The following is a 55125-nucleotide window of genomic DNA, read 5'->3' as shown; positions in this document are numbered from 1 at the left end:
GTGGCACAGGGCCTGAAGGTCATGTCGACGAGGCGGAACATCGGTCTTGCCGCGCTGGCGGATGCCGCGCGCTTGACGCGCGCACCGTTGTGCCAGGATCTCGGCTTCGCCCTGGGACCACGCATCAACGCGGGCGGCCGGGTCGGGCGCGCGGATCTCGGCGTGCGGCTGCTCACCACCGACGACCCGGAGGAAGCCGCGGCGATCGCCGCGGAGCTCGACCGGTTGAACGAGGAACGCCGCACCATCGAGGCGACCGTGCAGGAGGCTGCCGCCGTGGCCGCCGCGATCCAGGGGAATCGCGCCGTGCTGGTGGTCGCGGGCCGCGGCTGGCATCCTGGCGTGATCGGGATCGTCGCGGGCCGGCTCAAGGAATCGACGGGGCGACCGGCGATCGTCATCGCCGTCGACGAGCACGGCGTCGGCAAGGGCTCCGGCCGGTCGATCTCCGGCGTCGACCTCGGATCGGCGGTTCTCGCCGCCAAGGAGGCCGGGCTGCTCTCGGCCGGCGGTGGCCATGCGATGGCGGCCGGGCTGACGGTGGACGAGGGCGGTATCGATGCGCTGGCGGCGTTTCTCGACCGGCTGCTCGCCGACAAGGTGGCGGCGGCGGCCGCAGGGCGCACGCTCATGCTGGACACGCTGGTCTCTCCCCGCGGCGTGGCGCCTGCGCTTGCCGAGGCCTTGGAAGCCGGCGGACCCTATGGCAGCGGCTGGCCCGCGCCGCGCGTGGCGGCCGGGCCGGTGCGCATCGTCAAGGCCGACATTGTTGGCAGCGGCGGTCATGTCCGGCTGGTCACCTGCGGCGACGATGGCGCCCGTGTGAAGGCGGTGGCGTTCCGCGCGGCCGACACGCTGCTCGGACAGCAGCTGCTCGCCACAGGGCCCGATCGGCGGCTGTGGATCGCCGGTCGACTGAAGCTCGACGAGTGGAACGGAGAGCGCCGCGCGGAGCTTCATCTCGACGATGCCGCTGAGGCGGCTTGACCACGGTCGGCGCTTGCGCTTATCGCGACCCGGCAATGGCCCCTTCGTCTAAGGGTTAGGACGCGGCCCTTTCACGGCTGAAATACGGGTTCGAATCCCGTAGGGGTCACCATCTTCCGGTTCGGCAGCGGCGTTCAGGCAGTGATCTGCCGCAGGCAGGCCGCCAGTTCCCCGATGCGGAACGGCTTGGTCAGGCGCGGCAGCGTCGGGTCCAGCCCTGCATTTTCCGCATAACCGGACACCAGCAGCGCCGGGGTGCCCGGCTGCAGCGCCCTGACCTGCTTGATCAGGTCGGTTCCGACCATGCCCGGCATCAGGTGATCGGTCACCAGCAGGTCGAACTGGCGGCCATGCGCCATGATCCGCATCGCCTCCTCGCCCGAATCCGCCTCGATCACCTCATAGCCGAGGTCGGACAGCATCTCGGCCGTGCTCATCCGCACCAGCGGTTCGTCATCCACCAGCAGCGCCGTTCCGGACGTCTTCATGGTCGCGGCGGGCTCCGGCGTCGGGCCGGTATCCGCCGTGCCTGCGCTCTGTGGCAGCCACAGCTCGACATTGGTGCCGACGCCCGGGCGGCTTTGGATGACAAGCGCGCCGCCCAGCTGCGACGCGAGGCCGTGGACCATCGACAGGCCCAGCCCGGTGCCCTTGCCGATCCCCTTGGTGGAAAAGAACGGCTCCACCGCCCGCGTCAGCGTCTCGGCATCCATGCCGGCCCCCGTGTCGGCGACCGACAGGCGCACATAGGGCCCGTTCGGCAGGCCGGAGCGATGCGCCTCCCCGATCGTCTCCGCGCTGGCCGTCACCCGCAACGTGCCGCCGTCGGGCATCGCGTCGCGCGCGTTCACCGCCAGGTTCAGGATCGCCATTTCCAGCTGGTTCGGATCCGCCTTGGCCGGCGGCAGGTCCGTCGGCGCGTCGAGCACCACGCGGATCTGCGGTCCCGTGGTGCTCGCCACCAGGCTTCCCATGCCCTCGACCAGCGTCGCGATGTTCACGGGCACTGGCTGCAGCGGCTGGCGCCTGGCAAAGGCCAGCAGCCGCTGCACCAGCGTCTTGGCCCGCTCGGCCGACTGCGCGGCACCCGCGATCAGCCGCTGCTCGCGCTCGTTTCCGATGCCCTTGCGCTGCAGCATGTCCAGGCTGCCGACGATCGGCGTCAAGAGGTTGTTGAAGTCATGCGCCACGCCGCCGGTCAGCTGGCCCATCGCCTCCATCTTCTGGCTGTGGCGAAGTGCTTCCTGCGCTTCCTCCCGCTCGCGGACGGCGGATTCGACCCGCGCCTCCAGCGTGGCGTTCAGCTCGCTCAGCGCATCCTGCGCTTCCCGCCGCGCCGTGATCTCGAGGACGGTGCCGGCCACACGGACGCAGCGCCCGTCCTCGTCGAAGATCCCGCGACCCTTGGCCGCGACCCAGCGCACCACGCCGTCCTCGCGCCCGACCGTTCGGTATTCCACGTCATAGAGCGCGCGCCGCGCGGGGTCCCTGGCGGCATCGAACGCCGCGGCCGTCATCTGGAGGTCGTCCGGGTGGAGCCCGTCGTAAAAATCCTTCAGCGTCACCGGCGTGTCCGGCGCGATCCCGAACAGCGCCCGGGTCCGCGCCGCCCAGATCAGCTTGTCCCCGGTCAGGTCGACATCCCAGAAGCCGACTTCCGCATTGTCCACCGCCAGGCGCAGCCGCTCCTCGCTGGCGCGCAGCCGCGCCTCGGCGCCGATCCGCTCGACATGCGCCCAGCAGCGATCGACCACCTCCTTGATCAGGTCGACCTCGTGCGGTGCCCAGTCGCGGGCCTGGTCCTGATGAACGGCCATCATCGCTGCCAGCCGCCCGTCCTTGATGAGCGGGCAGCAGACGATCGCGTCGATGCCGATCGCATGGAACATGTCGCGCCCCTCGTCGGACGACAGCTCGGCCGCCACGTCGCGCAGGACCAGCGACCGTCCGGCCTTCAGCTCGGTCACCGCCCGCGGCCCGAACAGGCTCAGCTTATATTCCCCGGCCGAGCTTTGCTGCCCGGCGCTGTGTAGTCGCTGCGGATCCAGAACCGGTCGCCGTCGCTGTCCACATCGGCATAGGCGCAGCGGGACGCGCGCAGCTCGGTGCCGAGAAGAGCGGTCGCCGCCGTCATGGCATCGGTCGCGTCGCCGGACGCGAACAGCCGGTCGTTGAGGGTGGCGAAGAACCGCAGCCCCGCTTCGCGCCGCGCACCGGCCGTCAGCAGCCGTTCCAGCTGCGCGGCGCCGAGCGCGAGCAGCAGCACAACCAGCGTGACCAGGCTGATGGCGGTGGCGAGAAACGTCTGCCCCAGGCTCGCCACGCCATCGGCCGCATCGACACGCATGGCCGTCTGCGTGAAGGTCGCGGCCGCCATGCCGGTATAGTGCATTCCCGCGATCGCGACGCCCATCACCGCGGCGGCGGCGGCGCGGCGGCCCACCTGCTGTTCGCGCGTCGCCAGCCACACGGCGGCGGTCGCGGCACCAAGCGCGATGATGATGGACAGCGCCACCCAGGCGGGGTCGTAGCTGAGCGCGGCGCCCATCTGCATCGCCGCCATGCCGAGATAATGCATCCCGGTGATACCGGCACCGATCAGCAGCCCGGCAGCCAATGTCCGTTTGAGGCTCGGCCGGGACCAGTTGATGAGGGAAAGGCCTCCGCCGGTGAACCCGATGGCAATCGCCAGCGAGCCGAGCGTCGGGGCCAGGTCATAGCGGATCGGCATGCCGGGCATGCTGAAGGCCAGCATCGCCACGAAATGCATGGACCAGATCCCGCCACCCAGCGCCATGGCCGCCGCCGCCAGCCACAGGCGACGCGCCCGTTCCCGCGAGTCCCGGACCCGCTCGGCTAGGCTGAGCGCGGTGAAGGAGGCGATGGTCGCAACGACGATCGACAAAACAACGAGATAGTGGTCATGAACGCCGTGCAGGATCATCGCCAATCGTTCCCACAAGCGCGAAGTCCGCGCAACTGGCAGTCAAGGGAAGGCGCCGCTCTCCTCGTCGCCTCTTCGGACATCTGCGACCCTAACCGTTCGCGATGGCAGATGCTTTACCGCAGGTATCGGTTCAGCTCGAAGCAATCCTGAGACCGTTCCGGATGATTACTGATCTGGGATAGTCGACGCTGCGCCGAGGCGCCGGAGTTCATGCACCTTGCTTATCATTGGTCCAGGCCGAGCGCGCGCCGGTCGACCGTCGCGGCGGACAGTTCGCCACGCGCATTGGCGATCCGCGCGCGCGCATCGATCAAGCGGATCTCGGCGTCGGCGGCCGTTTCCTCCCGCTGGTTCACAAGAAAGAAGTCGCTTGATCCAAGCTCGAAGCGTCGCCGTTCCGCCTCCGCCAGCCGCCTCGACAGGTCGCGCTCGCGGATTGCGATCTCGGCCAGCCGTTCCGCCCCGTCGACCGCGATGTTGATCCCTTCGACCTCGGTCGCGATCTGGTCGCGCAGATATTGCTGCCGCGCCGACAGCGCCTCGATCTCGGCCCGGACCTCGGCAACCCGGCCGCGCGCCGCGCGGTTCTGCAGCGGCATCGAGAACCGGACGCCGACCACCGTCTCCAGCGGCGTCCGGCTGGATCCGCCCAGACCCTCCGGACCGATGTCCTTGCCGACCTCGCCGCGCAGGTCCAGCCGCGGCTGAAGATCGTTCTCGGCCTGGGCGAGCCGGACCAGCGACTGGTCGATCTGCGCCAGCACGGTCTGCAGGTCGGGGCGGTCGTCGGGCAGGAACGCCGCGCCTCCGCGTGTCGCGGCCAATGCCGTCGCCTCGTCGGGCAGGCGATCGGCCGGCACCAGGATGGGTCGCCCGGCCGCGTCGCGATAGTAAAGCGAGAGCTGGTTGGCGGCGGCGGCGAACAGCTGTTCGGCTTGCGCCACCAGCGCGCGGCGGCGGGTCAGGTTCTGGTCGTTCTCGACGAGCAGGATTTCCGGCCGCGCGCCAAGCTCCACCTGGCGGGCGATCCCGGCCCGCCGGCTTTCCGCAAGCTCCAGCAGGTCGCGATAGGCGCGGAGGCGAAGCCCGGCGGCCGCCCAGTTCTGATAGGCCTGCAGCGCTCGGCTCTGGACGCCGATGGCGCTCGCCTCCGCCTCGAACCGCGCGATCGCGTTGGCGCCCGCCGCAAGCGTCAGGCCGGCACGACGGTCGTCGATGAAGCGATCCCGCAAGAGGGAGAAGAGCGTGCCGATCTTCACCTCGCCCAGCCGGTTGGTGAAGGCCTGGTCCTCGTAGATCGGGAAGTCGCCGCGCGACACACGGTAGTTGCCATAGGCATAGCCACCGTTGCCGGTGAACGGCCGCGTCGCGCGCGCCTCCACGACGCTGCCGTCGTAATTGCCCAGCAGCCGGCTGCGCCCGTCCACGTCGAACACCGTGTCGAAGGCGCCTTCGGCGGCGAGCGCACGGCCTTCCGCCTGGCGCACGCGCGCCAGCGCCTCGATGATCTGCGGGGCGGACCGGGCGGAGGCGCGCAGCACCTCCTCCAGCGTCAACGGAGATGTCCGCGGGCTTTCCGCCGGCTCGGCCGGCACCTCCTGCGCCAGCACCGGGGCGCAGCAGCATGCCGCCAGCACGGCAAGGACTGACCGCAGCCGTCGCATCAATAGGAGGGGTCGGCGCTGCCGGACGCGCCGCCCGATCCGCCTGCGGCGCTGCCGGAACTGTTGCCGGTCGCCGCAGCAGCCGGCGGCTGCCCGAAGTTCAGCGGGAAATCGTTCAACTGGCGCCACAGCTCGTACCCGACGCTCACCGTCTCGCCCTGCACCCAGCCCAGCACCTTGCCGCCCTGCCGGACGAAGCGCTGGTCCGGCCACGGGCGGCCGCCCGGCCGCTCCTCAACCAGCACGCGGAACAGGCCGCTTGGCTGCGCCGTCGGATCGACGTTGCGAACGCGCCCGTCGAACACGCCCTGCGCGATCGCCGGCCATCCACTGAACTGAATGGCGGGAAAGCCTTCGAACTCGAGGCGAACCGGCCGCCCGGCGCGGATCAGCGGCACGTCGCGCCCGTCGACATAGATCTCGACGGCCCGGTCGACGCGCTCGGGCGCGATCACCGCGACCACGTCACCGGCGGAAATCAGCGCACCGCCGATCGCCGCGTTGATCTGCTGCACCCGTCCGTCGCGCGGCGCGCGCACGATCTGCGCGGACTGGCGGTTCAGCTCGGTGTCGATGCGGTTGATGCCCGCGCGCGCCTCGGCCAGCCGGGCGCCTTCGCTCGCCACGCGGATCTGCGCCTGTTCGAAGTCGCGCCGGGATCCCAGCCCCTCGACCATCAGCTGGCGGCTGCGGTCGACGTCGATCTGCGCGACCGACCGGGCCTGCTGGATCGCGGCGATCTGCGCCTCGATCTGGCGCCGCTCGGCCCGCAGCCGATCGAGCAGGCCCGGGTCCACGTCGACGATCCGGACGATCGGGTCGCCCGCATCCACATGCTGCCCGTCGCGGACGTAGAATTGCTCAACACGGCCGGAAATCAGCGACGACACCGATCGCGCGCGATCGTCCGGGTCCAGCGCGATGACCTGGCCCTGACCCTGCGCGGTCTGCACCCACGGCACGAACACCAGGATGCCGACGGCGATCGCGATGCCCAGCATCACCAGCCATGCCAGCACGCGCGTCACCGCCGGCGGCTTCATCGACGCCAGGGTCGTGAAATGGGCGAGGTGCTGGGGGCGGTCAGGCATCGGTCTGCTCGCGGGCTTGCAGAAAGGCGCTCAGCTCCTGTTTCGACGCAAAGCGTCGCTGCTCGTGGTGGCCCAGCCACATCCAGCCGTCCGCCTCCAGCGCCTCGGGGCGGCCGGTCGACAGGATCACGGTTGTTCCTGCCTCCCGCAGCCGGACCAGCGCGGCCTTCAGCCGCCGCACCGGCATCAGATCGTAAAGCTGCGACAGGACCAGCACCTTGGGTCGGCTGATGATCGCGTTGGCCAGCTTCAGCTGCATCTCCTCGGCGATCGACAGCGGCGCACCCGATGAGGCCAGCGGCGTGTCCATCCCCTGCGGCAGCGTGGCGATGCGATCGGCCAGCCCGACGACCTCCAGCACCTCCATCGGGTCATGCTCGCCCCCGGCAGCCGCCAGCGAGAGATATTCGCGAATGGTGACTTCGATGATCGTTGGGCGATTGAGCACGACCACCGCGGACCGCAGCAGGTACATGTCGAACGCACCCAATTCGCTGCCGCCGACCGACACCAGCCCGCGCGACGGCGTCGCGTGCCGCTTCAGCACCAGGGCCAGGATCCGCTCCACGCCCGGCTCGACGACGGCGACGATCTGCTCGCCGCTCGCCACCTCGAAGTCCAGGCGGCTGTCGGCGATCTCCACCCCGCGAAGCCGGACGGCTCCGTTCCGCGGTCCGACGCCCGAGGAGTCGACCTTTTCCTGCGGCACGGAGAACAGCAGTGACAGCTCCTCGGCGCTCGCGACCATGTCGTAGAATGTGTCGAGGTACCAGCCGAACTGGTACAGGCCATAGAAGACGCCGGACAGGATCAGCTCGGCCGCGACCAGCTGGCCGATCGACAGCTCGCCGGCCAGGATCAGGTTGCCGCCAAGCGCGAGCAGGGCCGAGCTTGCGACCGCGTAAAGCAGGAAGAAGCCCAGCGTCTGGGCGAAGCTGTACCGGAAGAAGCGGCGATGCGCCTGGACATAGTTGGCGGTGATCGCCTCCGACCGGTCCATGGCGAAATTGAGGTGGCGGCTGGACTTGTAGAAGCCGTTGGACGCGCCGACGCTTTCCAGCCACTTGGCGGCGTCGTGCTTGGCATGGGACAGCGCCACGGCCGCCGTGATGCCGCCGCGCCGCCAGATCAGCCAGATGCTGACGGCGGCGACGCACAGGATCACGTTGAAGGCCAGGAAGAACGGATGGTAGAAGCTGGTGACGCCCAGGCCTACCGCCGTCTGCAGCACGATCGTGAAGGCGCCGATGACCAGGCTGGGCACCGCCTTCTGGATCACCGTCAGGTCGAAATAGCGGTTGAAGAGGTGCCCGCGGCTTTCGTCGTCGAAGAACGGGTTTTGCGCGTGCACCGCTCTGACCGTGATCTCGGCGACCACCCGCGCGAACACGCGCCGCTCGAACTGGACCATGATCCAGACCCGCATCGCGCTCAGCCCGGCGACGAGCAGCAGCAGCAACAGCAGAATGCCCGACAGCGTCCACAGCGGCGCGGGCAGGGCGGTGCGCGCGACGCTGTTGATCAGCAACTGGACCGAAATCGGCGTCGCCAGCGACAACAGGCTGATGGCCACCGTGTACACGATGCCGATGCCGACATATCGACCGTCCGGTCCGACGATCTCGCGAAGCCATGTGGCTGCTTCGCGGAACCCCAACTGCCCCGTCGTCACGCTGCCTCATCCTTGTTCGCCGCGTTCATAGCGCCCGGATGAGACAGTGCAACCTGGGTTAATCAGCGCCGCTTGCGCAGCCTCAGCCGCCGCAGCAATCCGCGCTATGCGAAGCTTTCGAACATGTCGGACGGGCTCTCCGGATCCAACACCTCGTTGTCGGCCAGCCACGTCTCGACGCCCGACAGATCCGGCACTTCATAGGGCCGCAGCGACCGCCCCGGCCCCCGCAAGCTCTCGATCGCCCCGATAATCGACTTCTGGGCGTCAATTTGGCCCGCAACCACCTCGCGCGACACTCCCAGGTGCTCGGCGATCAGATCGTCCCTGATCCGCCGAACCGCCGGCGCCTCGTCCTCGCCCGCATCAATGATGACGTCGCATTCGGTGTCGAGCCCAAGCGACCGGTTGTTCATGTTCGCCGACCCGATCCGCAACGTGCGTCCGTCCACGATCATCACTTTCGCGTGGACGTAGATCGCGTCCCCACCCGCGGTGAAGGGGTGATAAAGCTTCAGGCGGTTATATTTGTCCCGCTGGCGCAGCGCCGACACCAGTCGCGCCCGCGCTGTGTCCATCGCGATCGGCTCCAGCCAACCCTGGGCATGCTCAGGATGGACAATGACGATCTCGGGCCCATCGGGTTCGGCAAGCCGCCGCGCGATCGCCTCGGCGATCTTCCGCGACGCGAAATACTGGCTTTCGGCATAAATGCTGTGACGAGCGGCGGCGATCTGCGCTAGGAACAGCGCCTCGACCTCGCGAACCTCCGGCCGGTTCGGCATCTCGGGCAGCGTGCGAGCGATCCCGACGGGGACCTGCTCGAAGTCTGCCGGCAACCCGTCTGGCCAGCATCCGGTGACGCCGCCCACCGCCTCAAGCCGACTGCCGCCCGAAACCGTCCACCGATCCCGGGCAAGTTCGCCCAGTGCAGCGGCGATCGGGCCCTGAAGCGCGCTGGTCGCGTCGTGCCATGGCTTGTACTTGCCACCGCTCGGAAGCCGGCGCAGCGGATCGTCATCGGCATGGTCGCGTCGGTCCCACCGCTCCGTCGTCATGTCGATCCCGCCGCAGAAAGCGATGCAATCGTCGATCACGACCACCTTCTGATGGTGGGACGCAGCCGTCGGGTGAAAGGCGTCCAGACGCGTGTGAATGCGTGGGTGCTTCATCCACTTGAACAGCGTGAAGATCGTTGTCCCACGGAACAGCGTCTTCACGGCACCCATATCCCACCGCAGCAGGTAGATCTCGAGCTCCGGATTGCGCTGGACAAGCCAGTAGATGAAATCACCCACCTTGGCCGGGCCGCCATCGGCTGGCCGGCCCTGCACCAGCCTTATGCGTGCGTCGAAGTCCCAGCCGATCAGCATGATGCGCTTCTTGGCATCGAGCATCGCTGAACGTGCGCGCCGGAAATAATCCTCCGCATCGACGATCACACTCATCCGCTCCGCCTCGGCAATCCGCCAGACTGCTCTATCGTCGATCATGCGCAGAGCCCCCGTACCAACACGCCGGCAACCTTCGGCCGACGCATCCCCTTGCACCGAGATGGTCCGGCTGCGCCAGTCGGTTCCTGTCGGGCCGCAGTCGCTTGCGCCGCAGCGCTGATGTGCGATGGTCCCCCCGGGCCGAAATAGATGACCCTGTCGGAGATCTGTCGAATGACACGCTGCATGGCTCTCGTCCTCGCCTTTGCTCTTGGCGGCTGCGCGACAACCGAGAGGACCGGCGGATCGGCAGTGGATCAAGTCAGCCTGACCGATCTCGCTCAGCAATTGTCATCCGGCCAGGTGTCCAGCCATGCACTCATAAAAGCCTATCTTGATCGCATTGCCGCCGTCGATGCGTCAGGCCCGACGCTCCGAAGTGTTCTGGCAGTGAACCCGGATGCACTTTCCGCAGCACGCACGTTGGACGGCGAGCAGCAGGACGGACGATCGAGAGGCATGCTCCACGGCATCCCGATCCTGCTGAAGGACAATATCGAAACACTCGATCCGGTGCCGACAACCGCAGGATCACTCGCGCTTGCAGGAAATCTTTCTGGGCGGGACGCCTCCCTTGCAGCGCGATTGCGCGCAGCCGGAGCCGTCATTCTGGGCAAAGCCAATCTTTCCGAATGGGCCAATATCAGGTCGAACCGTTCGGTCTCCGGGTGGAGCGCGGTCGGCGGATTGGTGCGCAACCCCCACGCGCTGGATCGCAATGCCTGCGGATCGTCTAGCGGGAGCGCCGCCGCGGCAGCGGCATCGCTGGCGGCTGCGACGATCGGCACGGAGACAGACGGATCGATCGTATGCCCGGCATCGGTGAACGGCGTCGTGGGGCTGAAACCGACCCTTGGGCTCGTGTCGCGAACCGGGATCGTGCCGATCAGTGCCGATCAAGACACTGCCGGACCTATTGCGCGGACGGTGGCCGACGCTGCAGCGGTCTTGAACGTGATCGCGGGCAGCGATCCGGCGGATCCTGCGACCAGGGAAGCGGACAGCCGGAAGGTCGATTACGTGGCCGGGCTTAATGCGGGCATCCGCGGGATCCGCATCGGTGTGCTGCGGGACAGGGTTGGAGACAATCCGAACATCCAAGCTCGTTTCGACGCGGCTTTGTCAGTTCTGCGCAGCCGTGGGGCCGTGCTGGTCGACATTGACGCGAGTCAGCCGCGTGAGCCGATCGGAGAGGCCGAGTTCACCGCGTTGAAGGCGGAGTTGCGCCGTGACCTCGATGCCTATCTCGCTCAAACGCCGGCCACCGTGACAACGCGGAACTTGGATGCCGTGAGAGCCTTCAACGCTCGTGAACCGCGGGAGACAGTCTGGTTCGGTCAGGAGATCTTCGAGCAGGCGCTTGCCGGGCCCGTCGCTTCTGCGCCGGACGCGGTGCGCGCCAGGGAGACGGCGCGACGCGTTGCGCGGGAGACGCTGGAGCGTCTGTTTGCGGACCACCGGGTGACCATCCTCGTCCAGCCGACGACGGGCCCGGCGTGGCTCTCCGACCCTGTTCAAGGGGATAATTTCTCGGGGCCGAGCGCAAGCCAGCTGCCCGCCGTCGCTGGAACGCCGCACCTGACCGTACCGATGGGCACGGTGCAGGGGCTGCCGATCGGGCTGTCCTTCATGGGACCTGCCTGGAGCGAGGCGAGCCTGCTCGCCGCGGGCCATGCCTATGAGCAGGCAGCGCAGATCCGTCCGGTCCCGCGCTATCTGCCGACGATCGTGGTGGAAGGGGCGGCGCCGACCCGCTGAGCAACCCGTGCCTGCCAGAGCAGGAGAGCTGGCACGATGATCAGCTCCATGACGAGGCCGAACCGATGCCCGGCGGAGGGCAGGCCGTCATGGTAGAGGGAGAGCAGTCGAGCGAGGCCGCCCGTGACGACAAGCAGGCCGAGCGTGCGCATGCGGGCGCCGTGCTGCTCGATGGCCGGGATGCTGGCGGCGAAGCCGACCCCGATCGCGAGAAGCAGCCCTGACAGGTAGCGGACATGGCTGTCGAGATCGACGAGCGGCGCGGCACGGAGGAAGGCCGCCCCGCGAAGGACGCCGATGCCGCCTGCGAGGAGCGGCACCAGACAAGCTAGGCCGACAGCGACCTGTAGCAACCGGCGTTCGGTGGCCGTGGTCAGCGCCATCGGAGAAGCCAGCGGCGTTCGGCCTCCTCCCGTTCGAGCAGCTCTTCACGCACGCGGATGGCGCGGCGGGCCAAGCGCGTCTCGTAGAGGAAGGTGAGGAGGCCGGCGATCAGCAGGAGCATCGCCAGGATGAAGCAGACCGCGACCGCGGCCCTATACGGCAACCCGACGATCTGGGTGACGAACAGCAGGGCGACGAGGAGGCAGACCATGACAGCGCTGCCGACGCACAGGGCGATTGCGGCATTGGCGTAGCCCATGCGGCGATCGAGCAGGCGGAGTTCCCAGACGATGCGGGTGTGCTCCGCACCTTCGGTGGAGGCGTAGAGGTCCGACAGGGTGCGGGAGCGATCGACGACGCGGGCGAGGCGGCTGGCGACGACGTTGAGGATCGCGCCGATGCCTGCGAGCAGGAACACCGGCGCGATCGCCAACTGGATCGTCTGAGCGATCGAGGAAATCGCGGGAAGCTGGAGGTGGGTCACCAGCCTAGTTTAGTGCCGAGTTGACACTCCCGCGACGTTTTTTCCTATCCAACCGGTCAGCGGCAGGACGCGTTGCCGCGTTCCACCTCGCGCCCGATGAGCGCGCCGGCACCGGCGCCGATGATGGTGCCAAGCAGTTCCGACCCGCCCGGCGCGATCACGTTGCCAAGCGCGCCGCCGCCGACCGCGCCGACCAGAAGGCCCGTCGTGCCGTCGTTGCGGCGGCAATAGTAGCGGCCGTCCGCGCCGCGATAGACGCGGTCGTTGCGGCCGAGGCGGCGTTCCGGGCCGGCCCGGTAGTAGCGCCCGGCGTCGTAGCCGCCGTAGCGCGGATCCGGGCGGTTATAGTCGTAACGGCCATATTCATTGCCGCCGAACAGGCCACCGCCGGTGGCGCAGGCACCGAGCGACAGCATCATCGCTGCCGCCGCACTGGTTCCGATCACACGCATGTCGACCCTCCTGACATTGATGCAGGTCAAGCGTGCGAAGCGCGCGACGGTTCCGAGCCGGTCAGGGGATCAGCCGGCGCCGGCCGCGTTGACGCCGCGCGATGCGAGGAATCGACGGACCTGGCGCGCCGCCTGCCGAATGCGCTGTTCGTTCTCAACGAGCGCGATGCGGACAAAGCCTTCGCCTTCCTCACCATAGCCGACGCCAGGGGCGACCGCGACGCCGGCGTCGGCCAGCAGCTGCTTTGAAAATTCCAGGCTGCCGAGATCCGCCAGCGCCGGGGGCAGGGGCGCCCAAGCGAACATCGAGGCGGGTGGCGCCGGGATGTCCCAGCCGGCCCGGCTGAAGCTTTCCACCAGCACGTCGCGGCGCTTGTGATAAAGCTGGCGGTTCGCCTCCACGATGTCCTGCGGGCCGTTGAGCGCCGCGCAGGCGGCAGCCTGGATCGGGGTGAACGCGCCATAATCCAGATAGGATTTCACCCGCGTCATCGCCGCGATCAGCCGCGCATTGCCGACGGCAAAGCCGATGCGCCATCCGGCCATGGAGAAGGTCTTGGACAGGCTGGTGAATTCGATGGCGAGGTCCTTGGCGCCCGGCACCTCCAGGATCGAACGGGTCGGCCGGCCGTCATAATAGAGCTCCGAATAGGCGAGGTCGGAGATGATCAGCACATCGTTGTGGCGCGCCCAGTCCACCAGCCGTTCGTAGAAGGCGAGGTCCACCGTCTCGGCCGTCGGGTTGGACGGATAGTTGACGACGAGCACGCTGGGGCGCGGCACGGTGAACACCATCGCCCGGTCGAGGCTGCGGAAATAGGCCTCGTCCGGAGTGGTCGGCACGGCGCGGATGGTGGCGCCCGCGATGATGAAGCCGAAGGTGTGGATCGGGTAGCTGGGATTGGGTGCGAGCACGACATCGCCGGGCGCGGTGATCGCGGTGGCGAGGCTCGCCAGCCCTTCCTTCGACCCCATAGTCACGACGACCTCGGTTTCCGGATCGACGTGGACGCCGAAGCGGCGCGCGTAATAATTGGCCTGCGCGCGGCGAAGACCGGGGATGCCCTTCGACTGCGAATAGCCATGCGCGTCGGGCTTGCGCGCGACTTCGCACAGCTTGTCGATGACATGCGGCGGCGGTGGCAGGTCGGGATTGCCCATGCCGAGATCGATGATGTCCTCGCCGCCCGCGCGTGCGGCGGCGCGCATCGCGTTGACCTCCGCGATGACATAGGGGGGCAGCCGCTTGATCCGGTAGAAGTCGTCGTCGCTCATCGAAACCTCCGCGAGCGGCGATCCTTGCGCGATGCAGCGGCGGAGCGCCAGTGCTGGCCAGCGCGTTGACGCATCCGTAAGACAGGGGCGACCGGCAAAGGGCCGGCGTGCGGGAGAGAGTGATGGCGGACGGCAACCCGAGCGGCGACCAGGGCAAGGCCGGCACGGTGCCCGGCGTGCCGACGCTGGAGGACCTGCAGCGCTGGACCTATGTGATCGGCCGCGCCCAGCAGATGATGATGGAGCATGGGCTAGACCAGGCCGCACGCGGCGAGGCGGCCGGACCGTTCGCGCTGATGCCAGCCCCGGCCGCAGGCCTGAAGCTGATGCAGGCGGGTGCAGACTTCTGGGCCGACAGCATGAAGATGTGGTCGCGCATGCTGTCGCCCGAGGGCACGATGCCGACCGAGGAGAAGGGTGCCAAGGACAAGCGGTTCGCGGCCGCGGCATGGCGGGAGAACCCGGTCTTCGACATGATCCGGCAAAGCTATCTTCTGCTGTCCGATCACATGCTGAAGTCCGTCGACGCGGTGGAAGGCCTGAGCGATGCGGACCGCGAGCGCCTGCGCTTCACCACGCGCGGCATCGTGGATGCGATGAGCCCGTCCAACTTCGCTTGGACCAACCCGGAGGTGATCGAGCGCACGCTGGAGACGCGTGGCGAGAACCTGCTGAAGGGGCTGGAGCACATGCTGCGCGACATGGGGCAGGGGCAGCTGACCCACACGCCGGGCGACGCATTCGAGCTGGGCCGCAACATCGCGGCGACGCCGGGCAAGGTGGTGAAGGAAACGCCGCTTTATCAGCTGATCCAATATGCGCCGACGACTGAGACGGTGCTGTCGGTGCCGCTGCTGATCTTCCCGCCGTGGATCAACCGATACTACATCCTGGACCTGAGCGCGGAGAAGAGCTTCATCCGCTGGGCGGTGGACCAGGGGCTGACCGTGTTCGTGGTATCGTGGAAGTCCGCGGACGCGACCATGGCCGACGTGACCTGGGACGATTATGTCGTGCGCGGGCAGATCGATGCGATCGACACGGTCCGCGACCTGCTGGACGTCGAAAGCGTGCACGCGATCGGGTATTGCGTGGCCGGGACGACGCTGGCGGCGACGCTGGCGCTGCTGACGGCGCGGGGCGAGGCCGAGAAGGTCAAGAGCGCGACCTTCTTCACCGCGCAGGTCGATTTCGCGGCGGCCGGCGACCTCAGCCTGTTCATCGCCGACCAGTTGAAGCTGGTGGAACAGCTGTCGGGGGATGGCTTCCTGGACGGGCGGTACATGGCGGCGACGTTCAATTCGCTGCGCGGACGCGACCTCATCTGGAACTATGTCACCAACAATTATCTGTTGGGGAAGGACTATGCGCCGTTCGACCTGCTGCACTGGAACGGCGACACCACCAACCTGCCGGCCAAATGGCACCAGAGCTATCTGGCGGACCTGTACCGCGACAACAAGCTTGTGACGCCGGGCGCGATCAGCGTCGACGGGGTGGCGATCGACCTGGGTGCCGTGGCGACGCCGTCCTACGTCCAGGCGGGGCGCGAGGACCACATCGCGCCGGCCGAAAGCGTGTGGCGGATCACCGACCACTTCAAGGGGCCGGTGCGGTTCGTGCTGGCGGGATCGGGGCACATCGCCGGCGTGGTGAACCCGCCGGCGGCCGGCAAATACCAGTATTGGGTGAACGAGGGCGATGCCCCCGACTTCGCCAGCTTCGTGGCGGGTGCGACGGAAACGAAGGGCAGCTGGTGGCCCGACTGGATCCGCTGGATCGAGCGCCAGGACGAGCGGCGGGTGCCGGTGGAGGGCGCGCGGGTGCCGGGCGGAGGCAAGCTGGAGGCGATCGAGGACGCGCCGGGAAGGTATGTGCGGGCGCGGTGAGTGCAGCAGCGGGGCGCAGCATGACCGAGCGGGCCGAACGGCTGCCATCGGCGCGAGCATAGCGGCTGCGGGGACACCAACATCGCGGAAACCATCGACCGGTCGCTGCCGTTGGTTCGACAGAACCGAACAGCGAGAGGACGATGATGATCCTTGCATCTCTCTTGTCGCTCGCGGTCGCCACTGCGCCGGCCGCGATCACGACGACAATCAATCATGCCAGTGGCCCGGTCACGGCGGTCTATTCAGGCCGGATTTCCATCGATCGACAGCAGGTGGGAACGATCGCCCCGCCGGGTCGGGCGTCGACGCTGCGTTGCCGGTGGGTGGCGCACCTGATCGTCGATCGCCGGGCCTCCGCCACAGACGGAGCGACGGCTGGCCGGACCTTTACCCGCAGCGCGATCGCGCAGGGCAGCCGGCCGGGGTGGTGCGGATCGGGAGCCGCGAGGATCGACGCTGCGGTTGCCACCGAGGCCGAGCGTCATCTCGCACTGGCGGCGGCGGAGGACCGTCGCTTGCTGCTGGACGAGATCGAACGGATCGCCGCGGGCGGCGGGTGACGGCCGTGCGCTCGTTGCCGCGAAGCGGAGCCCGCCGCACCGGAGACGACGTCAACGCGCCCGCGTGTCTCTGCCCGACGCCGCCTGCTGCTGCTGCGCGGGTGCGGCGGGGACGGCCCCACGCACCGCCATCAGGCTGTTGAGGCGGCTGCGGAATTGGCTGAGCTCACCGCCCGACAGCCGCGCCTGAGTGACGAAGCTGATCGAGCGCGGATTGACCGCCACGCCGTTCCGGTAGACCTCCCAGTGGAGGTGCGGGCCGGTCGACAGGCCGGTGGAGCCGACATAGCCGATCACCTGGCCCTGCCGGACGCGCGCGCCGCCGCGAACGGCGATGCGGCTCATATGCGCATAGCCGGTGCCGAGGCCGCCCGCATGGCTGATCCGCACGAAATTGCCATAGCCGGCGTTGCGACCGGCAACCGCGACCGTGCCGTCGGCGACGGCATAGATGGGCTGGCCGTGGCGGGCGGCGAAATCCTGCCCCTTGTGCATCCGGCTGTAACCCAGGATCGGATGGCGCCGCATGCCGAAGCCGCTGCTCATGCGGCCGCTGACGGGCATGGCGAAGCTGCCGTGCCGCTCCCCCGCGCCATCGGCGTCGAACCACTGCGACTTGCCGTCCATCGTCCAGCGCATGAGGCGGGTGGATTTCGCGCCGTCGGTGACGCCGGCGTAGAGGAGCTCGCCGACCTCTACCTCGCCGGTTTCCGCGCGGCGGTGGGCGACGATCAGGTCGAAGCGCGCGCTGGACGGGATCGACGACACCGACCGGCGGCTGCCGATGGCGCGGAGATAGGCCTCGATCGCCTTGGGCGGCGCGCCGGCGGCGCGGGCGGCCCGGTAAAGCGAGGAACCGACGTTGCCCTGGATGCGCAGCGGCGTGTCGTCCACCGCGATCGGCGTGCGGACGAGGCGGAGGACGCCGTCCATGCGCTCCACCGACAGCTTCAGGTCGAAACGGGCGCGAAAGGCGAGCCGATCGAGCGGGCGGGCGACGCGCTTGTTGGGGCGGCGGCCGAGCAGGATGTCCATGCGGGTGCCGGACTTGATGTCGCTGAGCGGGAGCGCCTGCGACACGAGGTCGCCGACCTGCGAAGCCTCACCCTTGCTGACGCCGGCGCGTTCCAGGACGCGGGCGAAGCCGTCGCCCTGGCCGACGGTGGCGGACAGTTCGAGCTGCGGGCGCTCCGGCGTTTCGGTGAGCGGGCGGACGACATCGGTCGCGGCCATGCGGCGGCCGGTGTCGGCGCCGAGCGCGAGCGGCGAGATGGCGCCGGAGCGTGCCTGCTCCCACTGCGCCTGCGGGATCGTGGCGGCGGCGGCGCCGGGAATGGGGGTGATGGCGGCGGGCGCCAGGAACCAGGTCGCGGTCAGCAGCCCGCCCAGCGTGGCGACGCCGCGGAACCAGTCTGCCGAAAAGACGCGGTGGCCGAGATCGGGCGCCAGATCGATGTCGGAGAAACGGCCGCCGAAGCGGTCAAACGCGCCGCTCTTCTGCCGGCGGACGCGGATCGGTCCGATCGCCTGGTCGAGGCTGAGGGCAGCGACACCGCCGCCGGCGCCGAACCCCTGATCGCTTCGCTGGAACAACCCCTCTGATCCCCCTGCCGACCCACGTCGTTGCCCGGCGATGCCGAGGCGGGAAGGACTGTGCAAAAAGGCGGTTAAAGGCAAGCTAACGGGTGGCCGGGGCCGGAAGGCTTGCGGCGAGATGAACGAGGCCGGCGACGAACGGAGGACCATCGGCCAAGCGCCTGAAGAACAAAGAGTGTTCGCCCGACCCGCATGCGGGCTTGCGCCGGGCGGGATCATCCCCGATGTTCGGCCCATGGGCATGTTCGCGCGTTCGCCGGTTGCGGCGGTGCTGGGTCCGACCAACACGGGCAAGACGCACCTCGCGGTGGAGCGGATGTGCGGTCATTCAAGCGGCATGATCGGCTTTCCCCTCAGGCTCCTGGCGCGGGAAGTCTATGACCGGGTGGTGGCGCTGAAGGGCGCGGACTCGGTCGCGCTGGTGACCGGGGAGGAGCGGATCGAGCCGCCCAAGGCGCGTTACTTCCTGTGCACGGCCGAGGCGATGCCGCTGTCGCGCGATGTCGCCTTCGTCGCGGTGGACGAAGCGCAGCTTGGCGCCGACCGGGAGCGGGGGCATGTGTTCACCGACCGGCTGCTCCATGCCCGCGGGCGGGAGGAAACGCTGATCCTGGGATCGGAGGCGCTGAAGCCGGTGGTGCGCCACCTGCTGCCTGACGCCGAGATCGTCACGCGGCCGCGCTTCTCCACGCTGAGCTATGCCGGCGCCAAGAAACTGTCGCGGCTGCCCAAGCGGTCGGCGATCGTCGCCTTTTCGGCCGAGGAGGTCTATGCCGTGGCCGAGATGCTCAGGCGGCAGCGCGGCGGCGCGGCGGTTGTGATGGGCGCGCTGTCCCCGCGCACCCGCAACGCCCAGGTGGCGATGTTCCAGGCGGGCGAGGTCGATTACCTGGTGGCGACCGATGCGGTCGGCATGGGGCTGAACCTGGACGTAGCGCATGTCGCCTTTGCGTCGCTCACCAAGTTCGACGGGCGCCGGACCCGCCGGCTGACGGTCGGCGAGATGGCGCAGATCGCCGGGCGGGCCGGGCGGCACCAGCGCGACGGGACGTTCGGGTCGGTCGGCGCGGAGGACGGGCCGGGGGCGTTCCTGCCCGAGGAGATCGAGGCGATCGAGGAGCACCGCTTCCCGACGCTGGATTATCTCAACTGGCGGTCGAGCGACCTGGATATGTCGAGCGTGGGAGCGCTGATCGCGTCGCTGGCCGCTCCGTCCGACGACGTGGTGCTGCGCGCGGGGCCGGAAGCGACCGACGTGCAGGTGCTGAAGCGGCTGGCGGGCGAGGACTGGGTGGCAGCGCGCGCGCGCGGTCCCCGCGCGGTGGCGCGACTGTGGGCGGCGGCGGGCGTTCCCGATTTCCAGAAGAGCGGCCCGGAGCATCATTCCCGCTTCGTCGCCAGGCTGTACCGCCATCTGAGCGAAGGCGACGGGCGCGTGCCGCACGCCTGGTTCGCGGACGGGCTGCAGCGGCTGGACAATGTCGGCGGCGATGTCGACACGATCGCCGGCCGGATCGCGGCGGTGAGGAGCTTCGCCTATGTCGCGCAGCGGCCCGACTGGCTGCATGATCCGGCGCATTGGGCGGAGCGGACCCGCGCGGTGGAGGAACGGCTGTCGGACGCGCTCCACGCCGGGCTGACGCAGCGCTTCGTGGACCGGCGCACCACCGTGCTGATGCGGCAGATCGGCGCGGACAGCGCTCTGCTGCCGGTGGAGGTGGCCGCCGACGGCGCAGTGGCGGTCGACGGTGAGCCGATCGGCCGGCTCGACGGCTTTCACTTCACCGCAGTCGCCGACGCGCGGGGTGGCGATGCCCGGCGGCTGCTGGCGGCGGCCGAACGCCGGCTGGTGGGCGAGCGGGCGCGGCGGGCAGCGGCGCTGGTGGCGGCGCCGGATGCCGCCTTCGCCCTGCTGACCGAGCCCGGCCAGCCGGTCGCGATCTGCTGGGACGGACGGCGCGTCGCGGTGCTGGAGCGAGGCCGATCGCTGATCGAGCCGAAGCTGCGCGCCGACCGCGGGCTAGCCGCGCTGGACGAGCTGTCCCGCGCGCGTGTCATGGAGCGGCTGCGCCATTGGCTGGCGGCGGAAATCACGCAGCGACTGCGCCCGTTGCAGGCGCTGGCGGCGGCGCTGCCGGCGGCCCCCGTGGCTGCCCGGGCGATGCTGGCGGCGCTGGCGGAGGCCGGCGGGATCGTCGATCGCCGTCACATGGCGACGGTGCTCCCGCAGCTCGACGGCGACGCGCGGCGCGAGACCCGGCGGCTCGGCATCACCATCGGCGCGCTGGACCTGTTCATGCCCGCGCTCCTGAAGCCGGAGGCCGTCAGATGGCGGACGGCATTGATGGCCGCGCGCGCCGGCACCGTCATGCCGGTGCTGCCGCCCGCCGCGTCGGTGGTGGCGGAAGGCGATGGCGACGCCACCGCGCCGACGCTGATCGCCGCCGGCTTCCGCCTGCTGGGCGACCAGGCATTGCGGGTCGACATGGCAGAGCGGATCGCGCGGGCGGCGCACGACGCACGTGACGGCCGCAAGGCCTTCGTGCCCGACCCGGCGCTGACCACCTCGATCGGCCTCAGGGCGGACGCGATCGGCCGGCTGATGCGCGCGATCGGCTTTCGGGCGGGCGGGGAGGCGGGGAGCTGGGCCTGGCAGGGGCGTCGGCCCGCCAAGCCCGATCAGCGGGCCGCGACCGGTCCCTTTGCCCGCCTGGCGGACCTAGCGCGACATGGCGGCTGATACGCTGCGCATCGACAAGTGGCTGTGGTTCACGCGCATCGTGAAGAAGCGGGAATGGGCGCAGGCCATGGCGGCATCCGGCCACCTGAGGGTCGACGGCCGCGCCGTGGACCGGGCATCCGCGCCGGTGCGGGTGGGACAGGTGCTGTCCTTTGCCAGCCATGCCGGGCAGGTGCGCGCGATCCGCATCACCGCCCTGCCGCCACGCCGCGGATCGGCGGCGGAAGCGGCGACATGCTACCAGGATCTGCTGTCGCACGCGGTCGCGAGTGGATCGCAGGAGCCGCCGCACCGTTGACGCTTCGGCTGGATCGGTCCTAACCGGCCGGCAAAGCGGATTTGGGAGTTTTTCGGGCTATGACCTACGTCGTCACCGACGCGTGCATCCGGTGCAAATATATGGATTGCGTCGAGGTGTGCCCGGTGGATTGCTTCTACGAAGGCGATAACATGCTCGTGATCAATCCGAGCGAGTGCATCGATTGCGGCGTGTGCGAGCCGGAGTGCCCGGCCGAAGCGATCCTGCCCGACACGGAAGCCGGTCAGGAGCAGTGGCTGGAGCTGAACGCGACCTTTTCCGCGCAGTGGCCGAACATCACACGGGCGCGACCGGCGCCGGCCGACGCAGACTCGTTCAAGGGCGTCGAAGGCAAGTACGACAAGTATTTTTCGGCAGACCCGGGCCAGGGCGACTGATCGACGAGGCGCAGGAACGTTTGGCGTTTTCGTCCCAAATATGTTAAGGAGCTGTCACATTTGGCGTGGCCGCCCCGGCTGCGCCCAAATCGGGTCGTCCTGTGAGAGCGTCCGCTTCCCAACTCCCCCCAATGCGGGAAGGCCGGGTACGCGTCACAAACTGAAAGGCTGATTGAATGGCTGCGAAGGCGCTAAGCTTCGACGTGGGTGATTACGTCGTCTATCCGAAGCATGGTGTGGGTCGCGTCGTGGAACTGCAGCAACAGCAGATCGCGGGCATCAACCTGGAACTCTACGTCCTGCGTTTCGAAAAGGAGCGCATGACGCTGCGCGTGCCGACCAACAAGGCGGAGAGCGTGGGCATGCGCAAGCTGTCGTCGGACAAGACGCTGCGCGAGGCGCTGCAGACGCTGGAAGGCAAGCCGCGGGTGAAGCGCACCATGTGGTCGCGCCGTGCGCAGGAATATGAGGCGAAGATCAATTCGGGCGACCTGGTGTCGATCGCCGAAGTCGTGCGCGACCTGTTCCGTGCCGACGACCAGCCCGAGCAGAGCTATTCCGAGCGGCAGATCTTCGAGGGTGCGGCCAGCCGGCTTGCCCGCGAGCTCGCCGCGATGGAGCAGATCGACGAGAAGAGCGCTCACGCCAAGCTGCTCGAGATCCTGAACAAGGCGGCGGCCATCTACAACAAGGAAAAGGTCGCCGACTGACCGCGATCGGGCCGCGTTCGACCGGACGCGGCCCCCATCGACCAGCGTCGCTTGCCCGTGGTGGCGCGATCCGGCTACCCCTTCGCCCAATGAAGGAGAGTGGCATGCGACATTTCCTGATCGGAGCGGCCTTCCTGCTGGTGGCCTGCGGTGAAGCGGCATCCAGCGAGAACGCCAACGTTGCGCAGCCCGCCGGCAACGAGGCGGGCGCGGCCGTGACCGGTGTTGCCGACGGCGACGGGCGACGGTTCGACGTCGCCGCGTTCGACACGGTTTCGCTGCGCGGGCCGGACAACATCGTGCTGCGCGTCGGGCCCGCCTATTCGGTGCGCGCGACGGGCGATGCCAGCGCGCTGGAGGCGCTGCGCATCCGCCGCGACGGCAACACGCTGGTGGTCGGCCGGCGCCAGGGGACCAGCCAGGGCGAGGCCACCATCACCGTAACCCTGCCGCGGCTGCTGGCGGCGAACATCGCGGGCGCGGGCGACATCAGCATCGATGCCGTGCGCGGCAACGACCTGACGCTCGGCATCGCCGGCGCGGGCGACATCCGGACAGGGACGCTCGAGGTCGGCCGGCTGACGGCCAGCATCGCGGGCGCGGGCAGCATGACGCTGAGCGGGACGGCCGAGGCCGCCAACATCACCATTGCCGGCGCGGGCGACGTGGATGCGGCCGCGCTGGTGGCGTCGCGCGCGGAGGTGTCCACCATGGGCGCGGGCGACGTGTCGCTGACCGTCAACGGACCGGCCAACCTGTCATCGATGGGGGTGGGCGACATCACGGTGACGGGGCAGACGGAGTGCACCATTTCGCGCGCAGGCGTGGGTGACGTGACATGCGGCTGAACGCCGCCGCGGCGGCCGCGCTGATGCTGGTCGCCGCAGCGGCACCGGCGCAGGCGGAGGAGCGGCGGCTGGCGCTGCCCGGGTTCGACCGTATCCGCCTGTCGGGACCGGTGACCGCGACGGTGGCGTCCGGGCGCGGCACCTCCATCCGCGCGACCGGGGACGGGCGGGCGTTGCAGGACATGGTTGCGCGGGTGGACGGCCGGCTGTTGGTGGTGACGGCGACCGGCGATGCGCCGGTGACGCTGGCGATCACCACCGGCGACGTGGCGGGCGTGCAGCTCGCCGGCCCTGCGACGCTGCGGGTCGACCGCGTCCGCGGGGACAGGGTGCGGCTGTCGGCGGAAGGCGCGTCGCGGCTGGAGGTCGGCCAGATGCGCGTCGACCGGCTCGACCTGTCGGCGACGGGAAGCGCGCGGGTGTCGGCGGCGGGCACGGCCACCACCGCGATCATCGCCGCGCAGGGGAGCGCCGCCGTCGATGCGGTGCGCCTGCAGACCGAGCGGCTGACGATCGCCGCGCAGGGCGACGGCGAGATCCGCGCGGCGGCCCGGCAGGACGCCCGGATCAGCGCGGAAGGATCCGGTGCGGTGACGGTGACGGGCAATCCGCGCTGTTCGGTGACGCAGCGCGGTGCGGGCGCGGTGCGCTGCGGCCGCTGACGGCCGGTCAGATCAGGGCGAGATCGAGGAGTTCTGCCGCAAGCGCGGGTGGGAGCGCGACTGCGCCCTCACCCGAGACGAGATCCTCCGGTGCGTCGGCGGGATCGAGGTAGCGCCAGCCCTGGTGCACGCGCTTGGCGCGCTGGCGGACGGGGATGACCAGCGGGTCCAGGCGGATCGCCCAGCGGCGCTCCCCCTCCAGCTCGCGAAAACCCAGGATCGGCTGGCGCGCGACCAAGCGATGCTTGATGATCCAGTAGAGCGAGCTGTCCGCGTCGATCTCCTGATGGCGGGTCGGGCGGAAGCGGGTGGTGATTTCGGCCGCGGTGCCGTCGCTGCGGGCGGCCATGCGCTCGACAAGCAGGTCGAGGCTGGCGCAGCCGACGGCGACCTTGCTGAGATGAAGGGGCATGACCCCCATGTGGCGCTTGGGCCCGTGCGATCAAGCAAGCCTCAGACGAGGCCGGATGCGACCGCGAGCCCGAGAAAAGCGAGAAAGCCGATGGAGTCGGTGATCATCGTCACGAACACCGACGACGCGACCGCGGGATCCTGATCGAGCCGTTCGAGGGTGAGCGGGACGAGCACGCCGGCCAGCCCCGCGATCAGGATGTTCACGATCATGGCGGTGGCGATCACCCCGCCGAGCCGGGGATTGCCGAACACGACGCCGGTGCCGATGCCGATGAGCACGGCGACGGTGCCGCCGTTGAGCAGCGCCAGCGCGATTTCACGCCGGATGGTGCGCAGGCTGTTGGAGCGGGTGAGCTGGTTGGTGGCGAGCGCGCGCACGGCCACCGCCATCGTCTGCGTGCCGGCATTGCCGCCGAGCGAGGCGACGATCGGCATCAGCACGGCAAGCGTCGCCATGGTGGCGATCGCGTCCTCGAAGCGCGAGATGATGAAGGACGCGACCAGCGCTGTGCCGAGATTGGCGATCAGCCAGCGGACGCGCGCCTTGTAGCTTTCGCGAAGCGGCTCGTTGATGTCGCCGTCGCCCGCGCCCGACAGCAGCAGCGCGTCCTCGCCCGCTTCCTCCTGGACGATGTGCAGGACGTCGTCGACGGTGATCATGCCGGCCAGCCGGCCGCTGCTGTCCACGACCGCGGCGGAGATGAGGCCGTATTTCTGGAAGCGGAGCGCGACCTCCTCCTGGTCCATGTCGACGGGGATGAGCGTCTGTTCGCGCTGCATCACGTCCTCGATCGCGATGTCGCGCGGGGTGCGCAGGATCCAGCTGAGCTGGCAGGTGCCGATCGGATGGTGGCGGTGATCGACGACGAAGATTTCCCAGAAATCGGTCGTCAGCTCCTCGTCGCGGCGGAGCCAGTCGATGACGTCGCCGACCGTCCAGTGCTGCGGCACCGCGATCAGCTCGCGCTGCATGAGGCGGCCGGCAGATTCCTCCGGATAGGAAAGCGCGGTCTCGATGGCGGCGCGGTCGTCGGGATCGAGCGCGTCGAGCACCGCCTGCTGGTCGCTGTCGTCGAGCTCCTCGATCATCGCGACCGCGTCGTCGGTGTCCATGGTGCCGGCGATGTCGGCGACCTGGACGGGGCCGAGCACCTCCATCAGCTCGTCGCGGACCCAGTCGTTCAGCTCCGCGATGACGTCGCCGTCGAGGCGGTCGCCGAGCGCGCCGGCGAGATCATGGCGGATCTCGCCCGGGACCTGTTCGATCAGGTCGGCGATGTCGGCGGTGTGGAGGGCGGCGACGAGCAGGCGGACAGCCTCGCTATCCTCGCGCTCCACCGCGTCGATGACGGCGCGGACAAAGGCGGGCTTCAGCCGGTCGTCCTCGTCGAGGTTGGTGTCGGGGCGGGCGTCGACCGGGCTGTCGGTGTCGGTCATGGCATGGGCTCCCGCGCAGGTCTCCCGCCGGGGCTAGTGAGCCTGGGGATCGATGAAAAGTGGGAAAGACCGGCGAAGGGCCTATATGCGGCGCTTCCCACACCCAACGCATGGAGTTGCCATCGTGGCCGACACGCTCACCTTCACCCTGGACAATGGCGGCGACGTCGTGATCCGCCTGCGCCCCGACCTCGCCCCCGGCCATGTCGAGCGCATCACCGAGCTGGCGAACGAGGGTTTCTACGACGGCGTGGTGTTCCACCGCGTGATCGACGGCTTCATGGCGCAGGGCGGCGACCCGACGGGCACCGGCACCGGCGGCAGCAAGAAGCCGGACCTGAAGGCCGAGTTCTCGAAGGAGCCGCATGTGCGCGGCACCTGTTCCATGGCGCGCACGTCGGCGCCGAACAGCGCGAACAGCCAGTTCTTCATCTGCTTCGACGATGCCCGCTTCCTGGACAACCAGTATACCGTCTGGGGCCAGGTTGAGTCCGGCATGGAGCATGTCGACGCGCTGCCGAAGGGCGAGCCGCCGCGCAGCCCCGGCAAGATCGTGAAGGCCACGGTCGCCTGATTTCGGGCCGCCGCCCCGGCCGGCCGTTGCCGCCGGGGCGGCGGGTTCACCTGTCTTCGAACAGCCAGTCGTGGAAGAGCCGCACGGGGCGCGCGTCGAGCGCGCGCGGCCGGCACGCGAACCAATAGCTGTAAGGGCTTTCCACCCGCACGTCGAAGAGCCGCACGAGCCGATCGTCGCGCGCCGCGAGGAAATGGCTTTCGTGCATGAACGCGACGCCAAGACCTTCTGCCGCAGCCTCCAGCATCAACTGACCTGAGTCGAAATGGTCGATGGCGAGCGGCTCCAGATCATCTAGGCCGAGATGGTGAAGGAAGGTCGGAAGCGTGTCGCCCATGTCCCGGTGCAGCAGCACGGTTGCGCGCGCGAGATCGGTCGGCTGCCGGAGCGCATCGCGTCCTTCGGTCAGCCGGCGCGAGGCAATCGGGTAGATGATGTCGGTGTTGATTCGCCGCGCGTAGAGCGCGGGATCGATCGAGCGGTCGAGCGTGATCGCGACATCAAGCGTGTCGCCGAGACGGACGAGCCCGTGGCCGCCCGTGTCCACATCGAGGTGGAGGGTCGGGTGGCGATGCCGAAGACTCGGCAGCCGGGGCAACAATTGCTGCGATGCGAACAAGGGCAGCACGCCCAAACGCAGCCGCATTTCATCGCTGTTTCCGGTCAGATCGGTGATCGCATCAGACATGGCGTCCAGCGCCGGGACGATGCTGGCGAGGAAGCGTTCACCATCGGCATTGGGCCGCACACCGCTGTGCGTGCGATTGAGAAGCTGGCGCCCGGCGAAGCGTTCCAGCGCCTGAACACGGCGGCTAAGCGCGGGTGACGAGAGCGCGAGCTCGTCCGCGGCGGCCTTGATCGAGCCGGTGCGGGCGACCTGCACAAAGGCCTCGATCGCGGTCAATGGAGGCAGCCTGCGCATGCCGGAACAGGTCTCCTTGCTGTCGTGCGGGCGTGTTGCGTCACTATGACCCGATCGTTGCACGAATCGCAATGCGGCTTATCGCTTTCGCACTTGCGAACGTTAACGCTGCACTGCAAAAGGAACGGGCCTTTCAGGCATCCTCTCCTAAACTTTCAAGGGTCGGTCCTTCGGGGCCGGCCCTTTTTTCTTGCCCTCTTGGCAACCGCGGCCCCCGCTTCCCATTCTTCCTTGCGAACAACGGGACGAGGTTGATGGCCGACGCGGAAAGCAAGATCGAGCGGATCCAGGTGGCGAATGCCCGCGCGGAGGACAGCGGACGTGGTCTGGCCCGGCTGCCCCGCGAGCGGATGTCCGCGCTGGGCCTGCAGGAAGGCGATGTCGTCGAGATCGTCGGCAAGCGGTCCACCCCCGCGCGCGCTGTGCTGCCATATCCCGAGGACGAGGGCATTGAGGTTATCCGGCTGGATGGCCTGCAGCGCGCCAATGCCGGCGTGGGATCCGGCGACTTCGTGGAGCTGCGGCGTGCCGAATCCAAGGCGGCGACGCGGGTGATCTTCGCGCCGGCGCAGCAGAACCTGCGCCTGCAAGGATCGAGCGCTGCACTGAAGCGGAGTTTTTCGGGACGGCCGCTGACGGCCGGCGACGTGGTGGCGACCGCCGGCCAGCGGCAGGTGGAACAGGGCAACCTGCCCCCGCAGCTGCAGCGAATGCTGAACGCGCCGGCCTATGCCCTGCAGGAGATCAGGCTGGCGGTCGTGTCGACGACGCCCAAGGGCATCGTCCACATCGACGAGACCACCGAGGTCGAGCTGCGCGCCGAATATGAGGAGCCAACCACCGCTCGGCGCGCGGACGTGACCTATGACGATATCGGCGGTCTGGGCAGCACCATCGACCAGCTGCGCGAGATGGTGGAGCTGCCGCTGCGCTATCCCGAGCTGTTCCAGCGCCTGGGCGTCGACCCGCCCAAGGGCGTGCTGCTGCACGGGCCGCCCGGCACCGGCAAGACGCGGCTGGCGCGCGCGGTGGCGAACGAGTCTGATGCCGAATTCTTTCTGATCAACGGCCCCGAGATCATGGGGTCCGCCTATGGCGAGTCCGAGCGCGCTTTGCGCGAAGTGTTCGAGCAGGCGACGGCGAACGCGCCGTCCATCGTGTTCATCGACGAGATCGATTCGATCGCACCCAAGCGCGGGCAGGTGTCGGGCGAAGCCGAAAAGCGGCTGGTCGCCCAGCTGCTGACGCTGATGGACGGCCTGGAGGCGCGCGCCAACCTGGTGGTGATTGCGGCGACCAACCGGCCGGAAGCGATCGACGAGGCGTTGCGCCGGCCCGGCCGGTTCGACCGCGAGATCGTGATCGGCGTGCCGGACGAGCGGGGGCGACGCGAGATCCTGGGCATCCACACGCGCGGCATGCCGCTGGCGCCCGATGTCGACCTGAAGGAGCTGTCGCGCACGACCTTCGGCTTTGTGGGAGCCGACATGGCCGCATTGACCCGCGAGGCGGCGATCGAGGCGGTGCGGCGGATCATGCCAAAGCTGAACCTGGACGAGCGCACGATCCCGCCCGAGGTGCTGGAGACCTTGAGCGTCACGCGGAGCGACTTCGTGGAAGCGCTGAAGCGGGTGCAGCCGTCGGCCATGCGCGAGGTGATGGTGCAGGCGCCGACCGTCCGCTGGGAGGATGTCGGCGGCCTGGATGCGGCGCGCGATCGTCTGCGCGAGGGCGTCGAGCTGCCGCTGAAGGATCCGGACGCGTTTCGCCGGCTCGGCATCCGGCCGGCCAAGGGCTTCCTGCTCTATGGCCCGCCCGGCACCGGCAAGACGTTGCTGGCGAAGGCAGTGGCGCGCGAGGCGGAAGCGAACTTCATCGCCACCAAATCAAGCGATCTCCTGTCCAAATGGTATGGCGAGAGCGAGCAGCAGATCGCCCGCCTGTTCGCCCGCGCGCGGCAGGTGGCGCCGACGGTGATCTTCATCGACGAGCTCGATTCGCTGGTGCCCGCGCGTGGCGGTGGCATGGGCGAGCCGCAGGTGACCGAGCGGGTCGTGAACACGATCCTGGCGGAGATGGACGGGCTGGAGGAATTGCAGTCCGTGGTGGTGATCGGGGCGACCAACCGGCCCAACCTGATCGATCCGGCGCTGCTCCGGCCCGGGCGGTTCGACGAGCTGGTCTATGTCTCCGTTCCCGACCAGGGCGGGCGTCGCCGGATCCTGGGCATCCACACCGGGCGCATGCCGCTGGCCGACGATGTCGACCTGGACAGCCTGGCGGCACGCACCGACCGCTTCACGGGTGCCGACCTGGAGGATCTGGTGCGGCGGGCGGGACTGTTCGCGCTGCGTCAGTCCCTTTCCACCCAGGCGGTGACGATGGCGCATTTCGAACATGCGCTGGAGGAGACGCGGCCGTCGGTGACGCCGGAGATCGAGCGCGATTACGAGCAGATCGCCGCCAAGCTGAAGCAGGATGCGCGCGGGCTGGACCCGATCGGGTTCATCGCGCCGGGCATGCTCACGCCGCGGGGGACGAAGGCACCTTAATCTGCGCAAGCGCATAGCCGATGACGAGGACGAGCGCGGCGGTCGCGACCAGATAAGGGAGCGGCCGCCACAGTTCGTAGAGCCCGACGCCGATCGCCGGGCCAAGCACGAAGGCGGCGCCGTTGATCGCGGTGGTGCGGCCGGCGACCGAGCCCTGCGCCTCCGCCCCCACCGCCAGCGAGGCGCCGGCGGTGAAGCCGGGACGAAGAAAGCCGAAGCCGATCGAGGCGAGCGCATAGGACAGCGCGAGTGCGTGGAGCCCGTCGACCAGCGCGATCGCCAGCGCACCGGCGGCGGCGAGCACCGCGCCCCACAGCACCAGACCGCGCGGTCTGAGGTCGAGCAGGGGGATGAGGCCCCATTGTGCCAGCAGCGCGGCGCCCGCGCCGACCATGAGCACGATGCCGATCGATCCCTGCGCCGCCTCCGCCGGCAGGGCCAGCCGATCGATGATGAGGAAGCCGATCGACTGGCCGATCATCGCCTGCGCATGCCCCATGGTGAGCCCCACGATCATCCATGGAAGGATGCGCCGGTCCGTCCAGGCGACGGCGGCGCGGCCGGGCGCGGTGGCCGCGACCACGCTGGCGCCCGTCTGCTGGCCGCCGATGGTGGGGTAGGAGGTGACGGCACCCGACCCGCGGGCGGAGCCGGACGACGCCTCCCGCGACAGGCCGAAGCCGACGGTGAGAACGACGACCACCGCAACCAGCGAAAAGGCATAGGCCGGGCCGGCGAGGCCGACCAGCGGCAGCACGAACAGCGGCGCCAGCGCGGGGCCGATGATGGTGCCGAGCCCGAAGGCGGAGGCGAGCAGGCTGAGCGCGCGGGTGCGGGCTTCCGGCCCGGTGCGTTCGGCCACCATCGCCTGCGCGGCCGGCGGAGTTGCCGCGCCGAAGCCGCCGTAGATGAGACGGGCGCCGACGAACGCGGCCAGCGTGGCCGTTCCCCCGATCCAGCCCGCCAGGCCTGCGCTGAGCGCGAGCGCGCAGAAGATCGACGACAGTGCAAAGCCGATCAGGCCAAGGAGCACCATGCGGCGCCGGCCGTGGCGATCCGACCGTTTCGCCCAGAACGGTGCGGCGACCACCCACAAGAGGGCGGACACGGAAAAGGCGACGGCGATCGCGGTGTCGGGCAGGCCGAGCCGCCGGCCGATGCCCGGCATCACCGACTGCAGCGCGGTGTTGCCGGCGGCGATCGTCATCATCGACAGGAACAGGAGGGCGAAGTCGCGATCGACGCGGGGGGCAGGCGCGGTCATGCCGGTGTCTTTGACCGATCGAACGTCGGAAGGCGACATCGGCACCGCTCCGGAACTTGCGTGGTCGTGACGGATTTGCGACGGAGCGGTTTCACGTTCGTGACGGAGCTTCGATGACGGCCACGGTTAAGGCGGAACGCCGCTCTCCCCTGCAGGCGCTTGCCCACAAGAGCCGTCCCATGACGATGTTCTTCAAGGGATTCGTCAAGAACCCGGTCATGGTCGGGTCGATAATCCCGTCATCGGACAAGCTGATCGACAAGATGCTGGGCCCTGTCGATTGGGCGGCGACCAAGCTGTTCGTCGAATATGGGCCGGGCGTCGGCACCTTCAGCCGCGCGATCCTGGACAAGCTGCCGGCGGACGGCACCTATGTGGCGATCGACACCAACCCCGACTTCATCGACTATCTGCGGGCCGAGTTCCGCGATCCCCGCTTCCACGCGGTGAAGGGATCAGCGGCGGACGTGCGGCGGATCATCGCCGACCTTGGCCACGACCATGCCGACTATATTCTGTCGGGGCTGCCCTTTTCGACGCTGCCCCCGGGCGTGGGCCCGGCCATCGCATCGGAAACGCGCGCGGCGCTCCGCCCGGGCGGCGCCTTCCTGGTCTATCAGTTCAGCCCCAAGGTCCGCGACTTCATCGCACCGCATTTCGAGCGGATCGACCATGGGTTCGAGGTGTGGAACGTGCCGCCGGCGCAGCTTTACTGGGCCTGGGCCGACTGACCCCCTTGCTTGCCGGGGCGGGCGCGACTGCCTATCTCGGACATCATGAGTGCGATTGACCTTTCCCCGGCCGCGGCCGCCCGTGTCGCTGCGATCGCGGCGCGCCAGTCCAAGCCCGCCATCCTTCGGCTGGCGGTGGAAGGCGGCGGGTGCTCCGGCTTCCAGTACAAGTTCGGGCTGGCCGATGAAGTCGAGGCCGACGACGAGCGGGCGGAGCGCGACGGCGTGACGCTTGTGGTGGATCCGGTAAGCATCGACCTGGTGCGCGGCGGGACCATCGATTTCGTCGAAAGCCTGGGTGGGGCCGCGTTCCGGGTGACGAACCCCAATGCGGCGTCCGGATGCGGCTGCGGCACCAGTTTCTCTATCTGACGTGCGGATCGCGACCTACAACATCAACGGCATCAAGGCGCGTCTCCTTCGGCTGCTGGAGTGGCTTGGCGAGACGACGCCCGACGTGGTCTGCCTGCAGGAGCTGAAGAGCCAGGACGAAGGCTTTCCGGCGGCCGACATCGAGGCGGCCGGATATCAGGCGATCTGGCACGGGCAGAAGAGCTTCAACGGAGTCGCGATCCTGTCGCGCGCGGGGCTGGACCTGCACGAGACGCAGCGCGGGCTGCCCGGCGACCCCGAGGACGCACAAAGCCGCTACCTCGAGGCCGCGGTGAACGGCGTGATCGTCGGCTGCCTGTACCTGCCGAACGGCAATCCGCAGCCGGGCCCCAAGTTCGATTACAAGCTTGCCTGGATGGAGCGGCTCGCGGCGCGGGGAGAGGCGCTGCTGGCGTGCGAGGCCCCGGTGATCCTGGCCGGCGACTGGAACGTCATCCCGACCACGACCCACGACGACACGTTTTCAGTCCGCGCGATGGCGGACGACGCGCTGATGCAGCCCGAGTCGCAGGCGGCGTTCCGGCGCATCCTGGCGCAGGGCTGGATCGATGCGATCCGCACCTTCCAGCCGAGCGGACCGGCCTACACCTTCTGGGACTACCAGGCGGGCGCATGGGCGCGGGATGCGGGGTTCCGCATCGACCATCTGCTGGCAAGCCCGGTCGCAGCCGACCGGCTGGTTCGGGCGGGCATCGACCGCGCCTATCGCGGGCGCGAGAAGGCGAGCGACCATGTGCCGGTGTGGGTGGAGCTTCGCTGACCCTCCGGCGCGCCGGTGACAGCCGGCCGCGATCTGCACAGGCCGGTCACGGCGCTGTTGATCATCGCTGCACATGCAGCGGCCATCCTGATGCTGCTGTTCGGCCCGCGACCGCGGACGATCATGCCGCCAGCAGGCGGACTTGCCATCTTCGAGCTGAGGGTACCCGAGCCGCCGCCGCCGGTCGCACCCGAACCCGCCGGGTCGGCGGCGCCGCCAGCACCGCGTGCCGAGCCGCGCCCGATCCCGGCGCCGCCGCCGATCCTGCCCACGCCCGCACCGCCGGCGCCGCCGGTCGCCGCTGCGGGACCGGACGTGACCGCCGGCGCCAGCGACCGGGCGGGGCCGGGAAGCGGAGCGGGTGGTGACGGAATCGGGCGCGGCAGCGGCGGCGCAGGCGACGGGACCGGTGGCGGAGGAATAGCGACGCGCGCGGAATATCTAAGCGGCCGGATCGTCGACCGCGACTTCCCGCGTGCAGCGCGCCGGCTGCGGGCGGAAGGCACCGTTGTCGCCGCATTCACGGTGACGCCGGATGGCCGGGCTGCGGGATGCGAGATCCGCCAATCGAGCGGGAACGAAGCGCTGGACGAGACGACCTGCCGGCTGATCGAGGAGCGGTTTCGCTTCGAACCCGCGCGCGACCGCGAGGGGCGTCGGGTGGCAGACATCGCCGGGTGGCGGCAGGACTGGTGGCTGGAGGGAGGTTGAGGCTCAGTCTCGGCGAGCGTTCATCTCCGCAGCGCAGCGATCAGCTGCGGTGAAGACGGGATCGACGAGCGGCCACATATTTGCGCCACTCCATCTGATTACGGCAGTGCCACCGGACGTCGCCGTATCGATCTCAATGCTGTAAGTTGGAGCATGCGCATAGGGCGACAGGCTGGGAGAGCCCGTCCGAACGGATGGGAAGTCGATCTCCATCGTCTTGCCGGCCTGATCGATCCTCAAGACCTCCGCCAACAAGGCTGGACAATCCTTGGACGATATCGCGACCGTGCGGCCGTGTTCGATCAACGCGGTGGTAGGATCCGGAAGCACGGAGAACAGCCGTTCGGCGGCGTCACCCCGATCCAGGCGCGAAGGATCGATACGCTGATCGGCCATCCTTCGCGCAAGAGCCTCTGGATCGAAGACGTTCCGTGCCCAGGTGGAAAGCGCTTGATCGGTGCACGTCCAGGGGAAGATCGCCTCCACAAAGCGCAGTCGGCAGTCCTGCGGCACGGCAGCCGTCAGCGGATCTGCCGTCTCCGCGCAGGACTCCATCACCGCCGCGTACCGGGGACTGGTCATGCTGATCAAAGCGCCGGGATTGTGGAACCCGGGTTCGTGATCGCGGGCCCAAACACGCCATGCTGCGGCAAGCCTTTTGCCGTCGATGAAGCTTTTCCACGCATAGTAAAGCTGGTTCATCTCGTAACCGCCCTGCGGCGCGAAGCCTTGACCAGGCGCAAACGGCGGACAGGGCACATGTGCGGTCGCTGCACTTGCCGTGGCGATCATGGCAGCGCCGATCAATGCCGCCGACCAGCGGGACCTCATCGTTGATCGCTGATCACAATTGCTTGTCATAGATCACATATTCCCGGTTGACCCGACTTTCGATGGCTTCGGCGATGCCGCGCATCCCTTTGTTGTCGTCCAGGATCCAGCCGATCTCACCGCGGGTCGCACCGTATTTGGTGGTGGCGCTGCGGCGAATATACTCGATCATCATGAAGGCGAGCTGCGATGCCATGCGGCTTGCCTGCAGGCGTTTGACCACGCCCATCAGCGGCACCCGCATCGTGCGCACCTTTGGCGCGCGCAGCCACCACAGCAGCTTCGCCCAGCCAAAGGGGAAGAGGGAGCCTTTCAGCGGGCGCAGCGCCTCGTTCATGTCCGGGAGCGTCATCATGAAGGCGACCGGTTCGCCTTCGAGCTCGCCGATCATGATGAGGTCGTTGAAGACGATCGGCTTCAGCTGCTTGCCGGCATAGGCGACTTCCTCGTCCGTGAACGGCACGAAGCCCCAGTTGCTGGACCAGGCGTCGTTGAGGATGTGGAGGATGATCGCGGCCTCCTCGTCGAACCTCGACTTGTCGACGGGGCGGATGCGGATCTTGGAATTCTTTTCGCCGGCCTGCACGATGCGCTCGATCAGCGGGGGGAAGGGCTGATCGATCTTGAGCTCATAGGTGTAGAGCGACTTGGCAGGCTGGTAGCCGGCGGCCGTCACCCAAGCCTCGTACCGCGCATCATGGTGGCCCATCATCACGGTGGGCGCATGATCATGGCCTTTCACCAGAAGGCCGGGCTCCTCCCAGATCGACAGGCTGATCGGGCCCAGCGACCGGGTCATGCCCTGATCCTTCAGCCAGGCTTCCGCCGCGGCGATGAGCAGGCGGAACGTCGCCTCGTCCTCCGCCTCCATGAGGCCCCAGTTGCCGGTGCCGGGCCCCATGCCCTGTTCGGCGGGCTGCGTGACCGCGAGATGATCGACATGGGCGGAGATGCGCCCAACCACCCGCCCGTCCCGTTCTGCCAGAAACAGCGCCATGTCGGCATGGCCGAAGAAGGGATTCTTCTTCCGGTCGATGAGGCCGGCCGCCTCGCTCTTCAGCGGCGGGATCCAGTTGGGATCGGCGGCATAGAGGCGATAGGGCAGATCGACGAAGGCGCGGGTGTCGGCCTTCGTGCGGACGGGGCGGATGCTGGTCATATGCCTGCGTAGCGCGGCGGCGCGGCTTGGCAAACGAGTTGATTGAGGGCGGAGCTCTCAGCCGCGCTTGGCCGCCTCGATCAGCTCCGCGGGGCCGACATAGGCCTCCTGCCGGGCGACGCTCCAATAGCGGAGGTCCTCCAAGGCGATGGGCCGGCCGGTGACGGCGCAAAGCACATGGCTGCCCCGCCGGATGACCTGGATGTCCGGCGTGTCGTACCGAATGATGGCGAGACCCGCGCGATCAAGCATGGTCGGCGGCGCGGTGGCGCTGGCGCGGATGGCCGCTCACCACCCCGCCGGACAGCTCGGCGACCTTTGGCCACCGCTTCGCCGCTTCCTCGTCATAGCCGAGGTTGAACACGGTCGGCGACTTTGCCTTGCGCTCCTGCCGTTCGTAGAAGGTGCCGAACAGGCGATCCCAGAAATAGTTGGTGATGCCGAAGTTGCCGGTTTCGTCATGGAAGTGGTGCGCCATGTGACGCGCCTTCATGGCGGCCAGCATCTTGTTGCGCGGCTTGTACGCCAGATGCTGGATGCAGTGGCAGAACTCATAAAAGCAGGTGGTGAGCAGGCCGGTGGCGATCGCCGCCATCGCGCCGCCGAAGCCGCCGATCAGCCAGCCGACCGGCGCCGTCGCGACCACAATGGCCGGCAAGGTCGTGTGGAGCGCGCCGAACAGCACCTCCAGATGGTTCGGATCCTGATGGTGATCATAGTGGATCCGCTTCCAGGTGGAGGCGAGTGGCGACACCTTGAACATCCAGCGGCTGTGCAGGACCCAGCGGTGGAGCACATACCAGGCGAGCGGGTAGACGAGAGCGGCGACCGCAACGGCGGCAACCGTCTGCAGCGGGGAGGCTGGGCGCCACACGAACGCGGCGATGGCTGCCGCGGCGCAGAGCAGGTAGCCCATGATCGCGGGATATTGGAAATAGGCGATCACCAGTTCCCGGAACGTCATGCGATCGAGATGGTGCGAGCGGTTCCAGAAGCCCGTCTTCGCTGTAGTCGACCCTTCCACGCCTTCACCCTTCGCTGTCGTCACGTGCCCCATGTTGTAACGCATTAAGGCAGTTTTTAGACGTCGGTGCGACGGAAGGCCCCAATCTGTTGCTTCCCGGTCACTCCTCCGTGCGGAACAGCACGGTCTGACCGATCAGGAAGAACAGCACGAACGGCGCCCAGGCAGCGAGGAAGGGCGGGTAGGCGCCGAGGTTGCCCATGGCGAGCGCGAAATTGTCGGCCACGAAATAGGTGAAGCCGAGCGCCATGCCGATGACGCTGCGCACCAGGAGCTTGCCCGAGCGCGCGAGGCCGAAGCCGGCAACCGCGCCAAGGAAGGGCATCAGCACCGACGACAGCGGCCCGGAAAATTTGTGCCACCAGCCGGTGCGGACCTCGTTGGTCGGACGGCCGGCCTCTTCCAGATCCTCGATCGCGGTCGACAGCTGCGTGAAGGGCAGGGCGTCCGCATCGACGCGGGCGAGGGTGAACTGATCCGGGCGAACGCCGGTCGCGACCACCGCCGACCCGATCGCGCGTTCGGTGCCGCTCTGCACCTCGAACAGCGAGGCGTTGGTCAGCAGCCAGCCGGTGCCGTTTGGCGCGGGGCGCGCCGCCTCGGCCTCGATGATCTGTTCCATGCCGCCGTTGGTGCCGCGTTGGTAGAGCGTGACGCCCGTCAGGCGGGTGTCGGCGCCGCGGCCGGCGACGGCGGTGGCGAACACAAGATCGTTGCCGTCACGCGCCCAGACGTTCGACAGCGACCCGCTGCCGTCCGGGACGGGGCCATAGCGCGCGGCCTGCCACGCGGTCAGCGCCGCATTGGAGCGGGTGACGATGCGTTCGTGAAACACGAAGGCGAACAGCGCGACGCCGAGCGAAGCGAGGACGAGCGGCGCCAGGATCTGGTGCGCGGACATGCCCGAGGCCTTGAGCGAGATGACCTCGCTGTTCTGGTTGAGCGTGGCCAGCGTGATCAGCGTGCCCAGGAGGATCGCGAACGGCAGAAAGCGGTCGACGATCTGCGGGATGCGGAGGAAGACGTAGCGCACGACCTCCGCCTGGCCATTTCCGGGCTGGGCGAGGATGCGGCCGGATTCACCCAGCAGATCGAGCGCCATGAGGATGAGGACGAGCCCACCCAAGACGGCCAGGCTGCGCACCAGGAACAGCCGGGCCATGTAGATGGAGACGGTGCGGGACGGGAAGAAGGATGTCACCGGATCACGCCTCCGCCGGACGGCGCGTGCGGGTGAAGCCGCGCCGGATGCGCTTCCCGATCTTGCCGAAGCCGCGTTCCAGCGCGCCGATCGGCTGGCCGCCGGGCTTGAAGGCGAGGGTGCGGTACATCCAGAAGATCAGTGCCGCGAACAGCGCAAAGGGCACCCAGAGCGCCACCACCGGATGAACCCGCCCCAGCGCGGCGATCGCCTCACCATATTCGTTGACCTTGTGATAGGTCACGACGATCACGATCGAGAGGAAAAGGCCGAGCCCCGAGGTCGACCGCTTGGGCGGCACCGCCAATGCCACCGCGAGCAGCGGCAGGAGCAGCATGGATGCGACTTCCACGATGCGGAAGTGGAAGTTGGCGCGCACCTCGTTGCGGGTCACCACCGGCGTGTCGACGGCGCGGCCGGTGCGGAACAGCTCCGGGATGGTCAGCTCCCGGTCGCTGTCGCCGCGGGCACGGAACGCATCCAGCTGCGGCAGGTCGATCGGCAGGTCGTGCTGCGAGAAGCTGAGCACGCGGGGCACGGTGAAGCTTGGCGAATTGTGGATGAGCGTGCCGTTCGTCAGCCGCAGGACGATGGTGTTGAGGTCGCTGGTGGCAAGGAACGTTCCGCGTTCCGCCGACACTGACAGTTCGTTGCGACCGTCCTCCGCACGCACGAAGATGCCGCTCAGCTCCCGCCCGCCATCGCGGCTCGTCTCGATCCGGAGCGTGAGATCCTGTCCGAGGTTGGTGAATTCGCCCACGTTGATGGACGCGCCGAGCGCGCCCGAGCGCAATTCGAACTCGAGCTGTTCATAGGCGTAGCGGGCATTGGGCTGGATGAAGCCGACGATGAGGAGGTTCACCGCCATCAGCCCCAGCGCGTAAAGATACGGCACGCGCAGCAGGCGGGTGTAACCGACGCCCACCGCCTGGAACACGTCGAGCTCCGACGAGGTGGCGAGCTTGCGGAAGGCGAGCAGGATGCCGAGCATCAGGCCGATCGGGATGCCCAGCCCGAGATATTCCGGAATCTGGTTGGCGAGCATGCGCCACACGACGCCGACGGGGCCACCTTCAGCCGCGACGAAATCGAACAGGCGCAACATCTTGTCGAGGATGAGCAGCATCGCCGCCACGATCAGCGTGCCGAACAGCGGCAGCGCGATCAAGCGGGCGAGATAGCGATCCGTGGCGGTCAGCATCGTTCAGATTTCAGACGTGTGGACACCATGTTTTGGCCGTAAACGACGCCAATCTCCCGATCCAAGAGCCCGGACGGCCGTGCCGATCCGTCCGGGCTATAGCGTTGGTACAAGGAGAGGTCATGCGCAAATATCCGCTGGCTGCCGCCGCGATGGCGGCCATGATAATCCCGGGCGGAGCGGCGCTGGCACAGCCAGCTGCCTGCCGCGGCACCGCGCTGCTGGTGAGCGTCAGCGGCTTCAAGGAGCGCGCCGGGACCCTTCGCGTGCAGACCTATGCAGGCGCCGCCAACTATGCCGACGGGCACCGCCGGGTGAGCCGGATCGAGGTTCCGGTGCCGCGCGGATCGGGGCCGGTCGACGTGTGCGTGCCGTTGCCGGGCGCGGGCGACTATGCCGTGTCGATCCGCCACGACGCCAATGGCGACGGTCGATCGGACCGCGGCGATGGGGGCGGCTTTTCCAACAATCCGCGGCTGTCGCTGGGGCAGGCGATCTCCCGCCGCAATCCGTCCTATGACAGCGTCCGGGTGGATGCCGGCGCGGGCCGGGTGACGCCCGTGCCGATCACGCTCAACTATCTTCGCGGGCTGTCGATCGGACCGATCCGCCGGAACCCGTGATCACGTGACCGACGTCGCCCTCCTGTCCGACGCGCGCACGGCTGCGGTCGCGGTCCTGCTGCCGAAGCTGCGCGAGCGCTGCGGCCGGCGTGGCGACGTGTTCCACTACGAAGTGGACGAGGGCGGGGACGTGGAGACCGCGCTTGCGACGATCGCACTGGTCCGTCCCCGCGTGCTCGCCATAGTTGGCGACGACGCGACGGTGAGCGAGGTGCTGACCGTGATGGAAGCGCGGCAACCGTTCGGTGCCACGCCGCCGCCGATCGCGGCGCTGGGCGGAGGAGCGGCCGACGTGGTGCCCCACATGTTGGGGAGCCCCGGATGTTCGGTCGAAGGGCTGGAGCAGGCGGCGCGCCTGGCGCGGGCCGGGCTTGGCGGTCGATTGATCAATCGGGTGCCGGTCGCCGTTACGGCCGGTGGGCTGAGGCGGCTGGGGCTGATGGTGCGGACGGCTGGCCGAAGGTCGATCAGCCTGCGCGCTTCCGCCGACAGAGGTGCAAAGATCAGCGGGCGGTTCTCAAGGCTGGTGGTGGTCGGCAACCAGGCGGAGGGCCGGGCGGAGACGCCGCGGCTGACGATGCTGGCGGTGGAGGCAGGCTGGCGCGCGGCCTTGAGTGCCGCGGCCGCTGCCATCACGGGGCGGCTCGGAATGCCGTGGGCAACAGGCGGTCATGGCACCCGGTGCGACGATGTGGCGATCGACGGCGCGGACCGGCTGCTGCTTGATGGCGCGGCCATCGCCGGACCGACGATGCGGCTCGAGCCGGCGGCGCCCGTGACCTTCCTGAAGCTGGCCGCCTAGGCCGCGATCGGGGTAACGCCGGGGCGCTGGTCGCAGGCGCTATCCACCGCAAGCTCCAGCGCGCGCATCGAGAAGGGCTTTCGGAGCACCGGATAGCCGCCGAAATCGGCCTCGTCGGCCTCCCCGGTGAAGCCGGTCACGAACAGCACGGCGGCGTCGGGCGCCTGGCGCACGAGCATCGACACCAGTTCCGGCCCCGACATCCCCGCCATGACGACGTCCGACAGGATGAGGTCGACCGGCCCCGACGCGGCGAGCAGATCCGCCGCACGTTCGGGCCGGTTGCAGGCGATCGGGCGGTGACCAAGCTCGATGAGCGTGTCGACCGTGGCGGAGAGCACGCGGGCGTCGTCCTCGATCACCAGGATGGTGCGGCCGGTTGCGTCGATCTCCACCGGCCGTGCCGGCGCGGCATCGGCCGGCACCGCCAGCAGGCCTGTGTAGCGGGGCAGCAGCAAGGTGACGGTGGTGCCGCGCCCGGGTGCCGAGGCGATCAGGACCTTGCCCGACGACTGGCCGACGAAGCCGAACACCTGGCTGAGTCCCAAGCCCGTCCCGAGACCGACCGGCTTGGTGGTGAAAAAGGGTTCGAACACCCGGTCCAGCACCTCCGCGGACATGCCGCAGCCATCGTCCGATACCTCGATCGCGAGGTAATCGCCGGGATCGAGATCCGCCTGGTGGCCGGGCGAGAGCAGGCGGTTGGCGGTGCGGATGGTCAGGATGCCGCCGCGCTCCATCGCATCGCGGGCATTGACCGCCAGGTTCAGGATGGCGTTTTCGAGCTGCAGACGGTCGACCCAGATCGGCCAGGCACCGGGCGCAAGATCGGTGTGGACGCGGATCTGTTCGCCAAGCGAGCGATCAAGGAGATCGGTCATCCCGGCGATCAGGGCGGCGGGATCGTGCGCGGCCGGCATCAGCGGCTCGGCGCGTGAAAAGGCGAGCAGGCGACGGGTGAGCGCGGCGGCGCGGACCGCGCCTTCCATCGCCTTGTCGATCTGCTGCATCGCTTCGGTCGGGCGATTGTGGATGCGGCGCCGGGCGAGTTCCAGGCCGCCGGTGACGACCGCCAGCATGTTGTTGAAATCATGCGCGATGCCGCCGGTGAGCTTGCCTACGGCTTCCATCTTGTGGGCCTGGCGCAACTGCGCCTCGGCCGCGGCACGCTCGGCTGCTTCGGCGCGCAGCCGTTCGTTCGCGTCGCTGAGTTCGGCGGTGCGAAGCGCCACCGCCTCCTCCAGCACCTCCGCACGAAGCGCCGACGCTTCCATGTCGCGGTCGGCAAGGCGGCGCTGGCCGACGGCGCGGGCGGTGAGCCAGGCGAGCAGACCGGCGCCGAGGATCAGCAGGATGCCGAACATGCTGAGCCGCGAGGCGATGCGGTTGGAGCTGTTGACGAGCTCCGTCGCGTCGCGGGAACGCGAGGAGAGATTGCGCCGCTCGCTCGCGATCAGGTCGTTCAGCAGGTCGGCCATCTGCTGCAGGCTCTCCGCCCGCGCGGCCTGATGGTAGAGGCCGATGCCGTTCATGCCCTGGCCGTAGGCGGTGCGCAGCGCCGATTGCGACAGTTCGCGGCCACGCTCGTCATAGGTCAGGCGGAGCCGGCGCAGCATCGCCTGCTGCGCGGGATCCTCGCGCGTGTCGCGTTCCAGCCGGTCGATGATCGCACCGGCGCGGCGCCATTCCTGATAATAGAAGCGGCCGACATCGATGTCGCTGGAGAGCACATAGCGGCCAAGCGCCGCCTCCGCCTTCGTCAGCGTGCTTTCCAGCGATCGTGCCTGCAGCATGACGCCGAAGCTGCGTTGCTGTTCGGCGAGCGCGGCATCGCGCTGCCGGTTGGCGGCGGAGACGTTGCTGACGAGCAGGATGATGGCGATGACCGACAGCATGCCAAGCGCCGCCGCCAGCCAGCCGAGATAGCGCCGGAAGTCGACGCGCGGCGCGGACGGAAGCGGGGACACATAACTCATCGCCAGCCCACGCTAGGGCCGGATGGTTAACGAGATGTTTAAGTTCCCGAGCCGATCGCGCCTGTGGCACGGCCGGCCGCATCGAACATGCCGATGATCTGTTCGACCTGTTCGGCCGTATGTTCCGCGCACAGCGAGCAGCGCAGCAGGAACATGCCCGCCGGCGTCGCGGGCGGGCGGGCCATGTTGACGTACAGGCCCTGTTCCAGGAGCGCCTGCCACATCGCCACCGCCTGCGTCTGATCGTGCAGGATCACGGCGATGATCGCCGACTGCGGCGTGTCGGTGCCGAGCGTGAAGCCCAGGTCCTTCAGCCCGCCGTGGAGCCGCCGGCTGTTCTGCCACAGGTGAGCACGCTTGTCGGCGGCGTGGCGAAGCTTGCGGATCGAGGTCGCGGCTGTGGCGACGACCGACGGGGGAAGCGAGGCGGTGAAGACATAAGGTCGGCAGACGAGCCGCATAACGTCGAACTTCGGATGGTTGGACACGCAAAAGCCGCCCACCGTGCCGACCGACTTCGAGAAGGTGCCGACCACGAAGTCGACATCGTCGGCGACGCCCTGTTCCTCATACACGCCGCGGCCGTTGGGGCCGAAGAAGCCCATGCCGTGCGCCTCGTCCACCAGCACCATGGCGCCGTGCTTCTTGGCGACGGCGACCATTTCCGGCAGCGGGGCGATGTCGCCAAGCATGGAATAGACGCCTTCCAGCACGACCAGCTTGCCCGGCTCCTTCGGCAGGCGGCCGAGCCGCTTGTCGAGATCCTCGACCGAATTGTGGCGGAAGCGGACCACCTCCGCATTGCCGAGGCCGCAACCGTCGTAGATCGACGCGTGGCTGTCGGCGTCGAGGATGATGTATTCGCCCTTGCCGGCAAGCGTCGAGATGATGCCGAGGTTTGCCTGGTAGCCGGTCGAGAAGACCATGGCGTGATCGGTGCCGTAGAACTCCTTGAGCGCCTCCTCGCAATCCTTGTGCGGGGAGTAGGTGCCGTTGAGGACGCGGCTGCCGGTGGTGCCCGAGCCGAACGCATCGAGAGCGGCCTTGCCGGCGGCGACCACGTCCGGATCGAAGGTCATGCCCATGTAATTGTAGGTGCCGAGCAGGATCGTCTCGCGCCCCTTGATGATCGCCAGCGTGGGTGAGAGCACCTTTTCCATGACGATCGCGAACGGATCGCGCACGCCGGTGTCGATCAGCGCCTGCCGCTCCGCGATCAGGGCATCGAACTTGGACAGGAGGTCGCGCTCGGGCGCCACGGGCGCGGGATCGATCGCGGTCTGGTGCGGGGTCACGGCAGCTTCGGTCATGGCCGCGCCATAACCCGCCGATTGCGGCGTGGGTAGGGCGCGTGGACGTGAGTGACCGGGCGCGAAAGTTGACAAAGTTGACGACACGTCCCCGTCAACTTCGGGTCTCCAAGGAGGGTCGAGGAAGCAACTGTGAGGTAGAGCGGGGCAGATGCGGGCGACATGGCGGAATGTCTGGCACAGAAGCGGGGCTGTAGGACAGCGCGATCGCCGCGCACGTGCGTGGCCGAGAGAGGCGTCAGCCTTTGTCCTCTGCCAGCACATGCGCGACGAGCGCGTTGGCGTGGCCGTGGCCCATGCCGTGGTCGGTCTTGAGCCTGGCGACCAGATCCATGTGCTTTGCCGGCAGGTGACTGCGGATGATCGCCTGCCAATGGGCGATCGGCTGGCCGTATTTCTGCTCGATCGCGGGGAAGTAGGAGGCGGGACCCTTCACCTTGTCGGTCATCGCAGGTCCCTCCGCTTCCGGCGCCGTTTCAGCCCTGCTGGAGCTTGTCCACCGCGTCGACGAGCTGGCCGACCGTCTCGATCTCCGCCTGCATGTTCATGGTGATGGTGATGTCGAACGTGTCCTCCACCGCCGCCACGAAATCCATGACGGTGAGGCTGTCCCATTCGAGATCGCCCTGGAAGGTGGTGGCGTCCGTCACGTCGACGCCCTTCTTGTTGAAGGGTTCGATCTGTTCGGCAACGCGGGCGAAGGTCTGGGCGCGGTCGGTCATGCCCCGCGCTTTAAAGCCGGGAGTGCCCGCCTACAACCACCCCGCGGCGCGGTAGCTGTTGGCGGTCGCGACAAGCCCCGCGCGCGTGTCGACATGCGGGTTCCAGATGTCGGCCGGCGGGCGCCGCGCGGGATCGGCCACCCAGTCGGGATGGCTGTAATAGGCGGCGCGGTCGCGCGTGAGCTTGGCCCGGCGTCCGCGAAAGAGGCGGTCCAGGCGCGACGCGATGGACAAAACGGGGCGCGGCGCGTGGAGCGCGACGATGCGGGAGCGGCCGACCGCAGCCCCGATCGCCTCGGCAAAGCCCGCCTGGCTCCAGCCGCCGGGCGTGCCGTCGTCGGGTTCGTAGGTCTGGCCGATCGTGTCGGACGCGGGAACGAGCGACAGGAGGAGGCGCGACAGGTCGCTCGCCTCGATCACCGACAGGCGGCCGCCGGGAGGCAGCAGCACGACGCCGCGCCGCGCCATCTTGAACAGTTCGAGGATGTCGCGGTCGCCGGGTCCGAACACGGCGGGCGGGCGCACGCTGGTCCAGTCGAGGCCGCTGGCGGCGACGATCTGTTCGGCGCGGAACTTGGACCAGCCATAATCCGACAGATCCGGCTCCCGCGCGGCGAGCGAGGACACGTTGACGAACCGCCGGATGCCGGCGGCCGCGGCGGCCTCCACGACGGCAAGCGTGCCGAGGACATTGCCCGCCTCGAACCCGGCGCGATCGCGCGCGGTGGTGAGGCCGGCGACATGGATGACGGCGTCGGCGCCCTCCATCAGCCGTGCAAGCGCGGCGGGATCCTCCAGCGAACCGCCGATCCAGTCGACCCCGCGCATGGCGGGCTGCGGTCGCCTGGCGAGCGCGCGGACATGGTGGTGGCGGAGCGCCGCGTGGCGCAGCAGCGTGCCGCCGACGAAGCCGGTGCCGCCGGTGATCGCAAGCACCGGCAGCGATCCTGCCGTCACAGCGGGGACCAGGGCTTGTCGTCGCCGGCCTGGTCGGCCGCGGGTGCGGGCGGGGCGATCTCCTCCAGCAGCCGGTCGAGCACGGCATCGAGCCCGGCGCCGGTCGCGCCCGACAGCGGCAGCACGTCCGCCCCGCTTTCGGCGCGGAGCATGTCGGCGAGCTCGGCCGTCAGTTCCTCGTCCAGCGTGTCCACCTTGTTGAGGGCAAGCACCTGCGGCTTGTCCGCCAGCCCGGCGCCATAGGCGTCAAGCTCCCCCATCACCGTGCGGTAGGCAGCGACCGGATCCTCCCCATCGGCGTCGACGAGGTGGAGAAGGACGCGGCAGCGCTCGATATGGCCGAGGAAGCGGTCGCCGATGCCGGCGCCCTCGGCGGCGCCTTCGATGAGGCCTGGGATGTCGGCGATCACGAATTCGCGGTCGCGGTGGCTGACGACGCCAAGCTGCGGCCGGGTGGTGGTGAAGGGATAATCGCCGACCTTCGCCTTGGCGTTGGTGACGGCGTTGATGAAGGTGGACTTGCCCGCATTGGGCAAGCCGACCAGCCCGGCATCGGCGAGCAGCTTCAGCCGCAGCCAGACCCACATCTCCTCCGCCGGCCAGCCGGTGCCGTGCTGGCGCGGCGCGCGGTTGGTCGAGGACTTGTAGCTCATGTTGCCGCGGCCACCGTCGCCACCGCGCAGGAACACGCGCCGCTGCCCGACCTCGGTGAAGTCGGCCAGCACATGCTCCTTGTCGTCGGACAGAATCTGGGTGCCGACGGGCACCTTGATCACCGTGTCCTCGCCGCCCGCGCCCGTGCGGTTGGCGCCGGCGCCGCCATGGCCGCGCTCGGCACGGAAATGCTGCGTGTAGCGGAAGTCAATGAGCGTGTTGAGGCCGGCCACCGCTTCGAACACGATGTCGCCGCCCTTGCCGCCATTGCCGCCGTCGGGGCCGCCATATTCCATGAACTTCTCGCGCCGGAAGCTGACCGCTCCCGGCCCACCCGCGCCCGAGCGGACGAAGATCTTGGCCTGATCCAGAAAATGCATGGCCGGCACCTAAGGATGGCGCGCAAAAAGGCAAGCACGGCGGGAGGGGCTGTGCCCGGCGGCGCCATGCCCCTACATGCGGGTGGATGGATCGTGATGCGCTGTTGTTGCGGATGGATGCGGCCGCCGTGGCGGCGGGGACCGAGATCCTGCGCGTGCGCGATGGGGGCATCTCGGCCCGGACCAAGTCCGACCTATCGCCGGTGACCGAAGCCGACGAGGCCGCCGAACGCATCATCCTGGCCGCGCTGGCGGCGGCGGCGCCGTCCATCCCGGTGATCGCGGAGGAGCAGTGCGCCGCCCGGGGGATTCCGGAGGCGCCGGAGCGATTCTTCCTGGTCGACCCGCTCGACGGGACGCGCGAGTTTGTGGACGGGCGCGACCACCATACGGTCAACATCGCGCTGGTGGAGGCGGGTCGCGCGACGCTGGCGATCGTCTCCGCGCCAGCGCTGGGGCGGCTGTGGGGCGGGGACGTCGTGGCGGGCGATGCCTGGACGCGCGACCTGCCCGGAGGACCGCGCCGGCCGGTGCGCGCGCGGGTGCCGGACGCTTCGCCGGTCGGGCTGGCGTCGCGCAGCGTGGACAGCGCGGAGACGCGCGACTGGTTCGCGCGGGCGGGGGTGACGCAGATCGACCGGATCGGATCGTCGCTGAAACTGTGCCTGATCGCAGAAGGCGCGGCGGACCTTTATCCGCGGCACGGGCCGACGTCCGAATGGGACATCGCGGCGGGGCAGGCGGTGCTGGAGGCGGCGGGCGGCCGGGTGCTCACGGCGAGCGGCGCGCCCCTTCGCTACGGCAAGCGCGGCTGCGCGAACCCGCCGTTCGTCGCGGCGGGCGCGTTCGACCCTCCGCTGCCGTGAGGATGCTGGCGCGCGCCGCGGTCGCGTGCAACATGGCGCGATGACGACAAGGAGCCTGTTCCGGGCCTTCGCTTTCATGGTGGCGACCGTCCTGACGGCGCTGTCACCCGGCACGGTGCGCGCGCAGCGGGCGCCCGTGGTGCTGGCGGCCGCATCCATGCAGGAGGCGCTGACCGCCGCAGCCGATGCCTTTGCCCGGACCGGCCAGCCGCGGCCGGTGCTGAGCTTTGCGGCGTCCTCTGCACTTGCGCGGCAGATCATCGGGGGAGCGCCTGCCGACCTGTTCGTGTCGGCGGACGAGCCATGGATGGACCAGCTGGCGGCGCGCGGGCTGATCGCGCCCCGCAGCCGCGCGACACTGGTCTCGAACCGGCTGGTGCTGGTGGCCGGGCGGGGCTTTCGTGGCCCGCTCGTCATCCGGCCGCGCTTTCCGCTGGCGCAGGCGCTGGGCAGCGGGCGGCTGGCGATCGGCGACCCCGCGGGCGTGCCGGCCGGGCGCTATGCCCGCGCCGCGCTGCAGCGGCTGGGTGTCTGGGCATCGCTCGCCGATCGCCTAGCGCCGGCCGAGAGCGTGCGGGCCGCGCTGGCGCTGGTGGAGCGGGGGGCGGCGCCGCTCGGCATCGTCTATGCGACGGACGTGCGCGAAGCATCGGGCGTGCGGGTGATCGGCACCTTCCCGGCCGCCAGCCATCCGCCGATCCGCTATCCAATCGCGCGGGTGGCACGATCCGCCAACCCGGCGGCCGAGCGGTTCCGCCGCTTCCTGCTGGGGCGCGAGGCGCGGGCGATCTTCCGGCGGCACGGCTTTCTCGACCCGGCCTGATGCTGTCGGCGGAGGAATGGGCGATCGTCGCCCTGTCGGCGCGGATTAGCCTGGTCGCGGTCGGCGCAAGCTTCCCCGTGGCGCTGGGGCTGGCGTGGGTGCTGGCGCGGTGGCGCTTTCCGGGCAAGATCCTGCTGGACGCGCTGGTTCACCTGCCGCTGGTCATTCCGCCGGTGGTGACCGGCTGGCTGCTGCTGATCCTGTTCGGGCCGGCCGGGCCGGTGGGGGCGTGGCTGGAGCGAAGCTTCGGCGTCGTGCTGGTGTTCCGCTGGACGGGCGCGGCGCTGGCGGCGGCGGTGATGGCGTTGCCGCTGATGGTGCGGGCGATGCGGCTGTCGATCGAGGCGGTCGACCCGCGGCTGGAGGCGGCGGCGCGGACGCTGGGCGCGGGATGGTGGCGGGTGCGCTGGACCATCTCGCTGCCGCTGGCGCTGCCGGGCATGCTGGCGGGTCTGGTACTGGGGTTCGCCCGGTCGATCGGTGAATTCGGCGCCACTGTCACCTTTGCATCTAACATCCCGAACGAGACCCGCACGTTGCCGCTGGCCATCTATTCGGCGCTGCAGCTGCCGGGGGGCGAGGCGGCGGTGCTGCGGCTGTCGCTCATCTCGATCGCGCTGTCGCTGGCGGCGCTGGTGGCATCCGAATGGCTGGCGCGGCGGCATGGGCAGGCGCATGTCCTTTGACATCGACGTCCGGCGGCAGCTGGGCCGGCGCGAGATCGCGGCGCGCATCGTCACCGACGCGCGGGTGGTGGCGGTGGTGGGCTCGTCGGGTGCCGGCAAAACGAGCCTGCTCAACATGGTGGCCGGGCTGCTGCGCCCGGACGCGGGGCATGTCCGGCTGGACGGCGACACGCTGTTCGACGCCGGCGGCGCGGATGTGCCGCCCGAGCAGCGGCGCATCGGCTATGTCTTTCAGGAGCACCGGCTGTTCCCGCACCGCCGGGTCGGCTGGAACCTGGATTATGGCGCGCGGTTGAGGATCGCGGAGGAGCGATGGATCACGCGGGACGAGACGGTGGACCTGCTGGGCATCGGCCATCTGCTCGATCGCTGGCCGCGCAACCTGTCGGGCGGCGAGGCGCAGCGGGTGGCGATCGGCCGGGCATTGCTGAGCGCGCCGCGCGCGCTGTTGCTGGATGAGCCTTTGGCCGCGCTCGATCCGGCACGGCGTGACGGAATTTTGACAGTTTTGGAACAGATTCGTGACACTCTCGCTCTACCAATGATCTATGTGAGCCATGACCGCGCGGATGTCGCCCGGTTGGCCGGACATGTGGTGGAGATGGGTGGTGGCGAGTAGCGGTGCAGCCTTCAACGACAGCCTGACGCCGAGCTTTCGCGCGCAGCTGGGCGAGGCGCGCGTGTTCGGCGAGTGGCTGGCGGGACGTGCGCAGCGCAGCCGGCTCGTCGCCGGGCGCGACGGCCACGGGCGCGCCGTGATGGTCATCCCAGGGTTTCTGTCGCGAGACCTGTTGACCCGGCCGCTGCGCGACACGCTGACCGCCGCCAATTATCATGTGGAGGGATGGGGCCTTGGGCTGAACCGGGGCGTCACGCCCGATCTGCTCGACCGGCTGGGCGCGCGCATCCGCGAGGTTGCGGCACTGCACGGCCCGGTCGCGCTGGTGGGATGGAGCCTGGGGGGCCTCTACGCGCGCGAGGCGGCCAAGATTGCGACGGACGACGTGTCGCAGGTGATCACGCTCGGCACGCCATTTTCCGGCGATCCGCGCGCCAACCGGGCGTGGCGGCTGTACGAGCGGCTGAACGGGCACCCGGTCGACAATCCGCCGATCAAGGTGAGCGTCGGCGAGAAGCCGCCGGTGCCGACCATTGCGCTGTGGTCGCCGCTGGACGGCATCGTCGCGCCGGCCTGCAGCCGGGGGCTGACCGGAGAGGCCGACCTGACCGCGCGCGTGCATTGTTCGCACAACGGCTTCGTGCGGGCCCCCGCGGCGCTGGAAGCGGTGCTGGACGCGCTGGAATGCTGGGAGGGTTGATTGCTGATGCCGCCTGAACTGATGGCCGGGCGCTGAGCCGGATCAACCAGTTCGCTGGAGTTTCCTGCACCCCGGCCTAAGATGTTTCGGTGCCGCTCGTTCTTTCTCGATCCTTCCTGGGGACGGCAGCAACAGAGCGTGAGTGCGTCGGATACAAGGTGGCGCTGCGCCGCGCGACGGTGCCGGCGGACGAAGTACCCGAGCATTCGCACGAGACGGCCCACCTGATCCTGGCGGTCGATGAGGGCTACCGGAGCGATGCGGCAGGCGCCGACGCGTGGCGCGGGCCTGCTATGCTGGTCTACAATCCGCCTGGAACCGTCCATCGCGACCGGTTCGAGCAAACCGGTGGCCGCTTCTTGTCGATCGATGTGCCCGATGGGATGGAACCGGCCGGCATCATCGACGCAATCGCCCTGACGTCAGGACCCGCGCGGATGGCGGCAAACAGGGTGATCGCCTCCATGCTGACCGGGGGCGCGCCGCTTCAACTGGAGGATGGGCTGGTTGCGCTTTCTGCAGCGCTGCTGCCTCGTGAGAACGCTTCACCGGAACCGCCGTCATGGCTCCGCATCGCCGTCGAAGCCGCGCGCGATCTTGCCGACGATCCGGCGTTGCGCGTGCATGATTTGGCAGCATGTGCCGGTGTCCATCCCAGTCACTTGGCGCGCGCTTTTGCACGGCATATCGGCTGCTCGCCAGGCGCAGCGATCCGGCGGGTTCGGATCGATCGAGTGGCGGCGGCATTGAGGACGCGTCAATCGATCACGACGGTCGCCGCAGCGCACGGCTTTTCGGATCACGCCCACCTGACGCGCTGTTTCAGATCAGCCTTTGGCGTCACTCCATCCGCCTTTCGAACGGCCTTCGACTAGCGCCGGAATGTTGCAGACGTTCAAGACCAGCCCTGGTTGCCGCGTTAGACGTCCGCATTCCGGTGAGATGGAGAGGGGCCAATGGGTCGACGGCAAGAATGGATTGCGACGATCGCAGCGCTTGCGCTGTTGAGCCCGGCGCCAGCCGCGGCGCAGCGGGAAACCGGCATCAATCCGGCGCAGCAAAGGTCGATGCTGGCGATCGATGCGGCGGTGAAGGACGGCGCGTTCGGGTCCGTCACCAGCATTCTGGTCGCCCGGAACGGCCAACTGCTGCACGAACGCTATTTCGACGATGGTGGCGCCGAGGAGCGGCGAAACACCCGGTCGCTGACCAAGACCGTCACCGCCATGCTGGTCGGCCTTGCCATCGAGCAACGGAAGCTGTCGGGGGTTGGAGCGCCTGTGATGCCGTTCTTTGCGGACGCTGCGCCCTTTGCCGCACCCGATCCGCGCAAGGACGCGATCACGGTGGAGGATTTCCTCACCATGAGTTCGATCCTGGAATGCGACGACGACAACAGCTTTTCCCGTGGCAACGAGGAGCGAATGTACCTGGTGGAGGACTGGGTACGCTTTACCTTCGACCTGCCGGTTCGAGGTTTTCCAGCATGGAGCCGTAAGCCCGAAGACAGTCCCTATGGCCGTGCCTGGAGCTACTGCACCGCGGGTGTATCAATGCTGGGCGCGATGCTGGAGCGTGCGACGGGAGAGCGGCTCGACGTCTTTGCCGGTCGCTCGCTGTTCGCGCCGCTGGGGATCGTCGGAGCCGAGTGGCAGTTTGCGCCGACGGGCTTCGCGCAGGGCGGCGGCGGCCTCAGCCTCAGGAGCCGCGACCTGCTGGCGCTGGGACAGCTTCTGCTCGACGGCGGGAGGGCCGGGGGGCGGCAGGTTCTGCCTCAAGCCTGGGTGCGGGAAATGACCACGCCGCACGCGCATGTCGACGATAGTCGCGGCGACTATGGATATCTGACGTGGCTGCCGCAGATCACCTTCCGGGGCGCGCGGGTGCAAGCGTTCGGGATGTACGGCAACGGCGGGAACAAGGTTGTGGTGGTGCCGGCGGCGAGACTGGTCGCGGTCATCACAAGCACGGGTTACGGGCAGCCGAATGCCCACGCTCTGTCGGAGCGATTGCTCACCGAGCATATCTTGCCCAGCCTGGTCGATTGAGGACGCCTCAACCGCCGGTTCTTCACGCTGCAGGTCCGTCCTACTCCGCGGTTTCTAGATCGCGGAGGCTTCGGCCGCGGGTTTCTCGGCCGAACAGTGCAACCAGGCCTGTGGACGCGGCCATCGGCAGGAGGAGCGCCAGGGCCGCGCCGCCCAGCGTGGGGATCAGCCCGATCAGCGCGAAGCCCTGCACCGCCACGCCGCCGAACTTGCTGCTGCCGGCGATCAGGCCGGTGGCGCGGCCGCGTACACCCGTCGGGTAGTTCTCGGCCGCATAGGGCAGCAGCACGGCGATCATGCCGTTGCTGCCCACCACCAGCGTCGCGATGACGGCGACCAGAAGCGGCGGCGATGACAATGTGGGTGCCGGCAGGAGTGCGCCGGCGAGCCCGAGGAACGTCATGACGATGGTTCCGACCAGCGTCCATTTGCTGCTCCAGCGGCTGTAGAGCAGCGCGGCGAGCATGATTGTCGGCAGGGCGATCAGGGAGGAGCTGGCGATGATCCCGCTGGCCAAACCGGCGCTGTAGCCGCGCGCCTGAAGATCGGAGGGGAGCCACAGCAGCAGGCCGAAGGTGACGAAGCTCCACGAGAGGGCGGTGATCACGAGGGCGGCGGTCAGGGGGCGATGATCCTGCATGCCGGCAGCCGAACCCGGCTTCGCCGGAGGTGCCGGGCGCCTGACGATGCCGAACCGGCGCGCCATCTGCGCGAGTTCCTCCTCGCGCCCCTGACCCATCAGGAAGCGCGGGGACTCCGGAATCCACCGCGCGAGCGCGAGCAGCAGCAGCCCGGTGGGGAAACCCTGAAGCCAGAGGCTCCGCCAGCCGAAGGCGGGTTCGAACAGGTGGGCTGCGCCGCTCGCCGCGAGATAGCCGCCGACGAGGCCGGTGCCGCCGACAAGAACGAGAACCCAGCTGCGGTGTCGCGGCGGCATGACCTCCGCCAGCAAGGTGTAGACGACCGGCAGCATGCCGCCCGCCGAACAGCCCATGAGAAAGCACATCACCAGGTTCCATCCGAAGGACGGCATGGCCCCGCAGATCGATGTTGAGACGAACAGGATCGTCGACAGCAGAATGGACACCCGCCGCCCGTAGATGTCGGCAAGCCAGCCCCACAGGAACGAGCCCACGGTGGTGCCGAGCAGCGCCACGAACGGGAGGAGCGCCGCGGATGCAGGGGCGATCCCATATTCCTGGCGCATGCCGGGAAGCACGAAGCCGAGCGTTGCCGGCTTCATCGTGTCGATGATCAGCCCCAGCGTGAGCACCAGGAGAACGGCCGCATGAGCACCGCCCAGCCGCGTGTCGTCTGGCGCCTCGAACAGCGTGGCGGCAGCATCGCCGTGCCGGACGCGATGCCTTGGCAGCGCACCGAAGATCGCCGCCGGCACGCCGACCATGATCAGCGCCATGCCGGCATACATCCAGCCGTCCATCGGCATGCCGGACAGATGGTTCCCCATCTCGTGCGCCGTCGCGAGCATCGGCAGATGGAGGGCGACACCGGCGCTGATCGCGGCGCATCCGGCCCAGAAGAGCGGCCAGCGCTCCCCGAAGATGGAGGCGCGCCGTGGGGTGGCACGAGCGTGAGCCATGGGTGTCGAACCTAATCGGCAGCAGGCGCAGCGCATGCGGCCGGGCGGTCTGCCTCGTCGAGCATTGCGCAGCCACGCTCGATCTCGGCGCGGATGAGCTCGCAGCTGTTGGCGGGATTGCACGGCGGGCGCGTGGCCGGGGACACGGCGCGGCATTCGGTCGCCAGCCTGGTGGCGGCCTCGGCGCCGATCTCCGCGGCGCAGGAGCCGGCGGGGACGGGACCGGCGGGGAGCGGGGCGACGGGCGGCACAGCCTCATATTCAGGCTGGTTGGCGACCGGCGTCGTGGATGCAGCATCGGGCGCCGGCGGCGGGGATGCCTGATCCTGTTCGACCGCCGCCGTGTCGGGTGCGGCGGCATTGGCTGCAGGCTCTCCGGACGGGGCAGCGTTGCAGCCGGCGAGGGCGAGCAGCGTTGCGGTGGCGAGCAGGCGGGCGCGCGTGATCATGCCGGGTCTCCGGAGGCTTCGAGGAAGGGTGCCGCGACCGCAGCGGGAACGCGCACGAGGCGGCCGCTGGCACGGTCGACGATCGCCCACGTGGTCTTCGCCTCCACCTTCACGCGGCCATCGTCGCCGGTGAAGCGCATCAGCCGGTCGAAGCGCGCGCCGCGCGGGGCATCGGCCACCCAGGTCTCGGCCGTGACGCCCTCGCCGGCCTTGAGGTTGGAGCGGTAGTCGATCTCGTGCCGGGTGATGACCCAGACATAGGCCGCGTCATGCGCCGGATCGGCGACCGCGCGCCAGTGCGCCACGGCCACGTCCTGGATCCAGCGCACCCAGACGGCATTGTTGACGTGGCCAAGCTCGTCAATGTCGTCCGCCTGCGCCACGAAGCGGCGGGTGAAGGGGCGGGCCATCGCCTACTCCGCCACGCCCATCTGCCAGAGGATGAAGGCCTGTTCCTCCGCATCCTCGCGCAGGCTTTCGAAGCGGCCTGACTTGCCACCATGCCCGGCGCCCATGTTGGTCTTCAACAAAAGGATGTTGTCGTCCGTCTTGGTGGCGCGGAGGCGGGCGACCCACTTGGCCGGTTCCCAATAGGTGACGCGCGGATCGTTGAGGCCGGCGGTGACGAGCATCGGCGGGTACGCGCGGGCGGCGACATTGTCGTAGGGGCTGTAGCTTTGCAGCAGGCGGAAGGCGGCGGGATCGGTGATGGGATTGCCCCATTCGCCCCATTCGCCCGGCGTGAGCGGCAGGCTTTCATCCAGCATGGTGTTGAGCACGTCGACGAAGGGGACGTGCGCCACGACCGCGCCGAACAGCTCCGGC

Annotated in this window: 56 protein-coding genes and 1 tRNA gene (2 of these 57 cut by a window edge); 26 read left to right on the top strand and 31 right to left on the bottom strand. The window is 68.9% G+C overall.

The genetic code is table 11. The features are described 5' to 3' along the window. Positions 1-987 carry the 3' portion of a single-stranded-DNA-specific exonuclease RecJ gene (recJ, locus tag GGR88_RS08690; RefSeq protein ID WP_167954112.1) on the top strand. It extends 777 nt beyond the left edge of the window, so only the last 987 of its 1764 coding nucleotides appear in the window; its start codon lies off the left edge, out of view; it ends in the stop codon at positions 985-987. Between the two features lie 37 nt (positions 988-1024). Then, positions 1025-1099, top strand: a tRNA-Glu gene (locus GGR88_RS08685). 22 nt (positions 1100-1121) lie between these two features. Here the strand turns inward: GGR88_RS08685 and GGR88_RS08680 are convergent. The 6 genes from GGR88_RS08680 to GGR88_RS08655 all read right to left on the bottom strand — a co-directional run bounded on the left by GGR88_RS08680 (position 1122) and on the right by GGR88_RS08655 (position 9854). Beyond that, entirely contained in the window at positions 1122-2972 is a 1851-nt protein-coding gene (locus tag GGR88_RS08680) for an ATP-binding protein (protein WP_342449768.1), read from the bottom strand. Positions 2973-2974: 2 nt separating this feature from the next. Continuing rightward, complete coding sequence (locus tag GGR88_RS08675; RefSeq protein ID WP_167954111.1) at positions 2975-3931, bottom strand: MHYT domain-containing protein; 957 nt, start codon at positions 3929-3931, stop codon at positions 2975-2977. 227 nt (positions 3932-4158) lie between these two features. After that, a complete protein-coding gene (locus tag GGR88_RS08670; RefSeq protein WP_167954110.1) occupies positions 4159-5598 on the bottom strand; it encodes a TolC family protein in 1440 nt (479 codons plus the stop codon). Then, entirely contained in the window at positions 5598-6689 is a 1092-nt protein-coding gene (locus GGR88_RS08665; protein WP_167954109.1) for an efflux RND transporter periplasmic adaptor subunit, read from the bottom strand. Before GGR88_RS08665 ends, GGR88_RS08670 begins: the two co-directional genes overlap by 1 nt. Next, a complete protein-coding gene (locus tag GGR88_RS08660) occupies positions 6682-8361 on the bottom strand; it encodes an ABC transporter transmembrane domain-containing protein (protein WP_167954108.1) in 1680 nt (559 codons plus the stop codon). Before GGR88_RS08660 ends, GGR88_RS08665 begins: the two co-directional genes overlap by 8 nt. 104 nt (positions 8362-8465) lie before the next feature. Next, positions 8466-9854: a phospholipase D-like domain-containing protein gene (locus GGR88_RS08655; protein ID WP_167954107.1), complete on the bottom strand. Its 1389-nt coding sequence runs from the start codon at positions 9852-9854 to the stop codon at positions 8466-8468. A 150-nt stretch (positions 9855-10004) separates the two neighbouring features. Here GGR88_RS08655 and GGR88_RS08650 point away from each other — a divergent pair, with 150 nt between their 5' ends. Continuing rightward, a complete protein-coding gene (locus GGR88_RS08650; RefSeq protein WP_245196476.1) occupies positions 10005-11612 on the top strand; it encodes an amidase in 1608 nt (535 codons plus the stop codon). On the opposite strand, the gene GGR88_RS08645 is transcribed toward GGR88_RS08650, so the two are convergent. From GGR88_RS08645 to GGR88_RS08630, 4 genes are all read right to left on the bottom strand, one after another. Continuing rightward, the gene (locus tag GGR88_RS08645) at positions 11567-11995 is read right to left on the bottom strand and encodes a DUF4345 domain-containing protein (RefSeq protein WP_167954106.1); all 429 of its coding nucleotides are present in this window, start codon (positions 11993-11995) and stop codon (positions 11567-11569) included. The two genes, GGR88_RS08650 and GGR88_RS08645, sit on opposite strands and share 46 nt — an antisense overlap. Then, on the bottom strand, positions 11986-12480 hold the full coding sequence (locus GGR88_RS08640) for a DUF2721 domain-containing protein (protein ID WP_167954105.1): 495 nt from the start codon (positions 12478-12480) through the stop codon (positions 11986-11988). Before GGR88_RS08640 ends, GGR88_RS08645 begins: the two co-directional genes overlap by 10 nt. Positions 12481-12536: 56 nt before the next feature. Continuing rightward, entirely contained in the window at positions 12537-12932 is a 396-nt protein-coding gene (locus GGR88_RS08635; protein ID WP_209023223.1) for a glycine zipper 2TM domain-containing protein, read from the bottom strand. 69 nt (positions 12933-13001) lie between these two features. Next, positions 13002-14207 carry an LL-diaminopimelate aminotransferase gene (locus GGR88_RS08630; protein WP_167954104.1) on the bottom strand — a complete coding sequence of 402 codons (1206 nt, stop codon included), beginning with the start codon at positions 14205-14207 and terminating at the stop codon, positions 13002-13004. A gap of 122 nt (positions 14208-14329) precedes the next feature. On the opposite strand from GGR88_RS08630, the gene GGR88_RS08625 reads away from it, so the two are divergent. Further along, complete coding sequence (locus tag GGR88_RS08625; RefSeq protein WP_167954103.1) at positions 14330-16096, top strand: PHA/PHB synthase family protein; 1767 nt, start codon at positions 14330-14332, stop codon at positions 16094-16096. A gap of 143 nt (positions 16097-16239) precedes the next feature. Then, entirely contained in the window at positions 16240-16659 is a 420-nt protein-coding gene (locus tag GGR88_RS08620; RefSeq protein WP_167954102.1) for a hypothetical protein, read from the top strand. Between the two features lie 51 nt (positions 16660-16710). Here the strand turns inward: GGR88_RS08620 and GGR88_RS08615 are convergent, their stop codons facing one another. Beyond that, a complete protein-coding gene (locus GGR88_RS08615; protein ID WP_167954101.1) occupies positions 16711-18252 on the bottom strand; it encodes a M23 family metallopeptidase in 1542 nt (513 codons plus the stop codon). A 238-nt stretch (positions 18253-18490) separates the two neighbouring features. On the opposite strand from GGR88_RS08615, the gene GGR88_RS08610 reads away from it, so the two are divergent. The 6 genes from GGR88_RS08610 (at position 18491) to GGR88_RS08585 (ending at position 23911) form a co-directional block, all read left to right on the top strand. Next, complete coding sequence (locus tag GGR88_RS08610) at positions 18491-20995, top strand: helicase-related protein (protein WP_167954100.1); 2505 nt, start codon at positions 18491-18493, stop codon at positions 20993-20995. Next, positions 20985-21293 (top strand): RNA-binding S4 domain-containing protein, encoded by a 309-nt coding sequence (locus tag GGR88_RS08605; RefSeq protein WP_167954099.1) that lies wholly within the window; start codon positions 20985-20987, stop codon positions 21291-21293. Before GGR88_RS08610 ends, GGR88_RS08605 begins: the two co-directional genes overlap by 11 nt. Positions 21294-21352: 59 nt before the next feature. Beyond that, complete coding sequence (gene fdxA / locus GGR88_RS08600; protein ID WP_167954098.1) at positions 21353-21691, top strand: ferredoxin FdxA; 339 nt, start codon at positions 21353-21355, stop codon at positions 21689-21691. Positions 21692-21867: 176 nt separating this feature from the next. Continuing rightward, the gene (locus GGR88_RS08595) at positions 21868-22401 is read left to right on the top strand and encodes a CarD family transcriptional regulator (RefSeq protein WP_167954097.1); all 534 of its coding nucleotides are present in this window, start codon (positions 21868-21870) and stop codon (positions 22399-22401) included. Between the two features lie 104 nt (positions 22402-22505). Continuing rightward, the gene (locus GGR88_RS08590) at positions 22506-23249 is read left to right on the top strand and encodes a head GIN domain-containing protein (RefSeq protein WP_167954096.1); all 744 of its coding nucleotides are present in this window, start codon (positions 22506-22508) and stop codon (positions 23247-23249) included. Continuing rightward, entirely contained in the window at positions 23240-23911 is a 672-nt protein-coding gene (locus GGR88_RS08585; protein WP_167954095.1) for a GIN domain-containing protein, read from the top strand. The genes GGR88_RS08590 and GGR88_RS08585 overlap by 10 nt, the downstream gene beginning before the upstream one ends. Before the next feature lie 7 nt (positions 23912-23918). On the opposite strand, the gene GGR88_RS08580 is transcribed toward GGR88_RS08585, so the two are convergent. After that, entirely contained in the window at positions 23919-24323 is a 405-nt protein-coding gene (locus tag GGR88_RS08580; protein ID WP_167954094.1) for a DUF1489 family protein, read from the bottom strand. Between the two features lie 41 nt (positions 24324-24364). Further along, entirely contained in the window at positions 24365-25762 is a 1398-nt protein-coding gene (mgtE, locus tag GGR88_RS08575) for a magnesium transporter (RefSeq protein ID WP_167954093.1), read from the bottom strand. A 121-nt stretch (positions 25763-25883) separates the two neighbouring features. Here mgtE and GGR88_RS08570 point away from each other — a divergent pair, with 121 nt between their 5' ends. Then, on the top strand, positions 25884-26336 hold the full coding sequence (locus GGR88_RS08570; protein ID WP_167954462.1) for a peptidylprolyl isomerase: 453 nt from the start codon (positions 25884-25886) through the stop codon (positions 26334-26336). 46 nt (positions 26337-26382) lie between these two features. Here GGR88_RS08570 and GGR88_RS08565 read toward each other — a convergent pair whose 3' ends face one another. Next, complete coding sequence (locus tag GGR88_RS08565; RefSeq protein ID WP_167954092.1) at positions 26383-27258, bottom strand: LysR substrate-binding domain-containing protein; 876 nt, start codon at positions 27256-27258, stop codon at positions 26383-26385. A gap of 254 nt (positions 27259-27512) precedes the next feature. Between GGR88_RS08565 and GGR88_RS08560 the strand changes: the two genes are divergently transcribed. Next, positions 27513-29810, top strand: a complete 2298-nt coding sequence (locus tag GGR88_RS08560) for a CDC48 family AAA ATPase (RefSeq protein WP_167954091.1) — start codon at positions 27513-27515, stop codon at positions 29808-29810. Here the strand turns inward: GGR88_RS08560 and GGR88_RS08555 are convergent. Then, complete coding sequence (locus GGR88_RS08555) at positions 29782-31074, bottom strand: MFS transporter (RefSeq protein WP_167954090.1); 1293 nt, start codon at positions 31072-31074, stop codon at positions 29782-29784. The two genes, GGR88_RS08560 and GGR88_RS08555, sit on opposite strands and share 29 nt — an antisense overlap. A gap of 113 nt (positions 31075-31187) precedes the next feature. Between GGR88_RS08555 and GGR88_RS08550 the strand changes: the two genes are divergently transcribed. From GGR88_RS08550 to GGR88_RS08535, 4 genes are all read left to right on the top strand, one after another. Then, positions 31188-31805 carry a class I SAM-dependent methyltransferase gene (locus tag GGR88_RS08550; RefSeq protein WP_167954089.1) on the top strand — a complete coding sequence of 206 codons (618 nt, stop codon included), beginning with the start codon at positions 31188-31190 and terminating at the stop codon, positions 31803-31805. A 45-nt stretch (positions 31806-31850) separates the two neighbouring features. After that, positions 31851-32177 (top strand): iron-sulfur cluster insertion protein ErpA, encoded by a 327-nt coding sequence (gene erpA / locus GGR88_RS08545; protein ID WP_167954088.1) that lies wholly within the window; start codon positions 31851-31853, stop codon positions 32175-32177. A 1-nt stretch (position 32178) separates the two neighbouring features. After that, positions 32179-32958: an exodeoxyribonuclease III gene (xth, locus tag GGR88_RS08540; RefSeq protein WP_167954087.1), complete on the top strand. Its 780-nt coding sequence runs from the start codon at positions 32179-32181 to the stop codon at positions 32956-32958. 90 nt (positions 32959-33048) lie between these two features. Next, positions 33049-33669: an energy transducer TonB gene (locus GGR88_RS08535; RefSeq protein ID WP_245196475.1), complete on the top strand. Its 621-nt coding sequence runs from the start codon at positions 33049-33051 to the stop codon at positions 33667-33669. A gap of 3 nt (positions 33670-33672) precedes the next feature. Here the strand turns inward: GGR88_RS08535 and GGR88_RS08530 are convergent, their stop codons facing one another. From GGR88_RS08530 to lptF, 6 genes are all read right to left on the bottom strand, one after another. Next, a complete protein-coding gene (locus GGR88_RS08530; RefSeq protein ID WP_167954086.1) occupies positions 33673-34500 on the bottom strand; it encodes a hypothetical protein in 828 nt (275 codons plus the stop codon). A gap of 13 nt (positions 34501-34513) precedes the next feature. After that, positions 34514-35659 carry a GNAT family N-acetyltransferase gene (locus tag GGR88_RS08525; RefSeq protein WP_167954085.1) on the bottom strand — a complete coding sequence of 382 codons (1146 nt, stop codon included), beginning with the start codon at positions 35657-35659 and terminating at the stop codon, positions 34514-34516. Between the two features lie 57 nt (positions 35660-35716). Further along, complete coding sequence (locus GGR88_RS08520) at positions 35717-35911, bottom strand: DUF2093 domain-containing protein (protein WP_167954084.1); 195 nt, start codon at positions 35909-35911, stop codon at positions 35717-35719. Then, on the bottom strand, positions 35904-36623 hold the full coding sequence (locus tag GGR88_RS08515) for a sterol desaturase family protein (RefSeq protein WP_245196729.1): 720 nt from the start codon (positions 36621-36623) through the stop codon (positions 35904-35906). Before GGR88_RS08515 ends, GGR88_RS08520 begins: the two co-directional genes overlap by 8 nt. Positions 36624-36783: 160 nt before the next feature. Further along, entirely contained in the window at positions 36784-37845 is a 1062-nt protein-coding gene (gene lptG / locus GGR88_RS08510) for an LPS export ABC transporter permease LptG (protein ID WP_167954460.1), read from the bottom strand. Between the two features lie 43 nt (positions 37846-37888). Further along, positions 37889-39085, bottom strand: coding sequence for an LPS export ABC transporter permease LptF (lptF, locus tag GGR88_RS08505; protein WP_167954082.1), 1197 nt, complete (start codon positions 39083-39085; stop codon positions 37889-37891). 122 nt (positions 39086-39207) lie between these two features. On the opposite strand from lptF, the gene GGR88_RS08500 reads away from it, so the two are divergent. Both GGR88_RS08500 and GGR88_RS08495 read left to right on the top strand, forming a co-directional pair. Beyond that, a complete protein-coding gene (locus GGR88_RS08500; RefSeq protein WP_167954081.1) occupies positions 39208-39708 on the top strand; it encodes a DUF2141 domain-containing protein in 501 nt (166 codons plus the stop codon). Between the two features lie 4 nt (positions 39709-39712). Beyond that, on the top strand, positions 39713-40510 hold the full coding sequence (locus GGR88_RS08495) for a diacylglycerol kinase family protein (RefSeq protein WP_167954080.1): 798 nt from the start codon (positions 39713-39715) through the stop codon (positions 40508-40510). On the opposite strand, the gene GGR88_RS08490 is transcribed toward GGR88_RS08495, so the two are convergent. The 6 genes from GGR88_RS08490 to obgE form a co-directional block, all read right to left on the bottom strand. Beyond that, entirely contained in the window at positions 40507-42486 is a 1980-nt protein-coding gene (locus GGR88_RS08490; RefSeq protein WP_167954079.1) for an ATP-binding protein, read from the bottom strand. The two genes, GGR88_RS08495 and GGR88_RS08490, sit on opposite strands and share 4 nt — an antisense overlap. Before the next feature lie 38 nt (positions 42487-42524). Beyond that, positions 42525-43796, bottom strand: a complete 1272-nt coding sequence (spt, locus tag GGR88_RS08485; protein WP_167954078.1) for a serine palmitoyltransferase — start codon at positions 43794-43796, stop codon at positions 42525-42527. Positions 43797-44034: 238 nt separating this feature from the next. Next, positions 44035-44244 (bottom strand): DUF4287 domain-containing protein, encoded by a 210-nt coding sequence (locus GGR88_RS08480; protein ID WP_167954077.1) that lies wholly within the window; start codon positions 44242-44244, stop codon positions 44035-44037. Positions 44245-44272: 28 nt separating this feature from the next. After that, positions 44273-44518, bottom strand: a complete 246-nt coding sequence (locus GGR88_RS08475) for an acyl carrier protein (protein ID WP_167954076.1) — start codon at positions 44516-44518, stop codon at positions 44273-44275. A gap of 30 nt (positions 44519-44548) precedes the next feature. Beyond that, complete coding sequence (locus tag GGR88_RS08470) at positions 44549-45460, bottom strand: NAD-dependent epimerase/dehydratase family protein (RefSeq protein ID WP_167954459.1); 912 nt, start codon at positions 45458-45460, stop codon at positions 44549-44551. A gap of 11 nt (positions 45461-45471) precedes the next feature. Continuing rightward, positions 45472-46509: a GTPase ObgE gene (obgE, locus tag GGR88_RS08465; RefSeq protein ID WP_167954075.1), complete on the bottom strand. Its 1038-nt coding sequence runs from the start codon at positions 46507-46509 to the stop codon at positions 45472-45474. 86 nt (positions 46510-46595) lie between these two features. On the opposite strand from obgE, the gene cysQ reads away from it, so the two are divergent. The 7 genes from cysQ (at position 46596) to GGR88_RS08430 (ending at position 52251) form a co-directional block, all read left to right on the top strand. Further along, the gene (gene cysQ, locus GGR88_RS08460) at positions 46596-47375 is read left to right on the top strand and encodes a 3'(2'),5'-bisphosphate nucleotidase CysQ (RefSeq protein ID WP_167954074.1); all 780 of its coding nucleotides are present in this window, start codon (positions 46596-46598) and stop codon (positions 47373-47375) included. Between the two features lie 76 nt (positions 47376-47451). Continuing rightward, positions 47452-48198, top strand: a complete 747-nt coding sequence (gene modA, locus GGR88_RS08455; protein ID WP_167954073.1) for a molybdate ABC transporter substrate-binding protein — start codon at positions 47452-47454, stop codon at positions 48196-48198. Beyond that, positions 48198-48884, top strand: a complete 687-nt coding sequence (gene modB / locus GGR88_RS08450) for a molybdate ABC transporter permease subunit (protein WP_209023219.1) — start codon at positions 48198-48200, stop codon at positions 48882-48884. The genes modA and modB overlap by 1 nt, the downstream gene beginning before the upstream one ends. Beyond that, positions 48874-49503 (top strand): ATP-binding cassette domain-containing protein, encoded by a 630-nt coding sequence (locus GGR88_RS08445; protein ID WP_167954072.1) that lies wholly within the window; start codon positions 48874-48876, stop codon positions 49501-49503. The genes modB and GGR88_RS08445 overlap by 11 nt, the downstream gene beginning before the upstream one ends. Next, positions 49493-50203, top strand: coding sequence for a lipase family protein (locus tag GGR88_RS08440; RefSeq protein ID WP_167954071.1), 711 nt, complete (start codon positions 49493-49495; stop codon positions 50201-50203). Before GGR88_RS08445 ends, GGR88_RS08440 begins: the two co-directional genes overlap by 11 nt. 158 nt (positions 50204-50361) lie before the next feature. After that, positions 50362-51078 carry a helix-turn-helix domain-containing protein gene (locus tag GGR88_RS08435; RefSeq protein ID WP_167954070.1) on the top strand — a complete coding sequence of 239 codons (717 nt, stop codon included), beginning with the start codon at positions 50362-50364 and terminating at the stop codon, positions 51076-51078. 81 nt (positions 51079-51159) lie between these two features. Beyond that, positions 51160-52251: a serine hydrolase domain-containing protein gene (locus GGR88_RS08430; RefSeq protein ID WP_245196474.1), complete on the top strand. Its 1092-nt coding sequence runs from the start codon at positions 51160-51162 to the stop codon at positions 52249-52251. A 40-nt stretch (positions 52252-52291) separates the two neighbouring features. Here the strand turns inward: GGR88_RS08430 and GGR88_RS08425 are convergent, their stop codons facing one another. The 4 genes in view from GGR88_RS08425 to GGR88_RS08410 are tightly spaced (at most 11 nt apart) and all read right to left on the bottom strand, a layout consistent with a single transcriptional unit that may run on beyond the window. Continuing rightward, on the bottom strand, positions 52292-53851 hold the full coding sequence (locus GGR88_RS08425) for an MFS transporter (RefSeq protein ID WP_245196473.1): 1560 nt from the start codon (positions 53849-53851) through the stop codon (positions 52292-52294). 11 nt (positions 53852-53862) lie between these two features. Beyond that, positions 53863-54300: a hypothetical protein gene (locus GGR88_RS08420; protein WP_167951676.1), complete on the bottom strand. Its 438-nt coding sequence runs from the start codon at positions 54298-54300 to the stop codon at positions 53863-53865. Next, positions 54297-54710: an acyl-CoA thioesterase gene (locus GGR88_RS08415; RefSeq protein WP_167954069.1), complete on the bottom strand. Its 414-nt coding sequence runs from the start codon at positions 54708-54710 to the stop codon at positions 54297-54299. Before GGR88_RS08415 ends, GGR88_RS08420 begins: the two co-directional genes overlap by 4 nt. A gap of 3 nt (positions 54711-54713) precedes the next feature. Further along, positions 54714-55125 carry the final stretch of a S9 family peptidase gene (locus tag GGR88_RS08410; protein ID WP_167954455.1) on the bottom strand. Its footprint extends 1646 nt past the window's final position, so the window shows 412 of its 2058 coding nt (coding positions 1647-2058); the start codon falls outside the window, past its right edge; the stop codon is at positions 54714-54716.

It is taken from the genome of Sphingomonas jejuensis (assembly GCF_011927695.1).
Classification (GTDB): domain Bacteria; phylum Pseudomonadota; class Alphaproteobacteria; order Sphingomonadales; family Sphingomonadaceae; genus Sphingomonas_K; species Sphingomonas_K jejuensis.
This window is presented reverse-complemented; position numbering and strand designations above follow the sequence as displayed.

What these genes read in the sequence shown, in the direction of transcription:
- GGR88_RS08550 (WP_167954089.1), top strand. Translation starts at nt 31,188, where the DNA reads ATGACGGCCACGGTTAAGGCGGAACGCCGCTCTCCCCTGCAGGCGCTT.
- GGR88_RS08430 (WP_245196474.1), top strand. Translation starts at nt 51,160, where the DNA reads ATGGGTCGACGGCAAGAATGGATTGCGACGATCGCAGCGCTTGCGCTG.
- lptG (WP_167954460.1), bottom strand. Translation starts at nt 37,845, where the DNA reads ATGGCCCGGCTGTTCCTGGTGCGCAGCCTGGCCGTCTTGGGTGGGCTC.
- fdxA (WP_167954098.1), top strand. Translation starts at nt 21,353, where the DNA reads ATGACCTACGTCGTCACCGACGCGTGCATCCGGTGCAAATATATGGAT.
- GGR88_RS08645 (WP_167954106.1), bottom strand. Translation starts at nt 11,995, where the DNA reads ATGGCGCTGACCACGGCCACCGAACGCCGGTTGCTACAGGTCGCTGTC.
- GGR88_RS08420 (WP_167951676.1), bottom strand. Translation starts at nt 54,300, where the DNA reads ATGATCACGCGCGCCCGCCTGCTCGCCACCGCAACGCTGCTCGCCCTC.
- GGR88_RS08500 (WP_167954081.1), top strand. Translation starts at nt 39,208, where the DNA reads ATGCGCAAATATCCGCTGGCTGCCGCCGCGATGGCGGCCATGATAATC.
- GGR88_RS08620 (WP_167954102.1), top strand. Translation starts at nt 16,240, where the DNA reads ATGATGATCCTTGCATCTCTCTTGTCGCTCGCGGTCGCCACTGCGCCG.
- modA (WP_167954073.1), top strand. Translation starts at nt 47,452, where the DNA reads ATGGTGGCGACCGTCCTGACGGCGCTGTCACCCGGCACGGTGCGCGCG.
- GGR88_RS08675 (WP_167954111.1), bottom strand. Translation starts at nt 3,931, where the DNA reads ATGATCCTGCACGGCGTTCATGACCACTATCTCGTTGTTTTGTCGATC.
- GGR88_RS08625 (WP_167954103.1), top strand. Translation starts at nt 14,330, where the DNA reads ATGGCGGACGGCAACCCGAGCGGCGACCAGGGCAAGGCCGGCACGGTG.
- erpA (WP_167954088.1), top strand. Translation starts at nt 31,851, where the DNA reads ATGAGTGCGATTGACCTTTCCCCGGCCGCGGCCGCCCGTGTCGCTGCG.
- GGR88_RS08635 (WP_209023223.1), bottom strand. Translation starts at nt 12,932, where the DNA reads ATGCGTGTGATCGGAACCAGTGCGGCGGCAGCGATGATGCTGTCGCTC.
- GGR88_RS08585 (WP_167954095.1), top strand. Translation starts at nt 23,240, where the DNA reads ATGCGGCTGAACGCCGCCGCGGCGGCCGCGCTGATGCTGGTCGCCGCA.
- GGR88_RS08580 (WP_167954094.1), bottom strand. Translation starts at nt 24,323, where the DNA reads ATGCCCCTTCATCTCAGCAAGGTCGCCGTCGGCTGCGCCAGCCTCGAC.
- GGR88_RS08610 (WP_167954100.1), top strand. Translation starts at nt 18,491, where the DNA reads ATGGGCATGTTCGCGCGTTCGCCGGTTGCGGCGGTGCTGGGTCCGACC.
- GGR88_RS08630 (WP_167954104.1), bottom strand. Translation starts at nt 14,207, where the DNA reads ATGAGCGACGACGACTTCTACCGGATCAAGCGGCTGCCCCCCTATGTC.
- GGR88_RS08535 (WP_245196475.1), top strand. Translation starts at nt 33,049, where the DNA reads ATGCTGCTGTTCGGCCCGCGACCGCGGACGATCATGCCGCCAGCAGGC.
- GGR88_RS08650 (WP_245196476.1), top strand. Translation starts at nt 10,005, where the DNA reads ATGACCCTGTCGGAGATCTGTCGAATGACACGCTGCATGGCTCTCGTC.
- GGR88_RS08445 (WP_167954072.1), top strand. Translation starts at nt 48,874, where the DNA reads ATGTCCTTTGACATCGACGTCCGGCGGCAGCTGGGCCGGCGCGAGATC.
- GGR88_RS08565 (WP_167954092.1), bottom strand. Translation starts at nt 27,258, where the DNA reads ATGCGCAGGCTGCCTCCATTGACCGCGATCGAGGCCTTTGTGCAGGTC.
- spt (WP_167954078.1), bottom strand. Translation starts at nt 43,796, where the DNA reads ATGACCGAAGCTGCCGTGACCCCGCACCAGACCGCGATCGATCCCGCG.
- GGR88_RS08670 (WP_167954110.1), bottom strand. Translation starts at nt 5,598, where the DNA reads ATGCGACGGCTGCGGTCAGTCCTTGCCGTGCTGGCGGCATGCTGCTGC.
- cysQ (WP_167954074.1), top strand. Translation starts at nt 46,596, where the DNA reads ATGGATCGTGATGCGCTGTTGTTGCGGATGGATGCGGCCGCCGTGGCG.
- GGR88_RS08525 (WP_167954085.1), bottom strand. Translation starts at nt 35,659, where the DNA reads ATGACCAGCATCCGCCCCGTCCGCACGAAGGCCGACACCCGCGCCTTC.
- GGR88_RS08555 (WP_167954090.1), bottom strand. Translation starts at nt 31,074, where the DNA reads ATGACCGCGCCTGCCCCCCGCGTCGATCGCGACTTCGCCCTCCTGTTC.
- GGR88_RS08655 (WP_167954107.1), bottom strand. Translation starts at nt 9,854, where the DNA reads ATGATCGACGATAGAGCAGTCTGGCGGATTGCCGAGGCGGAGCGGATG.
- GGR88_RS08595 (WP_167954097.1), top strand. Translation starts at nt 21,868, where the DNA reads ATGGCTGCGAAGGCGCTAAGCTTCGACGTGGGTGATTACGTCGTCTAT.
- GGR88_RS08480 (WP_167954077.1), bottom strand. Translation starts at nt 44,244, where the DNA reads ATGACCGACAAGGTGAAGGGTCCCGCCTCCTACTTCCCCGCGATCGAG.
- GGR88_RS08490 (WP_167954079.1), bottom strand. Translation starts at nt 42,486, where the DNA reads ATGAGTTATGTGTCCCCGCTTCCGTCCGCGCCGCGCGTCGACTTCCGG.
- modB (WP_209023219.1), top strand. Translation starts at nt 48,198, where the DNA reads ATGCTGTCGGCGGAGGAATGGGCGATCGTCGCCCTGTCGGCGCGGATT.
- GGR88_RS08530 (WP_167954086.1), bottom strand. Translation starts at nt 34,500, where the DNA reads ATGAGGTCCCGCTGGTCGGCGGCATTGATCGGCGCTGCCATGATCGCC.
- GGR88_RS08605 (WP_167954099.1), top strand. Translation starts at nt 20,985, where the DNA reads ATGGCGGCTGATACGCTGCGCATCGACAAGTGGCTGTGGTTCACGCGC.
- GGR88_RS08665 (WP_167954109.1), bottom strand. Translation starts at nt 6,689, where the DNA reads ATGCCTGACCGCCCCCAGCACCTCGCCCATTTCACGACCCTGGCGTCG.
- GGR88_RS08520 (WP_167954084.1), bottom strand. Translation starts at nt 35,911, where the DNA reads ATGCTTGATCGCGCGGGTCTCGCCATCATTCGGTACGACACGCCGGAC.
- lptF (WP_167954082.1), bottom strand. Translation starts at nt 39,085, where the DNA reads ATGCTGACCGCCACGGATCGCTATCTCGCCCGCTTGATCGCGCTGCCG.
- GGR88_RS08415 (WP_167954069.1), bottom strand. Translation starts at nt 54,710, where the DNA reads ATGGCCCGCCCCTTCACCCGCCGCTTCGTGGCGCAGGCGGACGACATT.
- mgtE (WP_167954093.1), bottom strand. Translation starts at nt 25,762, where the DNA reads ATGACCGACACCGACAGCCCGGTCGACGCCCGCCCCGACACCAACCTC.
- GGR88_RS08425 (WP_245196473.1), bottom strand. Translation starts at nt 53,851, where the DNA reads ATGGCTCACGCTCGTGCCACCCCACGGCGCGCCTCCATCTTCGGGGAG.
- GGR88_RS08590 (WP_167954096.1), top strand. Translation starts at nt 22,506, where the DNA reads ATGCGACATTTCCTGATCGGAGCGGCCTTCCTGCTGGTGGCCTGCGGT.
- GGR88_RS08560 (WP_167954091.1), top strand. Translation starts at nt 27,513, where the DNA reads ATGGCCGACGCGGAAAGCAAGATCGAGCGGATCCAGGTGGCGAATGCC.
- GGR88_RS08515 (WP_245196729.1), bottom strand. Translation starts at nt 36,623, where the DNA reads ATGACGTTCCGGGAACTGGTGATCGCCTATTTCCAATATCCCGCGATC.
- GGR88_RS08475 (WP_167954076.1), bottom strand. Translation starts at nt 44,518, where the DNA reads ATGACCGACCGCGCCCAGACCTTCGCCCGCGTTGCCGAACAGATCGAA.
- obgE (WP_167954075.1), bottom strand. Translation starts at nt 46,509, where the DNA reads ATGCATTTTCTGGATCAGGCCAAGATCTTCGTCCGCTCGGGCGCGGGT.